Genomic DNA, 54,456 nt, shown 5'->3' with positions numbered 1-54,456 from the left:
TCCCCAACGTCGCCTCCCACGAAGCCGCAGCTGTACGAAGCGCTCGACGGCGTCCCGATCGCGGACGTGCGCAGGTTCCGCCGGCGGCTGAAGAAGGCCAATTCCCCAGGGGCCTTGAAGGCGATTGGCGCGGACGTGGACAAGGCGAAAGCTGCCGTCGCTAAGCGCGCTGCCCTCATCCCCGAGATCGCGTACCCGGACCAGCTTCCCGTCTCTGCACGGCGCGAGGACATCATGGAGCTGGTGCGCGACAACCAGGTCGTGGTCATCGCGGGCGAGACCGGTTCCGGCAAGACAACCCAGATTCCGAAGATGCTGCTGGAGTTGGGCCGGGGCCGCCGCGGCCTGATCGGGCACACCCAGCCGCGCAGGCTGGCCGCACGCACGGTGGCGGAGCGCATCGCCGACGAGTTGGGGCAGGACATCGGCGAATCCGTCGGCTACGCCATCCGCTTCGACGACCGTGTCTCCGACTCCACCGCAGTGAAGCTGATGACGGACGGCATCCTGCTCGCTGAGATGCAGCGCGACAGGTTCTTAAACGCCTACGACACGATCATCATCGATGAGGCGCACGAGCGTTCGCTGAACATCGATTTTCTGCTCGGGTACTTGAAGCGGCTGCTGCCGAAGCGCCCGGATCTGAAGGTGATTGTCACCTCCGCAACCATTGACCCGGAGGCGTTCGCGGAGCACTTCGCCGACGCCGAGGGCAACCCCGCCCCCATCATCGAGGTCTCCGGCCGCACCTACCCGGTGGAGATCCGCTACCGCCCGCTGGTGGAGCAGGTGCAGGGCAAAGACGGCTCGATCAAGGAGATCGACACCGACATGATCGACGGTGTGGTCGACGCCTGCAAGGAACTCATGCGCGAGGGCGACGGCGACATCTTGTGCTTCTTCGCCTCCGAGCGTGACATCCGCGACTGCATGGAAGCCATTGAAAAACAGCACTGGCGCGGCGTGGAAGTCGTGCCTCTGTTCGGCCGCCTGTCCAACGCGGAGCAGCACCGAGTCTTTGCCCCGCACTCCGGCCGGCGCATCGTGCTGTCCACCAACATCGCGGAAACGTCGCTGACCGTGCCGGGAATCCACTACGTGGTGGACACCGGTTTGGCGCGCATCTCGCGCTACTCCACCCGTACCAAGGTGCAGCGTCTGCCCATCGAGGAAATTTCACAGGCCTCCGCCAACCAGCGCTCCGGCCGCTCCGGCCGCATCGCAGACGGCGTGGCCATCCGTCTGTACTCCGAGGACAACTTCGAGGCGCGCCCCGAGTTCACCGACCCGGAAATCCTGCGCACCAACCTGGCCTCCGTTGTGCTGCAAATGATCTCCCTGCGCTTGGGCGACATCAACGACTTCCCCTTCATTCAGCCGCCGGATAGAAAGGCCGTGCGCGACGGGTTGCTGCTCCTGCACGAACTCGGCGCAATCTCGGACAAGGAGCGCGACGGTGCACCCGTGCTCACCGCGGTTGGACGCGACATCGCTCGCATCCCGGTGGATCCAAAGATGGCGCGCATGCTGGTGGAGGCCAACCGGCTCGGCGTGCTCGACGACGTCACCGTGATCGTGGCCAGCATGACCATCCAGGACGTGCGCGAGCGCCCCTTGGAGTACCAGGCCCAAGCCGACCAAGCTCACGCCCGGTTCAAGGACACCACCTCAGACTTCCTGTCCTCGCTGAAGTTGTGGGACTACATCGGCGACTCGCGCGACGAGCTGTCCGGCAACGCCTTTCGTAAACGCATGAAGCGCGAGTTCTTGCACTACATGCGTATCCGCGAATGGTTCGACCTCGTGCGGCAGCTGCGCGATGTGGAGCGCCAGCTGGGCTGGTCGCGCGCCGAAAACGTCGCTGGTGAGCGCGACGCCGACGCAATCCACAAGTCGCTTTTGACCGGACTGTTGTCCAACATCGGTGCCCGTGACGGCAATTCGAAGGAATTCCAGGGGGCGCGCGGAACGCGGTTTTTGGTGTTCCCGGGGTCGTCGCTCAGCAAAAAGCCCCCAGAGTTCCTCATGGCCGCCGAGCTGGTGGAGACCTCACGCCTGTGGGCGCGCGACGTAGCGAAAATCGAGCCCGCCTGGGTGGAAACGACAGCGGGCGAACTGATGAAGCACAGCTATTCCGAACCAGTATGGTCGCGGAAGCGTTCGGCCGCCATGGTGCACCAAAAGTCGATGCTCTACGGCGTGACCATCGTGCGCGACCGTCTTGTGCCGTACCACCGTGTGGACGCAGAAGGCGCGCGCAACATGTTTATCCGCCACGCCCTGCTCGAGGGCGATTGGAACCGCCACCACCACTTCATCGACCACAACGAAGCGCTGCTCGCCGAAGCTGCTGAGGTAGAGGAAAAGGTGCGCCGGCGCGGCCTGGTGGTAGACGAGGACACCCTGTTTGAGTTCTACGACTCGCGCCTGCCCAAGAGCGTGACCACCGCCCGCCATTTCGACTCCTGGTGGAAGAAGAAGCGGGCAGAGGACAAGCACTACCTGGACTTCGATCCCGCCGCACTCGTCGACGACGAGGGCGTGGATTCATCCGCCACCGCCTTCCCCGAGGTGTGGCGTCAAGGCTCTATCGACTACGCGCTGCGCTACAAGTTCGAACCGGGCGATCCTTTCGACGGCGTCACCGTAGACGTTCCCGTGCCCCTTTTGGCCAATCTGCGGCCGGAGGGTTTTGACTGGCTGGTGCCGGGTCTGCGCTCGGAGCTTGCCGCGGAATACATCCGCACGCTACCGAAGGCCCTGCGCAAGACCGTGGTGCCGGCGCCTGACTTCGCTGAGCGAGCCCTCGACGCAATCCAGGCGCAGCAGGACGCCGACGGTGCCGACGAGAACGAGCTGTGCGAAACCCCGTTTGCAGATGCGCTCGCGGATGCGCTGCGCAGCGTCGGTGGGCGCGGCATCAACGGCACCGATTTCAACCCGTCTGCGCTTCCAAAGCATCTGAGGGTGACGTTTGCTGCGATTGACCGCCGCGGGAAGATTGTCGACCACGACACGGATCTCGGCGCGCTAAAGCGCCGCCAGGCTGGCAAGATCAAGTCATCGGTGTCCAAAGCCGGACGCACCTCCGAGTCGGACGCCGTGGCGAAGTGGACCACCGATTCACTCGGTGCGGTGCCGGAGACAGTAAGCACGACTATCGACGGTAACGAGGTTGACGCCTACCCGGCACTCGAGGCCACCAAGGACGGCGTGAAGGTCACCGTGCACCCGACGAAGGCCGCCGCGGACGCCTCCATGGTTACGGCAACACTGACGTTGCTGTTGCGCGAGATCACGGTCAACGCCGGGCAGATGACGAAGGGGCTGCCGCTGCGCCAGAAGGTCGCGGTGGACCGTTACCCGCACGGCGGCGCCGCAGGGCTTGTGGAGGATGCCCGCGTCGCGGTGATCCGCGACCTGATGTTCTCCTCCGGCGGGCCGGTGCGCTCCCCCGAAGAGTTCGGCGCGCTCGTAGACGAAATCAAACCCCAGGTCGCTGGTGGGGTGCGCCGCGTGGTGGTGACGCTGGCGCCCGCGCTCGCGGAGTACGCGAACATCGCCGCGGAACTCCAGCAATGGGAGGGCCCGGCTATCGACGACATGCGGTCGCAGCTGCAGTTCTTCCTGCCGAAGCATGCGGTGACTGTCCACGGCATCGGGCACTTGCAGCATCTGCCCCGCTACATCGACGCAATGCGGATCCGGTTGGAGGACATGCGCCTGGATCCAGACCGCGACGCCGACAGGCAGTCGGTGGTTGACTCGGTGAAGGCCTATTTGGCCCAACGCATGAAGGCGTTGCCCGCTGGCCGCACGAAGACGAAGGCGTACAAGGACATTTTGTGGCTGATTGAGGAGCTGCGTGTGAGCTTGTTTGCGCAGCGGCTGGGAACGCCGAAGCCGGTGAGCCAGCGCCGCATTGAGAAGAAGATTGACGCGCTGCGTTAGCTGCGAAAGCGTGGGTTAGAAGTCTTCGCGGTCGCGGCGGCGCATGAGCCGGATTTCGGACTCGAAGTCGTCCGCGCTTTCGAAAGACTTGTACACGGACGCGAAACGCAAGTACGCCACCTCGTCGAGGGCGCGAAGCGGCTCAAGGACGGCCAAACCGATCTCGTGGGCGGGCACTTGCGAGCTTCCTTGCGCGCGCACGGTTTCTTCGACTTCTTGGGCAAGGCGTTTCAATGCGTCGTCGGTGACATCTCGGCCCTGGCATGCTCGACGCACGCCGACGATAAGCTTGTCGCGATCGAACGGTTCACTCACGCCGTTGCGTTTCACAACGGTCAGCACGGCCTTTTCTATCGTGGTGAAACGCCCCCCGCACTCAGTGCACTCTCTGCGCCGCCGAATGGCGGAGCCGGCTTCGACCAGCCGCGAGTCAGTCACACGAGATTGTTCGTTGTGGCAAAAGGGACAAAACACGGATCTCCACCCCTAGAGTATTCAAGGCTTGGCGTAGCCGTGAGTCTACGCCTTGTCTAGCGCGCAGTTGCCACTGCGGCGGCGTCGGCCGCCTGGCCATGGGTCATCGAGGACGGATCCTCGTCCTGCGCAGAAAAGACACCGCCGAACGCGGAACCGATAAGCAACGCTGCAGTCATGCACACGCCAAGCAGGACCGTATCGCGCGTCTCGTGCCGTGTTTCGAACGGATTCGCATCAGAGGGACCGTCCAAAACTTCACTACGGATCGAGCGCGCATCCGTTCGATGGGAAGTAGAAATCGCTCGAACACCGGCGCCGCCCGACCGACGCTTTGACACAGAATCAACGTCCCACACCTCTGCCGGGGGAACTACAGATGCGGCGCCGGAGCGCGATACGAATGTGTTGTGTACTGGATTGATTGCAACGGACATAGTGCGTCTCCCTTCTTTCTGCGGCACACTTTACGTACGGTGCCGACACGTTCGAATGCCATAACGTTCATATGTTCGAATACGCTTACGTGTTCGATTTATAGCATTGCGCCCGACCCGTGTCCACCCAATGTTTGCAACCATCGAACATAAGTGCCCTATCTGGTAGGTTCGTAGGCGCATCACACCGCCGAGTCCAAGGAGAACGTCATGGCACGAAAGAAGTCCGATCCAGGCAACCCGGATTACAACGCGCTGTCTGACCGTCAGCGCCGCATCCTCCAGGTGATCCAAGACGCTGTAGTCCTGCGCGGCTACCCGCCAAGCATCCGCGAGATCGGTGACGCGGCGGGTTTGCAGTCCACATCCTCTGTCGCGTACCAGCTCAAGGAATTGGAGAAGAAGGGGTTCCTTCGCCGCGATCCGAACAAGCCGCGTGCCGTGGATCTGCGTCAAATGCCAGAGACCGGGCGCAAGAAGCGCAAACCGCAGGAGGCGAAGCCGGAGGATTCCGGCAATGCCCGCTACGTGCCGGTGGTTGGTCAGATCGCGGCAGGTGCACCGATCCTCGCTGAGGAGAATGTGGACACCTACTACCCGCTGCCCGAGGAGTTGCTCGGCGACGGCGATGTGTTCATGCTCAAAGTCGTCGGCGAGTCCATGCGCGAGGCGGGAATCCTCGACGGCGACTGGGTGGTTGTCCGCTCCCAGCCGAATGCGGAGGAAGGCGAGTTCGTCGCAGCACTTCTGGACGGTGAGGCGACGGTCAAGGAGTTCCACCGCGATTCCACCGGCGTGTGGCTCTTGCCCCACAACGATGCCTTCGAGCCGATCAAGGGCGATGAGGCGGAGATCATGGGGCGAGTTATTTCGGTGTTCCGTACTCTGTAATCGGTGCGTTTGCACCGTTTACACACAAACCGGATACAGCACAGCCAGAATCGCAGGAGATCGATGTACGCCGAGGAGCGTAGACGCCAGATTGCGTCTTTGACCGCAGTTGAAGGCCGCGTCATTGTCACTGAGTTGGCGCAGCGCTTCAACGTCACCGCGGAGACGATCCGGCGTGACCTTTCGGCGTTGCACGACGAGGGCGTGGTGCACCGCGTCCACGGCGGCGCGGTTGCGAGTCAGTCCTACCGTTCTACTGAAATCCCGCTGGATGCCCGGCAACGCGCCTCCCTTGCGGCCAAAGCCGCGATTGCAGAGACTGCGCTGAAGTTCGTGCCCGATACGCAAAGCTGCACTATCTTCTTGGACTCGGGCACAACGATCAGCAGCTTGGGCAAGCGTCTGGCGGAGACCCGCGGGAGTCGGGAGTACTCGGTAGTGACCAATTCCATCCCGACCGCCTTGGAGCTGAGCGATTCCGGGTTGCACGACGTGCAGCTGCTCGGTGGCAGTGTCCGGCCGATCAGTCAGGCAGTCGTCGGCAGTACCGCGCTTCGCACCCTCGCGCTTTTGCGCGCCGACGTGGCGTTCGTGGGCACTAACGCGTTGTCCATCGGCCACGGCCTATCCACCGTGGACGCCCAAGAGGCTGCGGTGAAAGCTGCAATGGTGACCAACGCCCGCAGGGTTGTCGTGTTGTGCGATTCCACGAAACTGGGCAACGACTACGTGGTGAGCTTCGCGCCGCTGACGGATATTGATGTGGTGATCACGGACGCCGAAGCGCCCTCTGCCTTCGTGGATGAGCTACGTTCGCACGGTATTGAGGTCGTGCTCGCGCAGCCCTAGCAGCCTAGTAGTGTCTCGCCCCGCGCGTTCCGCTGGGGCGCTCTGTGACTTTCTGCGCGAATATGGTGGCATCTTCGCCAGTTTGCGACCTACACTCGTTGCAGACCTGAATGAAAAACAAAGGAAAGGACACCCGAATGGCTTCCAAGACTGTGAAGGTCGGTTCCACCGTCGGGCTGCACGCACGCCCGGCCACGGTGATCGCGGACGCTGCCGGCGAGTACGATGATGAGATTCTGCTGACCCTTGTCGGCGGCGATGATGACGACGAGACGGACGCCGCTTCCTCGCTGATGATTATGGCGATGGGTGCGGAGCACGGCGACGAGGTCACCGTCACTTCCGACAACGCCGACGCCGTCGAGAAGATTGCGGCCCTGATCGAGCAGAACCTCGACGAGGAGTAAGCACTCTTCGCTTTACGACGAGCTCACGCCCGGGCATACGTCGCCCGGGCGTTTTCATGTGCAGTGATGACCGCCCGCTAGAAGGTGGACGGCTTCGGCACCTCGAAGTCCTTGCGGTACTGCCCCTCCCCTAACGTGTCGTACGCCCAGCGCATCAGCGGGTAGATCACGATGATGCCAACCGAGCCCAGCGCGATGCCTTCTAACGTCACAGCGCCCACATCCAGGGTGAGGTTGCCGATGCCCACAATCAGCGCAACCGCGGCCGCCGTCAGGTTCGCGGGATCGGTGAAGTCCACCTTGTTGTCCTGCCAGATGCGCACGCCCAGCATGCCGATGAGCCCGTAGAGGACCAGGCACGCGCCGCCGAGCACACCAGCTGGGATGGTGAAGATCACGGCGCCGAACTTCGGGATGAACGCCAGCACGATCGCAAACGCGGCGGCGACCCAGTACGCGGCTGTGGAGTACACCTTCGTCGCCGCCATTACTCCGATGTTCTCCGCGTACGTGGTGGTGCCGGAGCCGCCGAAACCGCCGGCGAGCGTGGTGGCAATGCCGTCGCCGATCAGCGCGCGGCCCTGCATGTCGTCGAGGTTGCGCCCAGTCATCTCGGACACAGCCTTGACGTGGCCGACGTTCTCCGCGATTAGCACGACCAACACGGGCAGAGTCACCAGCACCGCGGAAACGTGGAACTCCGGGCTGTGGAACTGTGGCAGTCCGATCCACGGCGCGTCGCCGATGGTTTGCAGCGCGTCGTCGCCCAAGCCACCCGTCAAAGCGGCGAACAGCCATCCGGCAAGCACACCGGCGAGGATGGACAAGCGAGAGAGCAGTCCGCGGGTGGCCACGGTGACCACCACAACCGTCAACAGTGTCACCGCCGCCACCCAGGGTTGGGTTTGCACGTTTGAGACCGCAGTTGGCGCGAGGTTGAAGCCGATGAGCGCGACGATGGCGCCAGTCACCACAGGCGGCATCACCGCGTCGATGACGCGCTTGCCCGCCCATTCGACGACGATGCCGACGAGGATGAGCGCCACACCGGTCAGCAGCACTCCGCCCAGCTGCGCGCCGACGCCGTACTGCTGTGAGGCCGTCAGTGGTGCGATAAACGCGAAGGACGAGCCCAGGTAGCTGGGGACTTTGTTGCGGGTGATCAGCAAAAAGATAATGGTGCCCAGGCCGGAGAACAGCAGTGTGGTGTTCACCGGGAATCCTGTCAGGGTGGGCACCAGTAGTGTGGCGCCGAACATGGCTACCACGTGCTGCATGCCGATGCCGATGGTGCGCGGCCAGCTCAGCCGCTCGTCCGGGGCGACAACAGCCCCGGGGCGCACAGTGCGCCCGTCTCCGTGAATGGTCCAGCCGAAAGTGTGAGTCACGAAATGCCATTATCACCCCGCCAGCGGAGTTTTCCTGTGTCGGGGGTAGACGGCGGGCAAAGTACACAGCTCTCAGAGTGCCCTTGCTATTTTGAGCATCATGGAAATCATTGTGCGCCCCACCGCCGAAGAAGTAGGCGTGTCCGCAGCCGACATCATCGAACCGTTCGTGCGCGATGGCGCGACGCTCGGCCTGGCCACGGGTTCGACCCCGAACCCCACGTACATGGAGCTGGCCCGCCGCCACCGCGAGGAGAATCTGAGCTTCGCACAGTGCGACGCGTTCCTCCTGGACGAGTACGTCGGGCTGGAACGCTCCGACGAGCAGTCCTACTACGCAACCATCCGCCGCGAGTTCACCGACCACATCGACATCGACGATGCGAAGGTGCAGTCTCTCGACGGCCGCTCGGCCGACCCCGAGGCAGAAGCCCGCAGCTACGAGGAGCGCATCGCCGCCGCCGGCGGCGTGGACGTGCAGATCTTGGGCGTGGGCGCCAACGGCCACATCGCGTTCAACGAGCCGCCCAGCGCGCTAGATTCGCGCACGCGCGAAATCGAGCTGCACCCCACCACCGTGGCAGACAACGCCCGCTTCTTCGACAACGAGGACCAGGTGCCCCGCAAGGCCCTGACCCAGGGCGTGGGCACCATCATGGAGGCGCACACCATCGTGCTCATCGCCACCGGCCCGAACAAGGCTGACGCGGTCAAGGCCCTCGTTGAAGGCCCGGTGACCCCGGGCTGCCCGGCGTCGGTCCTGCAAAACCACCCCCGCACCACGGTCATCCTCGATGAGGATGCCGCGGCCAAGCTTGAGCGCTAGCTAGCTGACCACGAACTCCGCGTACTGCTCGGCCAGGACGCGGGGCAGGCGGACGTCGATACGCGTTCCTGCCTCTTCGTATTCCTCCGAGCGCACCGTGCCCTCGTCGTGGACGCGACTGACCACGTCGCCGCGGGTATACGGCACCACCATGGTCACGTGCGCGTCGATGGAGTTGAGGTGCTGCTCGATGCGCGCTTCCAACTCCTCGATGCCTTCGCCGGTCAGCGCGGAGACGAACACGGCCGTGCGCCCGGTCTTCTCAAACGCGTGGCGCAGCTCGGCCAGCACGAGCGGGTCGGCCTCGTCGATTTTGTTCACCACCACGATTTCAGGCGGCATTTCTTCGCCGGAATCGCGGGTGACCTCCGCAAGGACCTCGTTGACGGCCTCGATCTGCTTCAGCGGGAACGCGTCCGAGCCGTCCACAACGTGCAGCACAAGGTCTGCGCCCGCAACCTCTTCAAGCGTGGACTTGAACGCCTCGACCAGTTGGGTGGGCAGGTGGCGCACGAACCCGACGGTGTCGGTGAGCACCACGTTGCGCCCGTCCGCGAGTTTCGCCTTGCGTGTGGACGGATCCAGGGTGGCAAACAGCGCGTCTTCCACCAGCACACCTGCGCCAGTCATCGCGTTGATCAGCGAGGACTTACCCGCGTTGGTGTAGCCGGCAATCGCGATCTTCGGGATCGTGGAGCGCTGGCGCTGCGCGCGCTTGACCTCGCGTGCCGTAGTCATGTCGCGCAGCTGGTGGCGCAGCTTGGCCATCTCGGTGCGCAGGCGGCGACGGTCCGCCTCGATACGCGTCTCACCGGGACCACGCAGGCCCACACCGCCGTTGGAGCCGGCGCGGCCGCCGGCCTGGCGCGACAGGTTGCCGCCCCAACCACGGGTGCGGCTGTAGAGGTACTCCATCTGTGCAAGGCTCACCTGGGCTTTGCCCTCCTTGCTCTTCGCGTGCTGGGCGAAGATGTCCAGGATGAGCATGGTGCGGTCGATCACCTTAATCTTCAGCGCTTCCTCAAGCGCGATCATCTGCGACGGCGACAGCTCGCCGTCGAAAATCACCGTGTCCGCACCGGTGGCCTGCACGATCTCGCGCAGCTCCGCCACCTTGCCCGAGCCAATGTAAGTGCCCGGGTCCGGCTTGTCGCGCTTCTGGTACAGCATGTCCAGCACCTCGGCTCCGGCGGTTTTCGCCAGCGCCGCCAGCTCCCACATGCTCGCCTCAATCTCCTTTACGGTGCCTTCGGTCCAGGCGCCGACGAGAAGTACTTGTTCGATGCGGAGCTTGCGGTACTCCACCTCGTAGATGTCGACGTGGTCTTCGGAGCGCAGCTCCGTGGCTCCGGCAACGGAGCGGAACGAGTTGCGGTCCGCCAGGTCAAGGGCGCCGACGGTGGGTTCCGCGCCGGGCTGTGGCTCGTTGTGGCGAAACGCCTGTCGCAGCAGCTCTTCGTGGGCGCGTTGCTCGGGCGTCAGTTCGTCTTCAAGCAAAAAGCGATCTTTCCTGTGTGTTGAATCTGTCACTGTCATATCTACCCGATAGAACGCGGAAAGGCCCAGGATTCTTCCCGGTCGGGGCGATTGACTAGAATCTACGGCCATGAGCACAGCAGTGAGCACCGATCTTTCCGCACTCGGCTTGAGCTTCAACAAGTGGCAGGACGCGGTCGAAGCCGCGATTGCCACCGACCGCCTCGCCGTCGTCGGCGAGGTCCGCGGCGGCCAGCTGATCCAGTACACCGACCCGTCGGGCGCGCAGCTGAACATCCTGGCTGTGGAGCCGTTTGCCACCTTCGCAGGATTCGAGTCGGTCACCCGCACCTACGCGCACATCACGCCGCTTAACGACGTTGTCGCGCTGGCCGATGTGGTCGATCCCCGCGGCAACGCCATGGCATCGCTGACGGTGAACCTCGCGCAGGAGCCGTTGCTTGTGGACGATCCCGCGCTCGAGTGGCAAGAGCTCTCCGTCACGGCGCTGGGCCTGGCTGTTGACCGCTACGAATCCACCGAGGCCTACCTGGCGCAGCACCCGGGCGCCGTCGTCGGCACCGTGGCCTCCCCCGGCGCCGAGGCCGTGGCAAACGGCAGCGCCACCACCCCGGACGCGAGCGCTGAGTTTTCGGCGCGCGTGCTGGAGGCGGAGTACCGCACCTCCGCGCTGACAGGTCAGCGCTTCATCCACGTCTCCGTCGACGCGGCGTTCCCGTTCGACGTGTGCCTGCCCGACGGCGAGTTGCCCGCGCGCGATTCCGTAATCGCCGGCACCGCCGTCATGGCCGGTTCCATCCCGACGCCTTCCGGCGGCGGCTGCGGAGGCTGCGGCGGATCCTGCGGGTGCGGCGGCCACTAGCCGTTACAAGGGCCTGCCGATGAGTTCACCGAACAGGGATCTCTCACGCGCGTTAATCGGCGCACTCGTGCTCGCTGCCGTTGTGCTGCTGGTGTTCACGCTCAAACTGCCGGGGCTTTTGCTGTCGGCACTGCTGATCATCAGTGCGATCTTGCTCGTGCGACGCGTACAGATTGACCCGGAGGTGCTGGCCATCCGGTCGTCGCTGCAGTACGCGCGCGACGATATCGCTGAAGTGCTCGACGCCTACGAGCAACTGCAGCACGGAGCGAGCGCGTCCGACATCGCGGACCGCACCTTGCACTACCCTGCCCTGGCAAACCCGGATAGTTCAGTGCCGCAGGTCAACGAATTCCTCCTGCGGGCATCTTCCGCCCGGCGCTTTTTGGAGCGCATCGACGGCTACCTGGATTCCACCTCCACCGACAAAGCGCAGCTGGAGCGTCTCCTCACCGTCGCCGACGAGCGCGCCTTCGAGTTGCAGGAGGCGTGGGACGACGCACGCCGGGCCGCGAAAGAAATCGGCCCGGCGTAGGTCCGAACCTACAACTCGTCCGCCAGCTCCCCGCGGAACACGATCGTCGATGGGCCAGTCATCGTGGCCTCGCCGCCGTCAAGCACGACCTCGACGGCCCCACCCGGGACGTTCACGATCACGGAGCCGTTTTCGATGCCTGCGTCCGCAAGCGCCGCCTGCGCCGCGGCGACGGTGCCGGTGCCGCAGGAGCGGGTCTCGCCCACGCCGCGCTCCCACACGCGCATGTGCACGCCTCCCTGATCCAGCTCGGTGAGCACCTCCACGTTCACACCCTTGGGGAAGAACTCCGGGTCGAACTCGGGGGCCACGAACTGCATGTCCGCGAGATCCGATGAGCTCATCCCCGGGATCACACAGGCCAAGTGCGGGTTGCCCACGTCCACGCCGATGCCGGCGAACTGGGCCTCCCCCATGGACGCGGTGGACACGCCAGTGACTTCAACGCGGCCCATGCCCACAGACACAATCGCGTCGGCGCAGTCGGCGGAGATCACCCGGATGTGCTTGACCCCGGCGCGCGTGTCCACGTCGAACTCTGTTGCGTCTTCGAGCCCCTCGGCCACCAGCACGTGCGCGAATGCGCGAATGCCGTTGCCGCACATCTCCGCGATGGTGCCGTCGGCGTTGCGGTAGTCCATGAACCACCTGCCGTCTGCTCCCCCGCGGCGCACCACCCGCAGCAGCCCGTCGCCGCCGACGCCGGCGCGGCGGTCGCAGAGGAAGGCGACCTGCTCCGGGGTCACATCGAGGGTGTCCTCAACGTCGATGAGGACGACGAAGTCGTTTTCGGTGGCGTGCGCTTTAATAAATTTCACGCCAGCGAGTCTAACGCGGCGCCCATAACGTCCGCGCCGGCAGCGTCCAGCCACACGGTCCGCGGGTCGCGGTTGAACCAGGAGCGTTGGCGGCGCACGTACCGGCGCGTGCCGGTAATCGTCTGCTCCACCGCCTCGTCCTCGGTGAGCTCGCCATCCAGCATCGCCAGCACTTGGGCGTAGCCAATGGCGCGTCCGGCGGTGGAATCGCGCACGAGGCCGGCGTCCACCAGGCCACGTGTTTCGTCGATAAGCCCCTGCTCAAACATCATGCGCGTGCGCAGCTCGATGCGCGGGTTCAGCCACTCGGCGTTCGTGCGCAGCCCCAGGATGCGCGTGCCCCAACGGGGTGCTGCGTTCTTCGGCGGCTGCGACGCCTGGAACGGTTTGCCGGTCAGCTCGATCACCTCGAGCGCGCGCACGGTGCGGCGCGGGTCCTTGTCCTCAATGATGCGGGCGGCTTGCGGATCCACCTCGGCCAGCTCCGCGTGCAGCGCGTCCACGCCGATCTCGGCCAGGCGCTCCTCGTACTTCGCGCGCACGGTGGGGTCGGTGGGCGGGAACGACCAGGCGTCGATGAGCGATTGCGCGTACAACATCGAGCCGCCCACCAGCACGGGCACCCTGCCGCGCGCCATGATCTCTTCCACCGTCGCCACCGCGAGCGACTGGTACTCGGCCACCGAGGCTGTGCGGGTGACCTCCCAGATGTCCAGCAGGTGGTGCGGGATGCCCTCGCGCTCCTCCACGGGCAACTTCGCGGTGCCGATGTCCATGCCCTTGTACAGCTGCATGGAGTCCACGTTGACCACTTCGCCGCCGAACTCGTGCGCCAGCGCGATGCCGAGCGCGGACTTGCCGCTGGCGGTCGGCCCCACTACTGCAATCGGTTTCATACGCTCCACTCCGCTACGTAGCGTCCTACTCCTAATGTGTCGTCGTGGTCCAGCAATGTCGCCTTGTGCGGCCGCAGCGTCGCCAGTTCGTGCCACAACGCGGGTTCGAGCAATTGCTTATCAGCGACCTCCAGTTGCCCACCGTCCAGCCACCTGCACAGACGCTGGTGGTACTCCGGCGCGCCGTCGACCAGCGCGAGCGGGGCGCGCTGGGTCAGCCCGGCTGGGCCGTCGAGCACCACCACGGTCACCGCGTCCGGGTCGGGGGTGCTGATCTCGCCGCGGACCTCGCGCACCTCCGGGTCCCCCAGGGCGAAACGTGCGACCAGCTCGCCGAGGTGGTTGCCTGCACGCACGGTGATCTCCGGCCCGCCCCAGGCTTTGAGAGACCCGGTGTGGGCTGTATACCAGCGCTCATCCAGCGAGCAGACGATGTCGATCGCCCTGCCGTCGAGCCCGCCTGCGAGCGCACGGACGGCCTGTACGAGGCGTTGCGAAGCGGCGTCGCTAGGCGAAAGCGCGAGTGCTGGCGATCCCGGCACGATCCAGAGGTTTGATCTCACGCGCACAACCCTACCCAGCGCCCGGTTTGATCCCCGCGGGGCGTGAAGTGCCGGTAATATCGCACGCATTGCGCAAGGCAGCCGCGACGCGCGGCACAGTGCGGCCACATCTCCGGCCGCGGAAAGGATGTCCACTATGACCGATTCGAACTCCACTCCGACCCCGGGCACCAAGGCACCGTCGCCGGCAGCGATGGCGAAAATGGCAAAGAAGCCCGGGCCACGTCCCGGAGCAGCGGCGAAGACCGTCACCCCGGCTCCCCTGCCGGCACGTGAGCCGTCGGACCCGTCCAAGTTCGGCCGCGTGGACGATGAGGGCAACGTCTTCCTCACCCGCGGCAGCGAGGAACGCCAGATCGGTTCCTGGCAGGCGGGCACGCCCGCAGAGGGCCTGGCGCACTACGGCCAGCGCTACGACGACTTGGTCACCGAGGTGGAGCTCATCGAGACGCGTCTGCGCGCCCACCCGGAGGACGCGGATGCGCTGCGCAAGTCCGCGGAGGCGCTCAAGGCATCGCTTGCGGACGCCGCAGTGATCGGCGACATCGACGCTGTGGAGGCGCGCCTGGACAAGGCGATTGACGCTTCCGATACCGCGCGCGAAAAGGCGAAGGAGCAGAAGGCGCAGCGCCGCGAGCAGGCAATCGCCCGCAAGGAAGCGCTCGCCGCAGAGGCCGAGGACCTGGCGGAGAACTCCACGGAGTGGAAGGCCGCGGGCGACCGCATCCGCGCGATCCTAGAGGAGTGGCGCGGCATCCGCGGCATCGACCGCGCAACCGACGACGAGCTGTGGAAGCGCTACTCCCGCGCCCGCGACAGCTTCAACCGCCGCCGCGGCTCCCACTTCGCCGAGCTGGACCGCAACCGTGCGCAGGCCAGGAAGACCAAGGAGGAGCTGGTCGAGCGTGCCGAGGCGCTGAAGGACTCCACCGACTGGGGCCACACCGCCCGCGCCTACCGCGACCTGATGACGGAGTGGAAGGCCGCCGGCCGCGCCCCGCGCGAGGTGGACGACAAGCTGTGGGAGCGCTTCCGCGCCGCCCAGGACCACTTCTTCGAGGCCCGCAACGCCGTCAACGCCGAGCGCGACCGCGAGTTCGAGGCCAACGCCGAGGCGAAGGACGCGCTGATTTCCGAGTACGACTCGCTGATCGACCCCACGAAGGGGCTCGGCACCGCGAAGGCGAAGCTGCGCGAGCTGCAGGACAAGTGGGACGAGATCGGCTTTGTCCCGCGCGGACGTGTGCGCGAGTTCGAGGACAAGATCGGCCGCATCGAGCAGCGCGTGTCCGAGGCGGAGGATTCCCGCTGGCGCAAGACTGACCCGGCGCAGCAGGACAAGGTCAACCAGTTCCAGGTCAAGGCCGACGACTTCACCAAACAGGCCGAGGCCGCCGAGGCCAAGGGCGACGCCGCCAAGGCCGCGTCCCTTCGCGAGCAGGCGAAGCAGTGGCAGGAGTTCGCCGACGTCGCCGCCAAGGCCGTCAACGAGGGCTAGTAAGTTAGCGCGAGTGCTCCACCCCCACCTTTTTCTCCCCCGACCAGACCACGGCGATGATGCCGAGGCCGTGGTCGGGGGCTACGCCTTTTCCGCCACGCTGGCCATCCAGGACATCACGGGTCTTGCTACCTCCGGTGTGTCCGCCGCCCACATCGCCAAGCGCCTCGAGCCCTCCGCCGAGTCCGAGGCCATGCTGTTCGGCTTAGTTTCAACGCAGCACCTGCGTCCGGTCACCGACTTGGGCTACCCGGAGCTGTTCGCCGAAGACCTCGACTTCCTCGACGCCTGGCTGTTCGTCTCCCTCCCCCTGCTGGAGGACCGCGGCGTGATCGAAGCGAACTTCACGTTCGATTCCGAGCTCGCTCCCCTTCCGGGCGAGCCCATCCCCGACGCGCCGTGGGAAAGCGCGCTAAAGCTTCTCGACGACCTGTCGGCCCGCCTGTCCCGCCCCACCCGCCAGCTGTGGGTCACCCACGCCCTTGACGCCGATGAGCCGCCGAACGTGCGGGGCTACGGCTACACGCCGGCGTTCCGGGAGGACCAGGGCACGTTTTCCATCTCCGCGATTGAGGGGCTGCCTGACGCTGTGGCCACGGTGGATGCAGAGTTTGCGGTGATCGAGGGACCCGGTTTCTTCTCTCGGAGAAAGGCCGGCGCGGACGAGGTGCAGCAGTTCTCCCGTCTGCTCACGGCGGCGTCGCGCGACTACCCGCGCGGCGATCTGGTCATGGACACCATCGAGTGGGACCTCGAGCGCATCCGCGACGCCGGGGCGAGGTTGCAGGACCGCGGCGGCGCGCAGCTGACGGGCCTCGCTTACGTCGACGGCGTGATCGTCGGATTGTGCGAGGTAGTGCGCTTCCTCGCCGACGACGCGAAAGTCTGCGAGCTGGGCCTGGTCTACGTGCTGCCCGAGCACCGCGGCCGCGGCATCGGCTCGGCACTGCTGCGCTCGTCGCTCACGCGCGCCAAGGAGATCTGGGAGGACCTGGAGACGGTCTACTGCTCCTACCCCGCCGACTCCCCCGCGGCGAACGCCATCATGCGCGGGCTTGACGCTGAGGTGGTTTCCTCCACCACCGCGTGGCAGAAGAATTAGGCAGCTCGCCAAAGGCCGATATCGGCGTTTACAAGGTGACCCGCCGGAAAAGCCCAGGTCGCGGATCGGCGGTCACGCTAAACGCCGATATCGTCTTTTGCGGGCTGGGGACCCGCCCCAGTTTTGTATCCGTTAGTCCAACGTCTTGCGGTGTCGCTCTGCTGCGCGGGCACGGCGGTCGTCGATAAGCAAAGGGTTCTCCTGCTCCCTCGTCGCGGCGCGCTGCGCGAGCGCCACCTCATCCTTGCCTTGCGCCTCGGCACGCTGCTTAGCGACGGCTTCCTGTTCCTCGTTGCGCGACAGGATCAACGGGAACACCGTGAGCACCACGATCACCACCGCGAGCACGACCAGGTAGTAGCCGGGGCCACGGCTGATGCCGGAGGCGTTGGAGTTGCGCAGCCAGATGCCAAGCACGGAATAGACCAGCGAGACGGTGGTGACCATCCATGCGGGAACCGCGAGTGCGAAGCGCTGCGTGGCAACGGCAAGGGTGGTCAGCACACCGACGCCGATAAGTGAGATCCACGCGAAGACGTACTCCGTGATCGCGGTCTGGGCGTCCTTCGCCGCGTCGGTGGCGGCAAGCACCTGCCACAGCGACGCCCCGCCGACGAACGGCAGGAACAGCGCCACCACGTAGATGGCTACCGCGGCGGCGAGCACCCAGCGTTTTACGCCCATGTCCACGGTGGATGCGGCTTTCTTCTCCGCGCGGGCAAGGGATTCGGTGTTGGGCTGCGTCATGTCGCCCAACTGTAGCCCTAGCCGCCGCAGCAGGCGGAATCTGCTGGAGCGGCGGCGGGCCGGCCGATCGTCGGCAGGCCAAGGCCCACCCCGATCGGCGCGGTGGTGGGCACCTCTCCCCTAGCGGAGTTGTCGCCGGCCTTGGTGCGGCGGTGCTCGTGGATGCCGGAATCCGCGATCAGGTAGTGCGGCTTCGCGTCGGTGATGGTGACGGTGACGATATCGCCCGGGCGGACCTCGCCGTCGATGTTGCCCTCGAGCGCGAAGTGCACCAGGCGCCCGTCGCGGGCACGGCCGGACATGCGATGCGTGCGGTCGTTCTTGCGGCCGTCCTCCTGCACCAACAGCTCCTGGCGCGTATCCACGAGCTTCGCGTTTTCCTCCGCGCTGATCCGCTCCTGCAGTGCGTGGAGGCGCTCGAAACGCTCCTGGACCACAGCCTTGGGGATCTGATCTTCCATCTCCGCCGCCGGGGTGCCGGGGCGCGGCGAGTACTGGAAGGTAAACGCCGAGGTGAAGCGCGCCTTCTCAACCACGTCGAGGGTGGCCTGGAAATCCTCTTCGGTCTCGCCCGGGAAGCCGACAATGATGTCGGTGGTGATCGCCGCGTGCGGCAGCTTCTCGCGCACCTCGTCCAAAATGGCCAGGAACTTCTTGGAGCGGTAGGACCGGCGCATGTCCTTGAGCACCTTGTCCGAGCCGGACTGCAGCGGCATGTGCAGCTGCGGGCACACGTTCGGGGTCTCCGCCATCGCGTCGATGACATCGGAGGTGAACTCCGCCGGGTGCGGGGAGGTGAAACGCACGCGCTCCAAGCCCTCGATGTCGCCGCAGGCGCGCAGCAGCTTGGAAAACGCGGAGCGGTCGCGCTCCATGTCCTCGTCGACGAAGTTCACGCCGTACGAGTTCACGTTCTGCCCCAGCAGGGTCACCTCGGAGACGCCCTGGTCCACAAGTGCTTTGACCTCGGCGAGGATCTCGCCCGGGCGGCGGTCCACTTCCTTACCGCGCAGGCTGGGCACGATGCAGAACGTGCAGGTGTTGTTGCAGCCCACGGAGATGGACACCCAGCCGGCGTAGGCGGATTCGCGCTTGGCGGGCAGCACGGACGGGAAGACCTCGAGGGCTTCGACAATCTCCACCTGGGCCTCATCCTCTACACGGGCCCGGTCGAGCAACGCCGGCAGCGCAGAGATGTTGTGGGTGCCAAAGACAGCGTCGACCCACGGCGCCTTTGCAATGACGGTGTCGCGGTCCTTCTGCGCCAGGCACCCGCCGACGGCGATCTGCATGCCCGGGTGGTCGGCCTTGACGTTTTTCAGCTGGCCCAGCGAGCCGTAGAGGCGCTTGTCGGCGTTCTCGCGCACCGCGCAGGTGTTGAAGACCACCAGGTCGGGCTCCTCGCCCGCATCGGCCGCGACGTAGCCCGCGTCTTCGAGCATGCCGGAAAGACGCTCGGAGTCGTGCACGTTCATCTGGCAGCCGAACGTGCGCACCTCGTAGGTGCGGGGATTGCTGTTTTGGGTGGTGCTCGCCGTAGTCACGGCGAGACAGTCTAACCAGGTGAGCTGTCTGCGCCTAACCGCAGCCTTACCGTCACCGACCCGCGTTCTGTATGCGGTTTTCCAGGTGATCCACAAAATTCTTTTCCATTTGTGTCATCTGACTCACAGCTATGGCTTAAGGTGCGGTACATGACACAGGAAATTGCCGAACCCATGATTCGCATGGTGGGTGTGGAGAAGTACTTCGACGACTTCCACGCGCTGAAAAACATCAACCTCGAGATCCCCCGCGGACAAGTGGTTGTGGTGCTGGGGCCGTCGGGGTCCGGAAAGTCCACCCTGTGTCGGACGATTAACCGCCTCGAAACCATCGAGGAAGGCACGATCGACATCGACGGCCAGGAACTGCCCGCAGAGGGCAGGGAACTGGCGCGGCTGCGTTCGGACGTCGGCATGGTGTTCCAGCAGTTCAACCTGTTTCCCCATCTGACCATCCTGGACAACGTCACGCTCGGGCCGATGAAGGTGCGCAAGGCCAAAAAGACCGAAGCCACTTCCCGCGCCCGGGAGTTGCTGGACCGCGTGGGCATCGGCAACCAAGCCGAGAAGTACCCCGCCCAGCTCTCCGGCGGCCAGCAGCAGCGCGTGGCCATCGCTCGCGCTCTGGCCATGGAGCCGAAGGTCATGCTTTTCGACGAACCCACGTCTGCCCTCGACCCCGAAATGGTCGGCGAGGTGCTCGACGTGATGAGCGAGCTCGCGCGAAGCGGCATGACGATGGTTGTTGTCACCCACGAGATGGGGTTCGCCCGCAAGGTCGCGGACCGCATCTTGTTCATGGCCGACGGCGAAATCGTCGAGGACACGGACCCCGAGTCGTTCTTTACCAACCCGCAGTCCGACCGTGCCCGGGATTTCCTGGGCAAGATTCTGCCCCACTAAATCATTTTCTTGAGAAGGAGACCCACAATGAAGCGCTCTACCCGCATCGCATCGTCCGCCGCCGCTGTCTTGCTCGCGGCTACTACCCTCGCAGCCTGCGGCGGTGATGAGACCTCCACAGATAGCGGCCTGCTCGGCCAGATCGAGGCCGGCAACGTCACTCTCGGCACCAAGTACGACCAGCCGGGCCTCGGCCTGCGCGAGGCCGACGGTTCCATGACCGGCTTGGACGTGGATGTGATCACCTACGTGGTCAATCACATCGCCGACGACAACGGCTGGAAGCACCCGGAGATCACCTGGCGCGAGACCCCGTCCGCACAGCGCGAGACCGTCCTGCAAAACGGCGAGGTCGCGGCGATCGCGGCGACCTACTCCATCAACAAGTCCCGCTCCGAAGCCGTGGACTTCGGTGGCCCGTACCTGCTCACCCACCAGGCGCTGCTCGTGCGTTCCGACGACGCGCAGATCACTGGCCTGGAGTCTCTCGACGGACGCATCCTGTGCTCCGTGACCGGCTCCACCCCGGCGCAGAAGGTCAAGGACACCCTCCCGGGCGTGCAACTGCAGGAGTACGACACCTACTCCTCCTGCGTTGAGGCACTGCGCAACGGCAATGTCGACGCGTTGACCACCGACGCGACCATCCTTGGCGGCTACTCCGCCCAGTCCCCGGGCGACTTCAAGGTCGTCGAGCTGAAGAAGGATGGCGAGGAGTTCACCAACGAGCACTACGGCGTCGGTCTGAAGAAGGAGGACCCGGGCGCGCTCGAGGCCGTGAACAAGGCACTCGATGCCCTGTACGAGGACGGCTCCTTTGACAAGTTCGTCGACGAGAACCTCGACGGCGGCCAGGGCGTGGAGAAGGACAACGTCGGCGACCTCTCCTTCGTCGAGTAACGCCCGCTCCGCCTCTTCCTATTCAGTTTTCACCGTTGGGAGTTTCCCGCTATGGATGCAATGTGGGCCGATCTCGCGCCCAAGCTGTGGCCAGCGTTCTGGACCACCATCAAGCTGACGTTCTACTCAGCGATCGGGTCGATGATCCTGGGTACGATTCTCACCGCCATGCGGGTCTCCCCCGTCGGTATCTTGCGGAGCATTTCGTCGTTCTACATCAACACCGTGCGAAATACCCCGCTCACCCTCGTGGTGCTGTTCTGCTCCTTCGGGCTGTACCAGAACCTGGGCCTGGAACTCGCCAGCCGCGAGTCCCAAACCTTCCTAGCGGACCAGAACTTCCGGCTGGCCATCTTGGGGTTTGTCCTCTACACCTCGTGCTTCGTGGCCGAGTCTCTGCGAAGCGGCATCAACACCGTGCACTTCGGCCAGGCTGAAGCGGCGCGCTCGCTGGGCTTGAGCTTCGGGCAGATCTTCTCCCTGATCATCTTCCCCCAGGCGCTGCGCGCGGCGATCGTGCCGCTGGGCAACACGTTAATCGCGCTGACGAAGAACACGACAATCGCGTCCGTCATCGGCGTGGCCGAGGCGTCGCTTTTGATGAAGTCCACCATCGAGTTCCACGCCAACCAGCTCTTCGCGGTGTTCGGCATCTTCGCGCTCGGATTCATCATGCTGACCCTGCCCATGGGCCTGCTCGTCGGCTGGCTCTCTAACCGTTTGGCGGTGAAACGATAATGTCTTCTTCCGTTCGAGCCACGGTGCTTTACGACGCCCCAGGGCCTAACGCCGTCCGCCGAAACTACATCTATACCGCGCTGACCGTCGTCGTGGTCGTGCTCGCCGGCTGCTGGGTGCTGGACAACCTCGCGGCCAACGGCCAGCTGGAGGCGCGCCGCTGGAACCCGTTCTTGCAGGGCAACACCTGGACCACCTACATCCTGCCGGGCCTGTGGGGCACGATTAAGGCAGCTGTGGTCTCCATCCTGTTCGCCATCGTCTTTGGCGTGGTCTTCGGCCTTGGCAGGCTCGCGCCCAGCAAGCTCGTGCGGGGCATATGCGCTGTCGTCGTCGAATGCTTCCGCGCCATCCCGGTGCTGTTGCTGATGATTTTCCTGTACCAGGTGCTGGCCGTCTACCGGCTGGTCCCGCCGAAGGACCTCGCCTTCTGGGCCGTAGTGATCGCGCTGACGCTGTACAACGGCTCGGTCATCGCGGAGATCCTGCGCGCCGGCATCAAGGCGCTGCCCCGCGGACAGACCGAAGCAGCCCAGGCGTTGGGGCTGAGCCACTGGCAGACCATGGGCCGGATTTTGCTGCCGCAGTCGGTCGCGGCGATGCTGCCGGCGCTGATCTCCCAGATGGTCATCGCACTGAAGGACTCCGCGCTCGGCTACCAGATCGGTTACGTGGAAGTGGTCCGCTCCGGCACCCAGGTCGCATCCGCCAACCAGAACTACCTGCCGTCGTTGATCGTGGTGGCCATCATCATGATCCTGATCAACTACGGCCTGACCATGCTGGCAACGCGTGTGGAGCGCCAGCTGCGCGCCGGACGCGCCCGCCGCAACCCGTTTGCCAAGGTGCCCACCGCCGGCAAGAACGTCGGCCTGGACACCAAGGACACGGTGAACGTGGATTGGCAGGCGCCGGACTACACCCAGATTGATAACCCGGTGGAAAAGCGCTTCTAGCGCACCTGCCTCAGTGCCTGCGCAAGCCCGTCGATCTGTTCGTCGGTGTGGGTGGCCATCACCGTCACCCGCAGCATCGCCGCACCACGCGGGACGGTCGGCCAGCGAATGGCGGGCACGAAGTACCCGGCCTCCCGGAGTCTGGCGGACGCGTTCACCGCGCGCGTTTCATCGCCGATGGGCACCGGGATGATCGGGCTGGCCCACTCGTCCATTCCGAGCTGGCGTGTCAAGCGACGGATGTTCCGGTGCAGCGCAGGCACCGGACTCTCCTCGCCCTCGAGCTCGACGATGGCCGCTGACACCGCCGCGCACGTGGCCGGTGTGGACGAGGTGGAATAGACGAAGGTGCGGGCCTTCTGCCGCAGGAGTTTTGCCACGGGAGCGGAGGCAGCCACTGCCCCGCCCTCTGCTCCGAGCGCTTTGGATGAGGTGGCGACGAGGATGTCCGGATGGTCGTCGACAAGCGAAAAGTGCTCTGTAATGCCGCGGCCCGTGGCGCCGAGGGTGCCGGTGCCGTGCGCGTCGTCGGCCATGAGGGCGGCGCCGTGGGCGCGGCAAACGGCCAAAAGTTCGGGGACGGGCGCGAGGGTGCCGTCCATGGAAAACAGCCCGTCGGTGACCACAATCGCTTCTCCGGAATGCCCTCGCAACAGCTCGTCGACGTGCGCCGGGTCGCGGTGCCGGTACACGCGCACCGTGGCACCTTGGGCCTTGGCCAGGCGGCAGCCGTCGATGATGCTGGCGTGGTTGCGCTCGTCCGAGACGATGAGTGTGCCCGGGCCGGCGAGCGCCTGCAGCACGCCAGTATTCGCCATGAACCCGGCGGAGAAAAACACCGCGTCCTCGTAGTCGAGGAAGCGGGCGAAGTCGCGCTCAAGTTGGGCGTGCAGGTCCGTGGTGCCGGTGGTCAGGCGCGATCCGCCGGAGCCCACGCCGAAACGGTTGAGCGCGTTGGCGGCTGCTTTGTTCACGGCGGGGTGTTCGGCCAGCCCCAGGTAGTTCGAGGAGCTGAACAGGACGTACTCGTCGCCGTCGATGGTCGCTACCGGAGTCTGGCCAGTGCTAAAGATTGCGGGGGTGCGCTCGAGGCCTTGGCTGCGCCAGGTGGCGCGCTGTTGCTCGGCAGCGTTGTCGAGCCAGCTCATTTGGCCTCCTCGACCAGCACGGGGGTGTGTTCGAGGTAATCGATCAGGCCCGCGGGGTTGTCAGTGTCCACGACGAACAGGCGCCCGCCCATGTGGGAGCCGGCCGGCTTCATGTTGGGCACGCGAAGGTAGCCCAGCTTCCTGGAGGCCACGTAGCCGGTGGTGTAGTCCGGATCGTCGGAGATGCACACCTCGGCGAGCACAGACGGGTGGTGCGCCACCTTGGAAGCCAATACGAGCGCATCGGTGACACGGGTCTTGCCGGAGCGCGCTTCGGGACGCTCCCCCGTTGCGTCAGCGGCATCCATGGAGGTCACTCGCACGCCGCGGGCGTTATCTGGTTCGAGACGTGCACCGGTTTCCGCATGGAACAGGATCGCGCCGCGCATGTCGCGCACGCCGGTGAGCATCTCCCATGCGTCTGCGGCGTGCGGGGTCAGAGGGGCCAGGGCCTCGATGACAGTGTCGCGGGCCTGTGCCGGGTCTGCGCAGCACGCCTCCGTGATAGGCAACGCCGGGATATGTGCGACATCGCCGTCGATGGCGTTCACGGTCACGGTGATCGAGTCCGGCTGCCCCTTGCTGTGTGCGAGTGCGCGCGTGCTCATAGCGGCGCACACGTTGGGGACCTCGCGCTCCTCCACGATGCGCTCGGCGCCGGAGATGTGGGAGCCGAGCGCGCTGGAGCGCATCTTCACGCTGAACAATGCCATGCGGACAAGTCTAGGAGACCGTCTTGAACACCGTTCAGTGTTTCGGTCTATTCCTCGCACTCGGCGATGCGCGCGTCCAGCTCCTCGCGTGCGATCCGCAGCGCCATCCCCTGGTTGAAGCCGCGCCGGGCCAACGCACCCACGACGCGGCGCAGGTGCTTGTCGTACTCGGCGCGGTCTGCCGGGGCCGCTTTGACCTTCCGCGCGGACTTTTCCGCCACTGCGCGGGCGGTGTCCTCCTCGTCTTCGTCCGAGATCTGCTCCAAGGCCGCGGCGCGGTCCGCTCCCCCAACGCCTTTGTCTCGTAGCTCCATATCCAGAGCGCGGGCGGACTTGCCGCGGCGGGCGGCGCGCTGGCGCACCCACTCGTGGGCAAACTGGGCGTCGTTGATGAGGCCGGAGCCAGCGAGATCGTCAAGGACTTCGTCCACAAGCTGCGGCTCGAACTCGGCCTTGATCAGCCGCTCGCGCAGCTCCGCGCGGGAGCGCGCTCGCTGGTCCAGCAGGCCAAGGGCCCGTTTGCGCACGGGCGCCAGGGCCTCCTCATGCGTCCGGTCGAAAAGACCGGTGCCCGGCTCGTAGGCGTCAAGCGCCGCCTGGAGCCGGGCAACCTTGTCCGCGTCCGCCAACTACTTCTCCGCCGTTGCCGGTGCAGCCGCGTCATCCTCGTCATCGAAGTCGATGTTCGGCACCATATCCACCGGCTCGTCCGTCAGCTCATCGGACGCGTTGGCGGACTTACCCACTCCGAGTGCGCGGAAGATCTTGTCCTCAATCTCGTCGGCCAGGTCCGGGTTCTCCTTGAGGAAGGTGCGGGCCTTTTCCTTGCCCTGCCCCAGCTGGTCGCCCTCGTAGGTGAACCAGGAGCCGGACTTCTTCACAATGCCGTTCTCCACGCCCATGTCGATGATGGAGCTCTCGCGCGAGATGCCCTCGCCGTACATGATGTCGAACTCGGCGATCTTGAACGGCGGGGAAACCTTGTTCTTCACCACCTTCATCTTGGTGCGGTTACCAATGGAGTCCTGGCCGTCCTTCAACGTCTGAATTCGGCGCACGTCGCAGCGCACGGACGCGTAGAACTTCAGCGCCTTACCGCCGGTGGTGGTCTCCGGGGAACCGAACATCACGCCGATCTTCTCGCGCAGCTGGTTAATGAAGATGGCGGTAGTGCCGGAGTTGTACAGCGCACCGGTCATCTTGCGCAGTGCCTGGGACATCAGACGGGCCTGCAGGCCGACATGGCTGTCGCCCATCTCACCCTCGATCTCCGCCTTCGGGGTCAGTGCCGCCACCGAGTCAATCACGATGATGTCGATCGCTCCCGAACGCACCAGCATGTCCGCGATCTCGAGCGCCTGCTCGCCGGTGTCCGGCTGGGAGACCAGCAGGTTGTCGGTGTCCACTCCGAGTTTGCGCGCGTAATCCGGATCGAGCGCGTGCTCCGCGTCAATAAACGCCGCAATACCGCCAGCGCGCTGCGCCTCCGCGATCGCGTGCAGCGCCACAGTGGTCTTACCGGAAGACTCCGGGCCGTAGATCTCCACAATGCGCCCGCGTGGCCAACCGCCAATGCCGAGCGCGACATCGATGGCCGTGTTGCCGGAGGAAATGGACTGGATCGGCGGGCGGTTCTCGTCGCCCAGGCGCATCACCGCGCCCTTGCCGTAGTCCTTCTCAATCATTGCCAGCGCTGCATCGAGCGCATTCTTGCGGTCATTGCCGGCCGAAGCCGTGGACTTCTTCTTCGTTGCCATGTGGTGTTTCTACCTCCAAGTATTCGGCGGCGCTGGGCGCGTCGCGTGCACAGTTTCTTAGTTAGACGTATCGCCATACCGCTTCGGTTCCCTCGAACACAAAGAAATTTTTCCCAAGCGGAAACACGGCACACTGTAGAACGCGACGGCGACACGCCAGAGACTACACGCAAACGTGTTCGAACTTCAACGACACGCCGGGGGCAGCGGAGCCGTCGATAAGCAACGGCCCCTTACGTGCCCGGGCGGTCGATGCCGAGACGGCGCTCCTCCGGGACGTCGAACGCGTCGCACAGCCCCTGCCACGCATCGCGCGGATCCACACCGGCATCGATGAGCTGCGCAGACGTCTGCTCAAATCCGGGCAACACCTGGGTCTGGATGATCCACTGCGCGCGCTCCGAGCCGAATTCGTCCTGCACAAGCTGGTGAAACTCCGTCAAACGCATGCGCCCGACAGTACACGTCAGCTGCCGCGGTACACTCCCGCGCATGAAGAAAAACTCTACGGCGCAGGACATTGCGCTAATCGCTGTCTTCGCCGCCATCATCATCGTGCTGGGCTTCGTGTCCATCCCCGTCGGCGCGGCAGGCGTGCCCATCGTGCTGCAAAACGCCGCCGTCATCCTCGCCGGCCTCGTGCTGGGGTGGCGCCGCGGTTTCTCTGCCGCCGCGATTTTCCTGCTGGTGGGCCTGGCACTGCCGGTGCTCGCGGGCGGCCGCACGGTGATCTCCGCGATTGGCGGGACGACCGTCGGGTACCTCGCCGGTTACCTCGTTTCCGCCGCCGTCGCCGGTGCGGTCGCGTACACCGCACCGTTCCGCTCGAACAAAGCGGCGAGCGTCGGCATCCTCATTCTCGCCGGCTACCTGGGCCTGTTTTTCCAGTACCTCTGCGGCGTGTTCGGCCTGATGTGGCGCGCTGACATGAGCTTCGGCGCGGCATGGGCGGCGCAGGTGCCGTTCCTGCTGCCGGATGCCGGCAAGGTCGCGCTCATGATCGCCATCGCGTTCGCGGTGCACCAGGCGTTCCCGGATCTTCGCGGGGCCCGCAAGTAAGCGCCATGCCCCTCATCGAGTTCCGCGGCGCCGCCGTCACGTATGACGACGAGCAGATCCTCGCGCCGCTCACCGTGAGCCTGTCGGAGCAGCGCATCGGCATCATCGGCTCCAACGGCTCCGGCAAATCCACCACCGTGCGCCTGATCAACGGCCTCATCGAGCCGACATCAGGGCAAGTGCTTTACGACGGGCTCACGCCCGACAAACGCGGCAAAGAGATCCGCAAGCGCGTTGGATTTGTCTTCTCCGACGCTGAATCCCAAATTGTCATGCCGCGCGTTTCCGACGACGTGGCGTTTTCCCTGCGCCGCTTCAAGCTGCCGCGCGAGGAGGTCAAACGCCGCGTGGCAGAGGTGCTCGAGCGCTTCGAGCTTGCCGACCGTGCCGAGAACTCCCCGCACACCCTCTCCGGCGGCGAGAAGCAGATGCTGGCGCTCGCGTCCGTGCTGGTGATCGAGCCCGACACGATCATCGCCGACGAGCCCACCACCCTGCTGGACCTGCGCAACCGCCGCCGCATCGTGCGCGAGCTGATGTCGCTGGACCAGCAACTGATCGTGGTCACCCACGACCTGGAGATGCTGCGCGGCTTCGACCGCGTGCTGGTCATCGACGACGGCGCCTTGGCCTACGACGGCACACCTGATGACGCCATCGCCTTCTACACCGACCTGATGGACTCAAAGCCGTGATCCGCGAACTCCCCTTAGGCGTCTACATCCCGGGCGACACGTGGCTGCACCGCCTAGGCGCGGCGCTGAAGTTCGTGCTGCTGGTTGTTTTCATCATCGCCGTCACTGCCCTGCCGACCCAGCCGTGGCACTCCTTGATCGCGCTCGGGTTTGTGTTTGTGCTCTACGTGTGGGCGAGCATCCCCGCGCGCGTGGCGTGGAGACAGCTCGTGCCGCTGCTGCCCGTGCTGCTGTTTCTGAGCGTGTTCATGGTGTGGCAAAACGGTGTGCAATCCGCGCTGACGCTACTAATCGGCCTGCTTGCCACCATCGCCGCGGCGAACCTGCTCACCCTGACCACCCCAGTTGAAGAGCTGCTGTCAGCCCTGGACCGTGCTTTGGCCCCGTTCGGCCGCACCGGGGAGTTGATCTCCCTGACCATCGCGCTGACCATCCGTCTCATTCCGTTGACCCTCGCCACCGCCAACGAGGTCCTCGAGGCGCGCAAAGCTCGCGGCGTCGGTTTCTCGATTACCGCGTTCGGTATTCCGCTGGTCATCCGGTCTGTGCGCCGCGCCAAGATGATGGGCGAAGCGTTGATGGCCCGCGGGGCCGTGGATTAGCTGCACCGCCACCCTCCCCTCTTCCAAATCCAGCTACAAAGACCCAGCTATTCGGTCCCGAGGCGGATAGCTGGATCCTTCCAGCTGGAAACGCCGTGGAATAGTGATGGAGAAGCCGCTCTTACACTCTGCTGTAGAACGACGTTCCGCCCGGCCCCTCACCTGAGGGACCGGGCGGAAGGCGTTTATCAGGCGTACGCGGTGTCTGACTACGCGCTTACTCCCCGCGCAGCTCGCGCATGCGCTGCGCGACAGCGTCGTCGGAGACATCGCCGCTGACCGGGTTCGAAGCACCAGCGGCACCACCCTGGGCGGAGTTGCCCTGCTCAATAGCTTGCTTGTTGCCGGAGGTCAGCTCCCCTGCCATCTCAGCGCGCAGCTGCTCCAGGCGGCCGTGGCCCGCCATCTGGATACCTGCCTGCTCCACCTCAGCCATGCGGCCTTCGATGGAGTTCTGCGCCAGCTCGGCGGCACCCAGAGCGTTGGCGTAGCGGCGCTCGATCTTGTCGCGCACCTGGTCCAGGTTCGGGCCGGAGGCGGTAATGGAGTTCATGGACTGCATGGTCTCCGAGACCTTCTCCTGCATCTTCGCCTGCTCCAGCTGGGACAGCAGCTTGGAACGCTCCGCCACCTGTTGCTGCAGGTGCGCGGCGTTGCGCTCGACGGCCTGCTTCGCCTGCGCCGCCTGCTGCAGCGCCTGGTCGTGAAGCTGCTTCGTGTCCTCGACACCCGACTCGGCGGTAACCAACTGGGCCGCGAAAGCCTCGGCGGCATTTTCGTACTCCTGCGCCTTCTGGGCGTTGCCCTCGCCGCGTGCCTTGTCGGCGAGCTGGAGTGCCTGGCGTGCGTTCGCCTGCAGCTTCTCGACGTCCTCCAAGCGACGGTTGAGCTGCATCTCCAGCTGGCGCTGGTTGCCAATCACGGCAGCCGCCTGCTGGGACAGAGCCTGGTGCTGACGCTGCGCGTCGTTAATGGCCTGCTCGATCTGGACCTTCGGGTCTGCGTTTTCTTCGATCTTGTTGTCGAAGAGCGCCATCAGGTAGTTCCAGAACTTGGTAAAGGGATTCGCCATGGTTAAAGCACCGTGACCTTTCTGTCAGTAGATTGCGTTAAACGCCAACCACTGTAGTCGCGGATTCCCGGCTACGCTTCCGCTGCGGCCGGTGTGGTGCGCTCAAGCTCCTCGGTGAACGAGTGCAGCGACATGTTCGCCACAGCCTCCAGCAAAACCTCGGAGACCGTCGTGCCCAGTGCGTCGCACAGGGAGGCCAAAAGCTCGGAGGAAACTTCCTTGCGGCCACGCTCCAGCTCGGAGATGTAGCCGGAGGACACGCGAGCTTTCTTCGCCAGCGCACGCAGCGTCACGCCCTTGTCCGCGCGGAACGCGCGTAGCGACATGCCAAGTGCCTCACGGAACAGTGGCTCGCGGGACGAAGCGGGGGCGGCCTCGGCCGGCGCAAGCGGCAAGTCAACCGGGGTGTCGTAGAGCAAAGTAGTAGTGGTCATCAATCCCTCCAACGACTCGCGGTTTAGTTTTGTTCCCGCACGCCCGTCAGCGCACCGACCAGCGCGGCCTCCACCGCCAGGCGGCGGACCTCATTGCGCTGCCCCGACAACACACGCACCGGCACCGCAGCTCCCGGCATGATCGCGTACTGGCCAACCGAAGGCTCAAGCAGCTCCGCCGCCTGCGACGAGGCGGTCCACTTCGGCCCGGCCAGCCCGATCCATACGGTGCCGGCGGGCACGCCGTCTTGGGCGTCGGGGCCTGCAACACCGGTCAGCGCCACCGCCCAGTCGGCCCCGCACACGCGCCGCGCCCCGCGCGCCATCTCGCGTGCGACGGCCGCGGACACGACGCCTTCGCGCTCGATCAGGTCCGCCGGCACGTCCGCGAGCGCCGTCTTCAGCTCCGGTGAGTACGTGACCAGCCCGCCGACCAACACATCCGAGGCACCGGGCACATTAGCCAACGTCGACGAAGCGAGACCGGCAGTGAGCGATTCGCAAAAGGCGATGGTCTGGCGGCGGGCGCGGAGCTCGTCGATAAGCAATTGCGCAGTAGTCACTTGTTCACCTTCCCTGCATCAACCAAGTACTGCACGCCCGTGACCACAGTGACCGCGACCGCAAGCAACATCACCACGAAGGTCGGGGTGTCCATCCACGCAGGCAGCGGGCACAAGTACAGTCCCACGGCGAGGGTTTGCAGCGCGGTCTTGAGCTTGCCGCCCTTCGACGCCGGCACCACCTTGCCGCGGCGCAGCATCACCATGCGCCACAGGGTAATGCCCAGCTCACGCGCCACAATGACCACCGTCACCCACACCGGCAGCGTGCTGGCGACATTCAGAGTGACCAGCGCGGTGATCATCAGCGCCTTGTCCGCGATCGGGTCGGCGATTTTGCCGAAGTCCGTGACCAGCCCGCGGGCGCGCGCGATGTCGCCGTCGAGCTTGTCCGTGATCATGAGCGCGACGAACAACCCGAACGCCCACCACCAACGCTCAGACAGCACCAGCCAGGCAAAAACGGGAATGAACAGGATCCTCAGTGAGGTCAAAATGTTCGGGAGGTTCCAATTCGACTGCTTGTCGGGTTGCATCACAGCCTCCACCATACCCATGCTGCGCCGCGCTCCTAGACTGCCCTACATGAAGTATTTCGCAGCCACGTACACCTACGGCGAGCAAAAGCTTGTCGACGGCACTCGCCCCGCCCACCGCGAATTCATCTCCTCCCAGCTGTCGCTGGGCCGGATCGTCGGCTCCGGGCCGCTCGCTGGCGCCGAGCAGGCCCTGATCATCCTGCAGCTGCCGGATACCGCCACCGAGGCCGACGCGGCGGCCATCCTGGACGACGACCCCTACACCGTCGCCGGCGCCCTGGCCGCCCGCGAGATCCGGGAGTGGAACCCGGTGATGAATATCTTCAGCTAGGGGTTTAACCCTTGCGGCCGCCCCGGGCAACATCGAGGTGGTCCGTGTCGCGCGAACCTGTCGCGGTGTGGTCGCCCTTACCGGACGTGGCCGGGTCATCGATCCACTCGATGTGGTGGCCTTCGCGGTCCACCTTGCGACGGTTGCCGTGATCGTCGTAATCGATGTGGTACTTGCCCTCCTCCGGATCCCGGCGGCCGGCCTTCACGTCGGCACGGTCCTTGATCACCGAGGCAATCGCGGTGATCGCGAGCACGCCGACGATGACCAGCAGCGAGGCGACAGTGCCGACCTCCGGCACGTTCAGACCCTCGCCGCCGTTGATGAACGACAGGTTGTTCTCGTGCAGCGCGTGCAACAGCAGCTTCACGCCGATGAAGCCAAGCACCACTGCGAGGCCGTACGGCAGGTATACCAGGCGGTCGAGCAGGCCGTTGAGCAGGAAGTAGAGCTGGCGCAGGCCCAGCAGCGCGAACGCGTTGGCGGTGAACACGAGGAAGGATTCCTGGGTGATGCCATAGATCGCCGGGATGGAGTCGAAGGCGAACATCACGTCGATAAACCCGATCGACAGCAGGGCGACGAACAGCGGCGTGACAGCCTTCTTTCCGGCCTGAGTCCTCGAAACGAGACGGTCGGAGTGGTACGACTTGGTTACCGGGATGACCTTGCGCAGCGTCTTCACCACGAGCATGTCGTTCGGGTCCGGATCGTCCTGGTCGGTCACCTCCTCGTACACCAGCTTGATGGCGGTGTAGATGAGGAACGCGGCGAAGATGTAGAACACGTCCGACCACGCCTCGATGATCACCGCGCCGAGCAGGATGAACACGAGGCGGCAGATCAGCGCGATCACGATGCCGATGAGCAGCACCTTTTGCTGGTACGCGCGCGGGATCTTGAACGAGCCCATGATCAGCGCGAAGACGAACAGGTTGTCCACCGACAGCGACAGCTCAGTGATGTAGCCGGTGAAGAACTGCACGGCGTGCTCGGAGTCCCACAGCCACCAGACCAGCCCGCCGAACAGGCACGCCATGGACATGTAGAACAGGGCCCAACCGCCAGATTCCTTCATCGTCGGCTCGTGCGGAGTGCGCACGTGCGAGACGAAGTCGAAGATGAAAAATCCCAGGATCACCGCAGAAGTGATCAGCCAAATGTACAGGGGCACATGCATAAATAAGCCTCCGGTCAGCGTTGCAAAATAGACCGGAGGTCTCCCCCACCACTGTGGGCGGTCCGGACCGGGGCCATCGCCTGACGACGGCACCGTGCTGACGATCCTGGACACTTCCGGGGTACTCCCCTCCAAGCGCGTTACACACTACACCACGCGGCCTACACCACGCGGAGCGGTGTGCCGCCCCGCCGCCGCGCAGAGCCCTGTACCGCTCCGGGCCGCCCGCGCCTTCCGCGTAAATGCTTACCCCAGGATGCTTACTGCCCGAGGATGCTTACTTCTAAACGCTTACTTCTCGAGAGATACCGGGCCTTGGCGGGTGCACCACTCGATGGGTAAGCATCCTGGAGTAAGCATCTAGCCCCGGTAAGCATCCTGGGGTAAGCATCCCCGGCGGTTATGCATTCCCGGCTAGAACGCGCCCCCGGTCGGGTTGTACGTCGCGGTGACGGTGCGGGTGTCGGAGTCGCCGCCGGCATCGGAGCCATCCTTGCCGGAGCCAGAACCGTCGGCGTCGCTGGCGCCGTCGTCAAGCTGCACGTCCTTCGGGGCCTCGGCCGGGTCCGCGCCCTTGATCATCCAGATGATGGTCTCCAGCTCCTCGGGCTTGACCAGCACGTCGCGGGCCTTGGAGCCTTCGGACGGGCCGACCACGCCGCGGGATTCCATGAGGTCCATCAGGCGGCCGGCCTTGGCAAAGCCGATGCGCAGCTTGCGCTGAAGCATCGAGGTGGAGCCGAGCTGGGAGGTGACAACGAGTTCGACGGCCTCGAGGAGATCGTCCATGTCCTTGCCGATGTCGTCGTCGATGACCTTGGCCTCGGCCTGCTTGTCCTCGGTGACGCCCTCGACATAATCGGGCTCGTCCTGCTGCGCCTTCGCGGCGTCGACGACCGCCTGGATCTCCTCGTCGGAGACGAACGCGCCCTGCATGCGCTGCGGTTTGCCAGCGCCCTGCGGGATGAACAGGCCGTCGCCCATGCCGATGAGCTTCTCGGCGCCGCCCTGGTCCAGGATGACGCGGGAGTCGGTCAGCGAGGACGTCGCGAAGGCGAGTCGCGACGGCACGTTGGTCTTGATCAGGCCGGTGACCACGTCCACCGACGGACGCTGCGTCGCCAGCACCAGGTGGATGCCCGCCGCACGCGCCTTCTGTGTGATGCGCACGATGGATTCCTCAATCTCCTTCGGTGCCGTCATCATCAGGTCGGCCAGCTCGTCCACCACGCACACGATGAACGGGTACGGGCGCATCTCGCGCTCGGAGCCCGGCGGTGCGGTCAGTTCGCCGGAGCGGACCTTGCGGTTGAAGTCCTTGATGTGGCGCACGCGTGCGGACTTCATGTCCATGTAGCGCTGCTCCATCTCCTCCACCAGCCACTGCAGGGCTGCGGACGCCTTCTTCGGCTGGGTGATGATCGGCGTGATCAGGTGCGGGATGCCCTCGTAGGGGGTCAGCTCCACCATCTTCGGGTCCACCAGGATCAGGCGGACTTCCTCCGGCGTCGCTCGCGTCAGAAGCGAGATCAGCATGGAGTTCACAAACGCGGACTTACCGGAGCCGGTGGATCCGGCCACCAGCAGGTGCGGCATCTTCTGGATCGAGGAGGCGATGAAGTCGCCCTCGATGTCCTTGCCCAGTCCGATGAGCATCGGGTCGTCCTGCGCGGAAACCTTCGGCGAGTCCAGCACGTCGCGCAGCCGCACCATTTCGCGGTCTGCATTGGGCACCTCGATGCCCACGGCGGATTTGCCGGGGATCGGGGTGAGCAGGCGCACGTTGTCGGTGGCCACGGCGTAGGCGAGGTTGGACTGCAGGTTGGTGATCTTGGAGACCTTCACACCGGGGCCCAGCTCCACCTCGTAGCGGGTCACTGTCGGTCCGCGGGAGAAGCCAGTGACCTGGGCGTTGACCTTGAATTCCTCGAAGACGTCGGTGATCGCCTCGATCATGCGGTCGTTGGCCTCGGTGCGCGTCTTCGGCGCGTTGCCTGCGAGCAGCAGTTCCGTCGACGGCAGGTTGTAGTCGCCCTGCGAGATCCTGCGCACCTGTTTCGGCGCGGCCTTTTCTGCCTCGGATTTCGGGGTGGTTGCGGGGATCTTGGAGGCGTCGATGCCGCTGCGCGCCGCGATCGCCTTCGCCATCTGCTCGCGCGAGCTGGCTACGGCGTCGGGGGCAGTTGCTTCTCGACGTTCACCCTCCGGAGCTTCCCGCTGCAGCACCTTCGTCTCGTTGACTGTTTCGTTGTCGCGCTGTGCTGGCTTCGCCTTAACAGGTTGTGATGCGTTCGACTTGGCCGATGCGGGCTTGGGTGCCGGAGCGGCCGCCGGGCGCTGGACCACGGCGGTCTCCGCAGAATCGGCAGGCTCGGCCGCAGGCTGATCGAAGCTGTCGTGGTCTTCGACCTCGTCGGCGAAGTCGAAGAGATCCAGCTCGTCCTCGCCGTCGGCCGGGTAACTTTCCATCGGGGTCGGGCGGCGCAGCGACGGGCGCCGTGCCGGGCGGTCCGGGCGGTCCGGGCGTGCAGCGTCGGCTGTGCGGCCACGCCCACGTCGAGAGGCTGCACGCGTCGCTGCCCCACCAGTGCCTCGATCGCGGGTGGCGCGACGCTCGCGGCCTTCCGCGATGTCGTCCAAGTCGTCGTCGACGTGGCTGTACGGATCCAGGTCGTCGTCGGGCGTGTCCGTGTTGGACAGCATCCGAGTGACCAGGTCCTTGACGTAGTCGTACGCCTCGCGCACGGTGATTCCGGTGGTTTTCAGCGCACCGTAGACAATCACGAGTCCAAGCAGCGGGATTGCAACGAAGGAGGAGAATCCGGCTGCCAGCACCCCGCCGGTGAAGGCGCCAAGTGCGCCGCCGGCGAGCTTGCGCTCCTCCCACGCCGCCGGGTTGCCGGAGAAGACGTGGATCAGGCCGAGCATGCCAATAGCGATGATGGAAAGGCCTAGCGTGACACGTGCGCGCACTGCGTCGGAGGCACGCACGTTGAGCATCAGTGCGATAGCGATGCCGACGAGGATCACCGGCAGGATCAGCGCTCCCGCGCCGATGAGCCAGTGCGTGCCGGTGGAGATGACTTCCCCCACTGGGCCGGCCACGTCGAACCAGACCGAACCGCCGATGACTGCAGCGAGGCCAATGAGAAGCAAACCCCACGCGTCGGCGTGGGTCTCAAACGTGCTGTGGCCGCCGAAGCGGCTTTCCCGCCGCGGTTCGCGGTCCCGGCGATCACCGTTTGCGGAGCTTTCGGTGCGCTCCTCTGGCATGTCCAGATCGTCCTCCCATTCCTCGTCCCAATCGTCACGGCTGCGCCTGGGCCTGCGGGTGGCGGTGTCCTCATAGTCGGACTCGTGCTTGTCGCGGCGGAAGAACGAGCCGACGCCGCGGGCAGCTGCGCCCAGCGAATGGCCGACGACTCTATACGCGGATCCCACACGTTCGTCGGCGGTTTCTGCGGCCACGTTCGACGATGTCGGCGGGTGCGTCATGGACACCGGACCGCCATAGCGGGTGCCGCCTTCTGGGCGGCGCGTTGAAGACCGCGACGAGCGCGGCGCGGTGTTTTTGACAGACATGGGTGTAACTCTAACGCCTTAAGTCACATTTACACCTCACGCCACACCTGCGATGCGCAGTCAAGGGTCACATCTTGATATCGAAACCCTTGAATGCCTCCACGGCACCAGTCAGCTCCACCTTGGCGGCATCGCGACCGGACGCCCACAGCAGTAGCTCGCCAGGATCGCCCGACACCCGCAGCACGTTGTCTCCACGCTCGGCAACCCCGGCCTTGTCGCCGATGGTCGCAGGCGGCATCGTCGGCGGGGTCAAGATCACAGGCACTGGCGCATTGCGAAGCGTCAGCTTGCCAAAGCGCTTCGCCAGGGCAAACAGCTCCTCGTTGATGACTTGGGAGAACTCGCGAGGCTCAACCACTCCCCCACCCCGGCGCACGTCTTCGTGGTGAATGAAGTGCTCGGAGGTGTTCATTGCGGAGTTCAGCGGCTTGAGCCACACGGGCGGGCCGGCAGCCCACTCTCGCACGACGTCCTCATACGGGCGGGCTTTCTGCTTCTCCGTCTCCTTCTCGGTGATGCCGGACAGCGCATCCACGAAGATTCCCGGGGCCGCGGCCGGCTTGGACTCGCGGATGAGCAGGTGCACTGCGAGGCCTCGGGTATTCCAGCCTTCATTTAGCGTCGGCGCATCGGGGCCAACCTGAAGCAGCAACTGAGCGAGGCGTTCACGTTCCTTCTGCGCAAAAGACATGCGCCCAAGCCTAGCTGGAAAGGTTCACTCCAGTGCCGCTGGAGAGCTGCAGTTCCAGGTTGTTGTAGTCCCTGATCAAAGGTGCGAACTGTTCGACCTTTGGGTCGAAGGTGATTACCTCTCCGCCACGGCCCCATCCGAGCTTTGTCGCCTGCTTGCCGTCCTTGTAGCACTCATTTCGCCCGCCCTTGGCATTCATGTGGCACATGACAGAGTCGCCCTCGAAAGCACCCAGCACGCGCACACCCTGCACCTTGATGTTGTGGAAGTTCGGGTCGCCGAAGCGGATCACGTCGTAGAGCTTCCACGCGGATGCGTAACCGGGCTCGTACGGCACCTCGGTGCCGGGCGGCAGCGGGCGGCCGCCAGTCCAGTCGACATCGTCCTGTGTGTGAGCGGTGGGCGCAAGTGTCACCGCGGCGGCAAGCAAAGCCGCGGCGGTCTTCGTAGCGGTCTTCATGGGCAACATTGTGCACACCCGTCACACAGCTGCCTAGCCCTTGTTGCGTGGTTGTTATGAAACCGTACGGTTTCCGCCTAGATCTGTGAGGCCCCTCCGAGAAGGTTGGACAAGCCCAGCCGCGCCTGGAGCCCCAGGAAGAAGCGAATCACCGGAGCGAAGAGAGCGACCAACGGATCGGTGGTCACAACCTTGCCGTACGGCATGTACGTCAGCTCGGTCGCCTCCTTGCCATCGACGTAGCAGCCCCACATCCCGGCCTTCGCGTTTTCCAGGCACAGGATCGAATCCTGGTTGAACTGCCCGATCACGCGAACGCCTCGCACGTCCTGGTTGCGGAAGTTTGGCTCGCCCCACCTCACCACGTCGTAGCTGCGCCACTGGGTGGCGTAGCCGGGATCGAACGGGACCTGCGTTCCCGGCGGGAGCGGGTGCCCGCCGGTCCAGCTGGTCTCGTCTGCGGCGGCTGCTGGCGCAAGGAGCGCGGCGGAAAGGGCGATGGCTGTGGTGGTCTGCGCTAGGTGTTTCATACCCGTTGTATCGCAGCGCCCCGTAAACGCGTTAGCCCCCTCGGCTGCCGCGGGGCGGGCCGAAGGGGCGTCGATAAGTAAATGCTTATCGGGACTCGCGGGTGGACGCGATCTCGTCCTCGGTGGCGACGTGGTTGTCCGAAGACATCGGCACCACGGTCGGCAGAATCACCGGCTGGCGCTTGTAGTTCTGCTCGATGGCGCGGGAGACCTTGCGGCGGATCTGCTGCACCATGCGGAACGGATCGTTCTCGCCCTCGGCTGCCAGATCGCCCATGACGGCCTCAACGCCTTCGACGACCTTTTTGTTGAAGTCGCGGTCGTCGTCGCTGTAGCCCGTGGTGGACACCTGCGGCGCCTCCAGCAGGCGGCCGGTGCTGTCGTCGATCACGCAGGTGATCGACACAACGCCGCCGGACGCCAGCGAGGTGCGGTCTGCCAGCACGTCTGGGTCGACGTCGCCCATGGTGGTGCCGTCGACGTAGAGCTGGCCCACCTGGTACTGGCCAGCGACCTTGATGTTGCCCTTGTGCATGTCCACCACCACGCCGTTTTGAGCAAGCGCGGTGTTGTTCGGCTTCACGCCGGTGGAGATTGCCAGCTCCTTGTTGGCGCGCATGTGGCGCCACTCGCCGTGCACCGGCATCGCGTTGCGCGGGCGCGCCGCGTTGTACAGCGCGAGCAGCTCGCCGGCGTAGCCGTGGCCCGACGCGTGGACGTGCGCCTCGGCGTTGGTGATCACGTTCGCGCCGATCTGCGCGAGGTTGTTGATCACCGCGAACACCGCTTCCTCGTTGCCCGGGATGAGCGAGGAGGACAGGATGATCGTGTCACCGTCGTGGATGGTGATCTGGCGGTGTTCGCGGCGGGACATGCGCGACAGCGCAGCCATCGGCTCACCCTGGGTGCCGGTGGTGATCAGCACCGTCTTGTGCGGCGCCATCTTCGCGGCTTCCTCGATCGGGATGATCGTGCCCTTCGGGGCTTTGAGCAGGTTCATCTTCTCCGCAATCTCCATGTTGCGCAGCATGGAGCGGCCGTTGAAGGCCACCTTGCGGTTGTTGGCCACCGCGGCGTTAATCGCCATCTGCACGCGCGCCACGTTGGAGGCGAACGAGGCGATGACCACGCGCTGGCGGGCATTGGACACCAGGCGGGTCAGCGTCTCCTCGATGCCGGCTTCCGAAGCGGAGATGCCCGGGATGGTGGCGTTGGTGGAATCGCACATGAAGAGGTCGATGCCCTCGTCGCCGAGGCGGGCAAGCGCCGGGATGTCCGTCGGCTTGCCGTCGTACGGCGTCTGGTCCACCTTCACGTCGCCGGTCATCACAACGTGGCCGGCGCCGGTCTTGATGGAGACACCCAGGCACTCCGGGATGGAGTGGTTGACGTGCCAGAAGCGCAGACGGAACGGGCCGACGGTGACCTCGGAATCCTTGTTCACGTCGTTGAGCTTCGGACGCTGGCGGTGCTCCTGCGTCTTCGCCTTGATCAGCGCGTTGGTGAACTTGGACGAGTAGATCGGGATATCGCTGCGCAGCTTCAGCAGCCACGGGATCGCGCCGATGTGGTCCTCGTGGCCGTGGGTGACCACGAGTGCGTCGATCTTGTCCAGCTTGTTTTCAATCGGGCCGAAGTCCGGCAGAACCAGGTCAACGCCCGGCTCGTCGGAGTTCGGGAACAGCACGCCGCAGTCCACGATGAGGAGGCGGCCGTTGTACTCGAAGACCGTCATGTTACGGCCGATTTCAGAAATGCCGCCGAGCGCGTAGATGCGCAGCGTGTCCTTCGCTGGCTTCGGCGGCGCAGGCAGGCGCTTGGTCAGATCAGCACCCTGCATGGACTTCATGGGGTTGCGGCGACCGCCGCCCCCACCGTTGCCGCCATTGCCGCCGCGGCCACGGCGACGACGGTTGCGGTTGCTGCCGCCACGGCCGTTGCCGCCATTGCCACCGTTGCCGCCATCGCGGCCACCACGGTTGTTGCCGCCATTGCGGCCGCCGTTGTCGTCGCGGTTGCTCTTGCCGCCGTTGTTGCTGTTATTGCCGTTATTGCCACTGTCGCGCTCAGCGGGCGCGTCGTTGCCGCCGCCGTTCGCAGGAGCGTCGCTCGGCGCCTGGAAAACCGGCTGCTGTTCGTTCGCCTCCGGCGGCCCGGCCTTGCGCGTCACCTTGCGTGCGCGGTTGCGGGGTTCATTCATATTTATAGGACTCCAGCCTGTGTCATTTCTTCGCGGAGCCGCTCGACCTGCTCATCCGTCGCCGCAGCGACCGGCAGGCGCGGGTCTCCTACTTCGATGCCCTGCAGTCGCAGAGCTGCCTTTGCAAATGTCACGCCGCCCAGCGCGCCCTGTTGGCGCGCGAGCACGTTGAGTGTGTTGGCGTTGATTTCCCGTGCACGGGCGAGATCGCCGTTCTCGTATGCAGTCACTAGTTCACGCAGCGCCTTCGGTGCGGCATGCCCAACCACAGAGATCATTCCGGTCGCGCCGACGGCGAGCCACGGCAGGTTCAACGGATCATCGCCCGAGTACCAGGCCAGCCCGGTCTCCTGGATCAAGGTGGACGCTTCGAGCATGTCGCCCTTCGCGTCTTTCATTGCCTTGATCGTGTCCACTTCCGCAAGCCTGCGGATGGTGTCGGAATCGATCGGGATGCCGGAGCGGCCGGGAATGTCGTACAGGCAGATCGGAAGGTCAGTGGCCTCCGCAACTGCGCGGAAGTGCGCCTCCACCCCCGCCTGGGACGGCTTGGAGTAGTACGGCGTGACAACCAACAGGCCGTCAGCGCCGGCCTTAGCGGCCGCTTTCGCCATTGCCACCGCGTGGCGCGTGTCGTTGGACCCCGCGCCAGCGATGATGCGGGCTTTGTCCCCTACCTCTTCGCGCACTGCTTTTAAGAACGCGACCTTTTCTTCGTCGGTGGTTGTTGGGGATTCGCCCGTTGTGCCTGCGAGCACTAGTGCGTCGATTCCTTGTTCTACCAAGTGGGCAGCGAGATCGCGGCCTGCCACAACGTCGAGTTCGCCATCGGAATCAAACGGCGTGACCATTGCTACGCAGACGGAGCCGAAGATGTCGGCTCCCAGATCAGCTTTGAGAGATGTGCCCATGGCCCAGTAGGATACCTGCCTTACGCAAGCAATTGCTTATCGACGTTCCCCTTCCGCCAAATCGCCGAAAAGCAGCGGTGCCTCACGGTGCATGACCTCGAGCACGGCGAGCGCGAGCTGACGGATCTCTTCGTGCTGGAACCTGCCGTTGTGCGCGGCAATGAATTCGCGCCACGCCCGGTAGGTGCCAGTAGCGACAAGCTCGGTCGCGGCCGCTGCGGGCACGAGCGCATTGGCAGCCTCGCGCGAGCGCTTGCGCCGCACCAGCGCGTTCGGCTCGTCCGCCATCGCCTCCTCCAACGCGTGCAACAGCTCGCCGCGGACGAACTCCGCTTCCTCCACGGCGGCCTCGAACAACCGCGTGAGTTCCCCGTCTGCGGCGATCGCGGCCGGGATCACAGCGCCCTGCGCCGCGCGTTCGCTGACCGCTAGGCCGTGCCCCCGGATCGCGGCGGCCGCGTCGCGCGAGACACCCCGGATATGCAATGTGGCGCTGGCGTGCTCCAGCATGTCCGCGCGTGAATCAGCCAAGTCGTCGGCGTGTCGGCGGAGGAGGGAGGCCGGAGGTTCGTCGCTAAGCAAGGCGTAGGCAACCGCACCCTCGCCTTGAGTGACCCCCTCTGCGACCGAGGCGCGCAGTGCGGTGGCTGCGATGAGTTCAACCTGCATTTACAGCCCGAGGTAGGCGTCGAGGCCAATGGTCAGGCCAGGGCGGTTCGCCACCTCGCGCACGCCGGTGAGCACGCCGGGGACGAAGGATTCGCGGCCGTAGGAGTCCTGGCGGATGGTCAGCGACTGCTCAGTGGTGCCGAAGATGACCTCCTCGTGCGCGACCATGCCCTGCATGCGCACCGCGTGCACCGGCACGCCGTCAACGTTGGCGCCGCGGGAGCCCTCGAGCGCCTGCTCGGTGGCATCCGGCATGTCGGTCAGGCCGGCTTCCTTGCGCGCATCCGCAATCCCCTGCGCGGTCTTGACCGCCGTGCCGGAAGGCGCGTCCAGCTTGTTCGGGTGGTGGAACTCGACCACCTCAGCGGACTCGAAAAACGGCGCGGCCTGGCGGGCGAACGCCATGGTGAGCACGGCGGAGATGGCGAAGTTCGGGGCGATGAGCACGCCGACGCCCTCGTTCGCCGCGCACCAGTCGCGGACCTTCTGGTAGCGCTCGTCGTCGAAGCCGGTGGTGCCCACCACGCAGTGGATGCCGTTATTAATGCAGAACTCCAGGTTGTCCATCACCGCGTTCGGGGTGGTGAAGTCGACGATGACGTCCACGCCTTCGTCCACTAGCACCTGCAGCGAGTCTCCGGCGCTGACCTTTGCGGCGAGCTGCAGGTCATCTGCCTTTTCCACGCCGGCAACAACGGCGGATCCGACCTTGCCGGTCGCTCCGAGCACTCCAACTTTGATCATGGGTGTCCTTTCTATTTGTCTCCGCTGGCCATGGTAGCCCCGCTAGGGTGGGGCTATGACACTCCACAGCCGCAAGTTCAGCCCCACCCGCAGCCGAGCCGTATACGCAGCACTCGCAGTGGCCGCCTTGACCGTTGCGGGCTGCGGCGCAGAGACGGGTGACACCGGTTCGTCTTCTGAGCCGGAAGCCGCGTCAACCACGACCTCTGCCGCGAGTTCCACTGCACCGGCGTCCACTTCTGCGGCCGCAGAAGACACGACCGAGGCGGACACCAAGGATGTCTCCGCCGCGGCGGCCCCGGCAGGCGGACAGTCCGCTACCCCGTTCGCTCTGGAAGACACCCACCTGCAGAACCCGGGCAACCGGGAGCTGCAAATCGAAGACGTGCGGGCCGGTTCCCACGAAGGTGTCGACCGTGTCGTGGTGGAGCTATCCGGCACCGGCACGCCGAATGTGTTGGCCGGCTACACCACGGACCCGCACCAGCAGGCCTCCGGGCTTCCGCTTGTGCCCGCCGGCAACGCGTACTTCGAGCTGATCATCCAAGGTGTGCCGTGGTCGATGGGCCTGAGCGACGCGGATTTGGCCAAGGCCGACCCCGCCGGAGTGGCGGCCGGCGGCATTCAGGAGATCGCCGACGGCGGAATCTTCGAGGCGGACGCCCAGTACATCGTGGGCCTGAACGCTCAGCGCCCGTACAACCTGTACCTGCTGGAGAACCCGACCCGCGTGGTCGTGGACTTTCAGAAGTAGGAGGCAACAATGAGTCTGATTTCCTGGCTCGGACTCGGTTTCGTGGCGCTTCTTGCCATCGGCGGCATCGTGGCACTGGGCAACACCTCAAAGGAGATCTACGAAAGCGACATGGAGGAGGACTCCAAGCGCCGGTGGGGATTCCTCATGGGGTTTTCTCCCCTGGCTGGGCTGTACGCCTACAAGAAGCGCGATGAGCTGTTCGGCCACGGCGAGCGGCCAGTGGATGAGCACAGCGACAACCCGGAGCGCAAGCCCGGCTCCCGCTAGTTTCTTGTGGCGCTCAGTGTGAACGACGGTGCGCGGAACTGCTGACTATGCAGACTCACCAGCTCTAAGGTTGCGTTGTTGAGCGCCACATGGTCCATGACCATGTCCGGCACAGCCACATTTGGTACCGGGCGCGCGTCCGGAATGCCGAGCTGCTGGAGGACAGCGCCCAGATCGCCATTCAGATCCACCGTGACGGGCACCGTCGGCACCCCGGCCACCACAGGCGTTGCAGTAATTCCCGTTACCTCGATACGCACAGGGCCCCGGGAGAGTCGTGTTTCAACTGGACCTGTTGTCAGGTTCCCAAGTCCTGGAAGCCCCGGCAGGTCCAAAGAGAGGTTCCGCGCAACGAGCTCATCTCCTGTCAGGATGAGTGTGCGCTTGCGCGACCCCCCGGTATTTGCCAGTCCAACAGTGGCGTGCACGTTGCCCTTCAGCTCCACATGCTCCCCGCGAATCACCGCGGGATTGCCGGGAGGGATAGTCGGACTTTCCTGGGCGATGACCTTTGGTTCGTCGTAAAGCATAGGTGCGCCGACACCTACACCTACAACGACGGCGAGGACTGGGGCTGCGTGTCGGTGTCGTTTCGGTTCGCGCTCCCAACCGAGCGCGAGCGCGCCGCCGACGATGCCGAGGAGCGACCCGATGAAGAAGCCGCCGAGGTTCGACGTCGGCACCGCGATGATGGCGACGATGATGCCCAGCACCCCTAAATACGTCGCAGTGTACGGCTGCATCCAGGTGCCGATGCCGAACATGATGAGCAGCGCACCGATGAGCAGAGTGGACACGCCGGATATGGTGGAGATCATCACCAGAAGGTCCGAAATCTGCACCGTAAAGTACGCCGGCGCGACCATGATGATGCCGGAGATGAGCATGAGCAGGCCGCCAGCGAAGGGACGGGTGCTGCGCCACTCACGGAATTTTTCGCGCCAACCACGGTCATCGGCGTGCTTAGCAGGCATCTGATGAGCCCCTTTTGACGGAAACGTTGACGCCGGACACCTTCAGCGTTTGTGCTCCCACCGACGTCGCCCGGATGTGGTCTGCGCTCAACGCCACGGTTCCGGCAGACAGACCCCAGGCGCCCGGTGCCGCAGCATCGTTGTACTGACTAGCGTCCACGCCAACAGCCGCATTGCCCAGGTCGAGGGAGCCTGAGACATCCGTGGCGCCTACGACCAAATCGCGGGCCTCAACGCTGTCATTCCCGTTCGCCGAAAGACGGAAAGTGCTTTCCCCGATCAGCGGCACATCTGGCAACGTTGCAGACAAACAGAGGTTGGACGCGTAGGCGTGCTGGAACTTAAAACGCGCGACGGGCAACTGCTGGTTGGCCATCTGTTCGCCGTCCACGAACACCGAAAGGCCTTCTCCCCTAAGGTGACTCATGCTCACGGAGAAAAACGTGCCCGACAGGGCAAGGTTGGCGGCAATGCCTCCCTGCGCGACTGCGACACCGGTCGCAGCAAATGCGGAAAGACCAGCCACAAGGGCCACGGCAGTCTTTTTCACATTAATGCGCCCCATGGATTCACCTTTCCTGCACGGGAACTCGCGGGGCCGTCAAAGCGGAACTCCACTGATAATCCGCCAAACCCTACCACGGCGAATGCAGCCTAAGCTCGTCTCCATGCTCCCAAGACGGCTCAAGGAAGAAGCACTGCCAACACCTTTCGTAGAGGAACTGCTCAAGCTCACCACCAACCACACCACCGGTTCGCTTGCCTCCGGAGACTGCACCGTGGTCCGCTCCCCCGTCGTTGAGGACGCCCTCGGCGCTGTCGGCAACGGCACGGAGGCGGATGTGGACGAAGCGTTCCGGATCGCCCACTCGGCGCAAAAGGACTGGTCCGCGAAACCAGTAGCGGACCGCGTGAAGGTCATGGAGAAATTCCACAAGATTGTTATTCAACGCCAAGACCTGCTGGCGGATCTGGTGCAGCTGGAGACAGGTAAGGACCGCACCGCGGCGTTCGATGAAGTGCTGGACGTGCTCAACAACACCCGCTACTACGCCAACAACGCAGCCGGTTTTCTGTCCACCAAGCGCCGTGCTGGCGCATTTCCATTGATCACCTCCACTAAGGAGCAGCGCTACCCCAAGGGCGTGGTGGGCCAGATCAGCCCGTGGAACTACCCGCTCGCGCTCGGCGTCTCCGACGCCATCCCCGCATTGTTGGCCGGTAACGCCGTGGTGGCGAAGCCGGATTCTTCCACCCCGTTTTCTGCCATCATCGCCAAGAAGTTACTCACAAACGCTGGTCTCCCGCACGACGTGTTCCAGATCGTCACCGGTTCAGGCAAGGTCGTCGGCCGGGCGATCGCCCAGCAGTGCGACTACCTCATGTTCACCGGCTCCACCGCCACCGGCAAGCTTCTGGGCAAGGTTGTCGGCGAGCGCCTCGTGGGCTACTCCGCCGAGCTCGGCGGCAAGAACCCGATGATCATCGCGCCGGATGCGGACATCGAGGCCCACATCGACACCATCGCCACAGCCTGCTTCTCCAACTCCGGCCAACTGTGCGTCTCCATCGAGCGCATTTACGTGCCCGACGAGGTCTTCGACCGCTTCATCGCCGCGTTCCGCGACGCCACCAAACGCATCAAACTGGGGTCGGGCTTGAACTGGAACTACCAGATGGGCTCGCTGATCAACCAGAACCAGTTGGACACCGTGCAACGGTTCGTCGACGACGCCGTGGCAAAGGGCGCGACCGTCGTCGCCGGCGGCACACCCCGCCCGGACCTTGGGCCGTTCTTCTTCGAGCCGACGGTGCTCATCGACGTGCCCGAAAGCGCCGACCTCCTCACCCAGGAGGTCTTCGGCCCCGTCGTCTACGTCCAGCGCGTGGCGGACACCGACGAGGCGATCCGCCTAGCCAACAACACCAGCTACGGCCTCAACGCCTCCGTGTTCGGCGCTCCCGACACAGCCTGGGAAATCGCTGAGCAGGTGCAGGCCGGCGGCGTGACCATCAACGACGGCTACGCGGCCACCTGGGCATCCGTGTCCACCCCGCTCGGCGGCGTGAAGGAGTCGGGTGTCGCCCGCCGCCACGGCCCCGAGGGACTGACCAAGTACACCGAGGTCAAGAACATTTCCCAGCAGCGGATCATGCCCATGCGCGGCCCGAAGCAGATGCCGCGCAAGTACTACGGCGAGCTCATGACCACTGCGCTGGATCTTGGCAAGAAGTTGCGGTTCTTGCCGTGACGTGAAACGTCGATAAGCAAGAAAGCGGGCGCCCTCACCACGAGAGCGCCCGCTTTTCGACGATGACCTGCCGGTTTACTCGCCGTCCTCGACCGGGACCAACGAGATCTTGCCGCGGTTGTCGATGTCGCGGATCTCCACCTCGACCTTGTCGCCGACGTTGATGACGTCCTCGACGTTCTCCACACGGGTGTTGCCGCCCAGGTTGGAGATATGGATCAGGCCGTCGGTGCCCGGCATGATGGACACGAACGCACCGAACGCCACGGTCTTGACCACGGTGCCCAGGTAACGCTCGCCCACCTTAGGCATCTGCGGGTTGGCAATCGCGTTGATCTTCTCAATCGCGGCGTCCGCAGCCTCGCCGGAAGCGGCGGAGACGAACACGGTGCCGTCGTCCTCGATGGAGATCTCGGCGCCGGTGTCCTCGGTGATCTGGTTGATGGTCTTGCCCTTCGGGCCGATGACCTCGCCGATCTTGGACACAGGGACCTTCACGGTGGTGATCTTCGGCGCGAGGGCGTTCATCTCGTCCGGGCCCTCGATGACCTCGGCCATGGTGTCCAGGATGGCGTCGCGCGCGTCGCGTGCCTGGTTCAGCGCGTCAGCCAGCACCTTCGACGGGATGCCGTCGAGCTTGGTGTCCAGCTGCAGCGCGGTGATGAACTCGCGGGTGCCGGCGACCTTGAAGTCCATGTCGCCGAACGCGTCCTCCGCGCCCAGGATGTCGGTCAGTGCGACGTATTCGGTCTCGCCGTTGACCTCGCCGGAGACCAGGCCCATTGCGATGCCGGCCACCGGGGCGGCCAGCGGCACGCCTGCGTTGTACAGCGACAGCGTGGAGGCGCACACCGAGCCCATGGAGGTCGAGCCGTTGGAGCCCAGAGCCTCGGAAACCTGACGGATGGTGTACGGGAAGTCCTCGCGCGACGGGATCACCGGCAGCAGCGCGCGCTCGGCGAGCGCGCCGTGGCCGATCTCCCGGCGCTTCGGAGAACCGACGCGGCCAGTCTCGCCGGTGGAGTACGGCGGGAAGTTGTAGTGGTGGATGTAGCGCTTGGAATCCTCCGGGTGCAGAGAATCCAGGTGCTGCTCCATCTTCAGCATGTCCAGGGTGGTTACGCCCAGGATCTGGGTCTCGCCGCGCTCGAACAGGGCGGAGCCGTGGGCGCGCGGGATGAGCTCGACCTCGACCTCGAGGTCGCGGATGTCCGTCACGCCGCGGCCGTCGATGCGGAAGCCCTCGGCGAGGATCTTCTCGCGCACAATCTGCTTCATCAGTGCGTTGTACGCCGCGCGGATCTCCTTCGACGCCGCCGCGTACTCCTCGCGGTCATCGTCGTCGATGTCGAAGTCGTCGAGAAGGCTCTCCTCGATGTCTTCCATGTACCCGTTGGTGGCCTCGTCGCGCTCGGCCTTGCCCTTGATGGTCAGCAACTTGGCCAGCTTCTTGGACGCCTTCTTCTCCACGGCATTGAACACCTTGTCGGAGTAGGCAGGGAAGAGCGGGAACTCCTTGGTCTCCTTAGCCATCTCGTCGGCCAGACCGCGCTGGGCGCGGCACAGGGTCTCAATGAACGGCTTGGCGGCCTCGATGCCCTCGGCGACGGTCGACTCAGTCGGTGCCGGGTAGCCAGCCTCAATCTGCTTGACCACGTTCACGCCGGCGCCTGCCTCCACCATCATGATGGCGACGTCTTCCTCGGTCTTGCGGCCGCGCTTGCGCTCGACCATGCGGCCAGCCACGACCATCTCGAACAGGCAGCGCTCGTGCTGCTCGTGGTTCGGGAAGGCCACCCACTGGCCCTCCGGGTGCTTGTCGTCCGCCAGCAGCGCCATGCGCACGCCGCCGACCGGGCCGGAGACCGGCAGGCCGGACAGCTGGGTCGCAGCGGACGCACCGTTGATGGCCACGACGTCGTAGTACTCCTCCGGGTGCTGCGAGAGCACGGTGATGACCACCTGCACCTCATTGCGCAGGCCCTTGACAAAGGTCGGGCGCAGCGGGCGGTCGATCAGGCGGCACGCCAAGATCGCCTGGGTGGAGGGACGACCCTCGCGGCGGAAGAAGGAGCCCGGGATCTTGCCGGCTGCGTACATGCGCTCTTCCACGTCCACGGTCAGCGGGAAGAAGTCGAAGCCCTCGCGCGGCTGGTTGGATGCGGTCGTGGTGGCCAGCATCATCGTCTCGTCGTCGAGGTAGGTGGTCACGGAGCCGTCCGCCTGGCGGGCCAGCTGGCCCGTCTCAAAACGGATGGTGCGCGACCCGAAGTCGCCGTTGTCCAGCGTCGCTACTGCTTCGGTGATGCCAAATTCCTCGTCCACGTGGACGTCGAAAGCATTCTTTGGCTTGAAGTTGCTCAAAAGGATCCCTCTCCTTGAAGGTTCATGGCGATCATCGGTGCCGCCTTGTCGTGTTTCTCATGCAACGGCCAATGATGATAACAAAAAACGCCCCACCGTGCTGGTGAGGCGTTCTTTTTGGGCTGTAGCTTTGCGACGGCTTAACGACGCTTAGCGGCGCAGACCCAGGCGACCGATCAGGTCACGGTAGCGCTCGACGTTGTTCTCGCGCAGGTACTTCAGCAGACCGCGGCGGCGGCCGACGAGCAGCAGCAGGCCACGACGGGAGTGGTGGTCGTGCTGGTGATCCTTGAGGTGCTCGGTCAGGTTGTTGATGCGCTCGGTCAGCAGCGCAACCTGAGCCTCCGGGGAACCGGTGTCGGTCTCGTGCAGGCCGTAAGCCTTGAGGATCTCAGCCTTCTTCTCAGTGGACAGTGCCATGAGGTACTCCTTGGTTGTTTCAGTTCGCGTTCTACGGAAAAGTCTTCGCTGCGCCGCAACTGCCGCGAACCACAGTCAAATGGCGCAAGACCTTGGGAGAGGTTACACGACCGGGGTCTCGCGGGCCAAACCGGTCAACCGCCGCATGAACTCCTCCAAGAAGCCGGCAGTGTCCACCCCCACAGCCACAGCAGAGTGCTTGTCTTGGTCGTTGAGACGGGTCTCGTCGCCGATGGTACGCCCGCGAGTTTCACCCTCCACGTCCACCTTCATGTTGATGCCCAGGGTGTCCACCAGCCCCGGGTTGATCGCCACAGCCACCGCCAGCGGGTCGTGTAGACCGCAGCCGCCCAGGTGCGGCGAGGTGGTCTTGTACGCGTCGATGTAGTAGTTCGTGATGTCCGCGAGGAAGTTGCCGCCGGTGGTGCCCAGCTCGGACCACTTCGCGGTCTCGGCTGTGGTCAGCAGCGTCTTCAGCGTGACATCCAGGCCGATCATGGTGACGTTGCGCAGCCTGCGGAACATCAGGTCCGTCGCCTCAGGGTCCTGGTGGACGTTCGCCTCAGACCAGGGAGTGACGTTGCCCGGCACGGTGAGCGCGCCGCCCATCATCACAATCTGCGCACTCTCGCGGAACACGTTGGACGCCTCAATTGCTGCGGCAATGGTGGTGGACGGGCCGGTGGGCACAATCACCAAGTCGCTGCCGTACTGCGCCACTGATTCGACCAAGAAGTCCACGGCGGAGGTGTCCTCCACCTGGCGGGCGGCATCCGGGATCTCCACCTCGCCGATGCCGTTTTTGCCGTGGATGAACGCGGAGATCTCTTGGACCTCGAAGGAGTCCTTGGCGCGCGCGTGTCCGGGCCCGGCAAACACCGGCACGTCCGTGCGGCCGAACAGTTCCAGAATTGCCAGCGTGTTGCGCACGGACTCCTCCACCACGACGTTGCCGTAGGTGCAGGTCACTCCGATGAGGTCAACCTCCGGGGAGGCGAGGGCGTACGCGAGGGCGAGGGCATCGTCGATGCCGGTGTCCAGATCCAGGATCAGCTTGGTGGTCATGCCCCGAGAATATCGCGGGTGCGGGATACGTCGCGTGCCATGTGCTCCAAAAGCTCATCCACCGAGTTGAACTTGAGCATGTCGCGGACCTTTTCCACGAATTCCACGCGCGCCATCCGGCCGTACAGGTCCGCATCCCGGTCCAGCACGAAGGACTCCACGCTGCGCCGCGCGTCGCCGAACGTCGGGTTGGTGCCCACGGAAATCGCCGCCGGGTAGCGCACACCGGGCTGCATGTCGCCGTCGATGGCTCCCTCGTCGATGATTGTCAGCCACCCCGCGTAGACGCCGTCTGCGGGCACCGCCGAGGTGTCGGAGGCGTACTGGTTCGCCGTGGGGTAGCCCAGCTCCTTGCCGCCGCGTCCCGCACCGCGCTCAATCGGAGCAATAACGGAAAACGGCCGACCCATAAAATCGGTGGCCAAAGCGACGTCGCCGCCGGAGAGGTGGTCGCGGATGGCGGTGGAGCAAATGCGTACCTCTCCCTCGCCCAGCAGCTTGACGATGGTCACGTCCACGCCCGCCTGCTCCCCCAGCTGCGCCATGTCGGTCGCGGTGCCGGCGGCGTCGCGGCCGAAGGTGAAGTTCTCCCCCACCAGCACGTGCTTCGCGCCCAGGGTGGAAACCAGCACGTCGTCCATGTACTGCGCAGGCGTCAGGCCCGCGAGCTCTTCGCGGAAGTCGATGACCAGCAGCGCGTCCACGCCGAGTTCGGCGATGTGGCGGGCGCGCTCGTTGAGAGGCATCAGCGCCCGCGGCGCGTGTTCCGGGGCGAAAATGGTCACGGGGTGCGGGTCGAAGGTCATCACCACGCACGGCACACCGAGCTCGCGAGCGGTGTCCACCGCTTTGGAAATGAGCAGCTGGTGGCCCCGGTGCACCCCATCGAACACACCGATAGTGACCACCGTGCCGGTTTCCGCGAAGGAATCCGGCACGCTCGAAAGCCCGCGCAGAATATCCACGGGGACTTAGGGTACGGCATAATCCCGAGGCATGAACGATCCCCTCTCCACTTCCGGAATCGTCGTCGTGGACAAGCCCGCCGGCATGACCAGCCACGACGTTGTCGCCCGCCTGCGCCGCATCTTCGGCACCCGCAAGGTCGGCCACGCGGGCACGCTCGACCCCATGGCAACCGGGGTGCTGGTGGCGGGCATCGAACGCGGCACGAAGCTGCTGGCCCATCTTGTGGCTGAGGACAAGGTGTACGAAACCACCATCCGACTGGGCGCGTCGACGACGACGGATGATGCCGAGGGCGCGATCGTCGACAAGCATGATGCCTCTGGTGTGACCGATGAGGCGATTCGCGCCGAGGTGGCGAAGCTGACCGGCACGATCATGCAGGTGCCGTCGAAGGTGTCCGCGATCAAGATCGGCGGGCGGCGCGCGCACGAGCTGGTGCGCGCCGGCGAGGAGGTGGACATCCCCGCGCGTGAGGTGACCATCCACGCGTTTGACCTGGGCGAGATCCGCCGCGACGGCGAATACGTGGACGTCGACGCGCGCGTGCACTGCTCTTCCGGCACCTACATCCGCTCGCTCGGGCGCGACCTCGGCGCTGCCCTCGGGGTCGGGGGGCATTTAATTGCCTTACGACGCTCCCGCGTCGGCTCCTTCGCCCTCACCGACGCACGCACCCTCGAGCAGCTCGAGGACGCCGCCGAGCTGTCCCTGAGCCTGGACGAGGCGCTGGTCCGCGCGTGGCCGGTGCTCGACGTGACGGCCGAAGAGTACGACGCGCTGGCCATGGGCAAGTGGCTGGAGCCGCGCGGGCTTGGGGGCGTGCACGCGGCGGTGGGCCCGGACGGGCGCGCGGTGGCACTGGTGAAGGAAAAGGGTAAGCGCTTGGCAACGGTGTTCGTGGCGCGCCCGTCGACGTTGTAGGGGTGCGGCCTGGGCGGTTACGCGCCTGGCTCGGTCTCCGCTCCCGCGTTCAGGCCCCATCCCGCGGATCCGCGCCTACGTCCGCGCCCCGGTCCCCTCGCTCGACCCCATCCCGCGCCTACGTCCGCGCCTCGATCCCCCTTCGCTCGGCCCCCAATCCCGCGGATCCAGCTAGTAAGACCCAGCTATCGGCCAAAATATGGCGATTAGCTGGATCCTTGTAGCTGGAAACAGGAGCCGGGGGCGGCTGGGCGGGCAGCGCTCGGGGCCAGCTGGGGGCAGCGCTCGGGGCCGGCTGGGCGGGCAGAGGTCGGGCGGGCCAGTGCTGAGAGACGCCCGGCCACAACCCCGCCCAACTACCTCACGTAGGTGGCCGTGACCACGTAGCCGCAGCGCTCGACCCAGCGTCCCTCGAACAGCGGCACCGGGGCGGGGCGGGCCAACAGCTGGGAGGTGAAGGATCCGTCGGTGCGCAGCTCGATTTCGGCTTCGTCGAAGTCGAGCCAGCGCCGTGTCATCGGGTACCAGCACTTATAGGTGGCTTCCTTGGCGCAGAACAGCAGGCGATCGGCCCACCTGTAGCCGTCCGACTGCAGGCGCTGCACCATCGCCATCTCGGTTTCGCTGGCGATGGAATGCAGCACCCCGTCCGGGAGCGGCTCGGCCGGCTCGGCGTCTAGGCCCATGGAGCGCACGTGCCGGGTGGAGGCTGCCACGGCGGCGCGCAGCCCGTCGGTATGTGTGAGCGAACCGGTGAAACCCTCCGGCCACAGCGGCATGCCCCACTCCCCGCGCAAGATGGCCCCGGCCGATTCCACGCCGAGTTCGCGCAGTGCTTGGTGGGCGCACCAGCGGGCATCGCCGAATTCGCCCTTGCGCACGTCCACGGCGGCGCTGACCTCCTTGCGCTCGTCGGGGTGCAGGTCCTCGTAGCGGGTCAGGTCGACGGCGTCGGTTTCGTCATCCGTCAGGTAGAACACGCAGCGTGCCTCGGGAGGGAACAGCGCAACGTCTTGCATCACTGCTCAACCTCCATGACCGGGTACGGGAACGGCTGCGCGGACGGGTGGCGCTCCCATTCACGCGGATAGCCGAGAGACGCTTCGATGTGCTCGATTCCGGCGACAGTTGTCACCCCCGGCATGTGCAGGTGACCGTACACGACCGCCTTCGCGTTGTAGCGCTGGGGCCAGGTTCGCGTGTGCCGGGTGCCGCACCACAGGGCGATGTCGGACCACTGCATGCGCTGGACCGGTTCCTGGACCAGCGGCCAGTGGTTAATCAGGATCGTGGGGCCGTTGATGCGGGAGAGCCGCTTGGTGGTGTACGCCAGCCGGTCCCAGCACCAGGCGCGGATGTCCACGAAGGGGGCGATTGCGACCTCGTCGGTCATCACCACGTTGTTCTCGTGCGCGGCGGCGAGCGCTTCTTCCACGGTGAGGTTGCGGGCGCGGAACGAGTAGTCGTAGAGGGTGAACAACGGGCAGATGGTCACCCCGCCGAAGACCGGGTAGCGGTCCTCCGGGGTGATTACGCCGATCGAGCGCATCGCCTGCACCAGCATCGTGTATTTCTCGCGTCCGCGGTGCCTGTCGGCGGAGCGGCAGAACAGCTCGTGGTTGCCGGGAACCCACACCACGGTGTGGAAGCGGTTGGCCAGATCCTCCATCACTTGGATGATCAGCTCCGGGCGCTCGGCTACATCACCAGCGACGATGAGCCAGTCTGAGGGGTCGGCCGGCTGGATTGCGTCAATTTTCGGGCCGTTGCGCTTCACCGCCGCGTGCAGGTCGCTGACGGCC

General features: G+C 65.1%; 56 protein-coding genes (2 of these 56 only partly in view). 21 read left to right on the top strand and 35 right to left on the bottom strand.

Annotated elements, in window-relative coordinates:
- Nucleotides 1–3,951, top strand: partial view of an ATP-dependent RNA helicase HrpA gene (gene hrpA, locus HMPREF3151_RS05450; protein ID WP_070474268.1) — the 3' portion only. Its footprint begins 24 nt before the window's first position; only the last 3,951 of its 3,975 coding nucleotides appear in the window; its start codon lies beyond the left edge, outside the window; it ends in the stop codon at nt 3,949–3,951.
- Between the two features lie 15 nt (nt 3,952–3,966).
- Here hrpA and nrdR read toward each other — a convergent pair whose 3' ends face one another.
- Together nrdR and HMPREF3151_RS12215 are read right to left on the bottom strand one after the other, a co-directional pair.
- Nucleotides 3,967–4,425: a transcriptional regulator NrdR gene (nrdR, locus tag HMPREF3151_RS05445; protein WP_070474265.1), complete on the bottom strand. Its 459-nt coding sequence runs from the start codon at nt 4,423–4,425 to the stop codon at nt 3,967–3,969.
- A gap of 56 nt (nt 4,426–4,481) precedes the next feature.
- Nucleotides 4,482–4,604, bottom strand: a complete 123-nt coding sequence (locus tag HMPREF3151_RS12215) for a hypothetical protein (protein ID WP_256365526.1) — start codon at nt 4,602–4,604, stop codon at nt 4,482–4,484.
- Between the two features lie 468 nt (nt 4,605–5,072).
- On the opposite strand from HMPREF3151_RS12215, the gene lexA reads away from it, so the two are divergent.
- From lexA to HMPREF3151_RS05425, 3 genes are all read left to right on the top strand, one after another.
- Nucleotides 5,073–5,753 (top strand): transcriptional repressor LexA, encoded by a 681-nt coding sequence (gene lexA / locus HMPREF3151_RS05435; RefSeq protein ID WP_070474259.1) that lies wholly within the window; start codon nt 5,073–5,075, stop codon nt 5,751–5,753.
- Between the two features lie 63 nt (nt 5,754–5,816).
- The gene (locus HMPREF3151_RS05430) at nt 5,817–6,602 is read left to right on the top strand and encodes a DeoR/GlpR family DNA-binding transcription regulator (protein WP_070474256.1); all 786 of its coding nucleotides are present in this window, start codon (nt 5,817–5,819) and stop codon (nt 6,600–6,602) included.
- 137 nt (nt 6,603–6,739) lie between these two features.
- Nucleotides 6,740–7,009: an HPr family phosphocarrier protein gene (locus HMPREF3151_RS05425; protein ID WP_070474252.1), complete on the top strand. Its 270-nt coding sequence runs from the start codon at nt 6,740–6,742 to the stop codon at nt 7,007–7,009.
- Between the two features lie 77 nt (nt 7,010–7,086).
- Here the strand turns inward: HMPREF3151_RS05425 and HMPREF3151_RS05420 are convergent, their stop codons facing one another.
- Complete coding sequence (locus tag HMPREF3151_RS05420; RefSeq protein WP_070474245.1) at nt 7,087–8,397, bottom strand: uracil-xanthine permease family protein; 1,311 nt, start codon at nt 8,395–8,397, stop codon at nt 7,087–7,089.
- A 100-nt stretch (nt 8,398–8,497) separates the two neighbouring features.
- Between HMPREF3151_RS05420 and nagB the strand changes: the two genes are divergently transcribed.
- Nucleotides 8,498–9,223: a glucosamine-6-phosphate deaminase gene (gene nagB / locus HMPREF3151_RS05415; RefSeq protein ID WP_070474517.1), complete on the top strand. Its 726-nt coding sequence runs from the start codon at nt 8,498–8,500 to the stop codon at nt 9,221–9,223.
- Here the strand turns inward: nagB and hflX are convergent, their stop codons facing one another.
- Nucleotides 9,224–10,759 (bottom strand): GTPase HflX, encoded by a 1,536-nt coding sequence (hflX, locus tag HMPREF3151_RS05410; protein WP_083290200.1) that lies wholly within the window; start codon nt 10,757–10,759, stop codon nt 9,224–9,226.
- 70 nt (nt 10,760–10,829) lie between these two features.
- Here hflX and HMPREF3151_RS05405 point away from each other — a divergent pair, with 70 nt between their 5' ends.
- Both HMPREF3151_RS05405 and HMPREF3151_RS05400 read left to right on the top strand, forming a co-directional pair.
- A complete protein-coding gene (locus HMPREF3151_RS05405) occupies nt 10,830–11,582 on the top strand; it encodes a hypothetical protein (RefSeq protein ID WP_141741338.1) in 753 nt (250 codons plus the stop codon).
- 19 nt (nt 11,583–11,601) lie between these two features.
- On the top strand, nt 11,602–12,117 hold the full coding sequence (locus tag HMPREF3151_RS05400) for a hypothetical protein (RefSeq protein WP_070474242.1): 516 nt from the start codon (nt 11,602–11,604) through the stop codon (nt 12,115–12,117).
- An 8-nt stretch (nt 12,118–12,125) separates the two neighbouring features.
- On the opposite strand, the gene dapF is transcribed toward HMPREF3151_RS05400, so the two are convergent.
- The 3 genes from dapF to HMPREF3151_RS05385 are packed head-to-tail and all read right to left on the bottom strand — an operon-like array spanning nt 12,126 to nt 14,394.
- Nucleotides 12,126–12,935 carry a diaminopimelate epimerase gene (dapF, locus tag HMPREF3151_RS05395; RefSeq protein WP_070474239.1) on the bottom strand — a complete coding sequence of 270 codons (810 nt, stop codon included), beginning with the start codon at nt 12,933–12,935 and terminating at the stop codon, nt 12,126–12,128.
- Nucleotides 12,932–13,831: a tRNA (adenosine(37)-N6)-dimethylallyltransferase MiaA gene (miaA, locus tag HMPREF3151_RS05390; protein ID WP_070474237.1), complete on the bottom strand. Its 900-nt coding sequence runs from the start codon at nt 13,829–13,831 to the stop codon at nt 12,932–12,934. Before miaA ends, dapF begins: the two co-directional genes overlap by 4 nt.
- Entirely contained in the window at nt 13,828–14,394 is a 567-nt protein-coding gene (locus tag HMPREF3151_RS05385; RefSeq protein ID WP_070474512.1) for a hypothetical protein, read from the bottom strand. Before HMPREF3151_RS05385 ends, miaA begins: the two co-directional genes overlap by 4 nt.
- Before the next feature lie 136 nt (nt 14,395–14,530).
- Between HMPREF3151_RS05385 and HMPREF3151_RS05380 the strand changes: the two genes are divergently transcribed.
- Nucleotides 14,531–15,892: a DUF349 domain-containing protein gene (locus HMPREF3151_RS05380; protein ID WP_070474234.1), complete on the top strand. Its 1,362-nt coding sequence runs from the start codon at nt 14,531–14,533 to the stop codon at nt 15,890–15,892.
- 13 nt (nt 15,893–15,905) lie between these two features.
- A complete protein-coding gene (locus tag HMPREF3151_RS05375) occupies nt 15,906–16,994 on the top strand; it encodes a GNAT family N-acetyltransferase (protein ID WP_070474231.1) in 1,089 nt (362 codons plus the stop codon).
- 132 nt (nt 16,995–17,126) lie between these two features.
- Here the strand turns inward: HMPREF3151_RS05375 and HMPREF3151_RS05370 are convergent, their stop codons facing one another.
- Together HMPREF3151_RS05370 and miaB are read right to left on the bottom strand one after the other, a co-directional pair.
- Entirely contained in the window at nt 17,127–17,741 is a 615-nt protein-coding gene (locus HMPREF3151_RS05370; protein ID WP_070474509.1) for an Rv2732c family membrane protein, read from the bottom strand.
- Between the two features lie 17 nt (nt 17,742–17,758).
- On the bottom strand, nt 17,759–19,285 hold the full coding sequence (gene miaB, locus HMPREF3151_RS05365; protein ID WP_070474226.1) for a tRNA (N6-isopentenyl adenosine(37)-C2)-methylthiotransferase MiaB: 1,527 nt from the start codon (nt 19,283–19,285) through the stop codon (nt 17,759–17,761).
- Between the two features lie 174 nt (nt 19,286–19,459).
- On the opposite strand from miaB, the gene gluA reads away from it, so the two are divergent.
- The 4 genes from gluA to HMPREF3151_RS05345 are packed head-to-tail and all read left to right on the top strand — an operon-like array spanning nt 19,460 to nt 22,782.
- The gene (gluA, locus tag HMPREF3151_RS05360) at nt 19,460–20,188 is read left to right on the top strand and encodes a glutamate ABC transporter ATP-binding protein GluA (protein ID WP_070844282.1); all 729 of its coding nucleotides are present in this window, start codon (nt 19,460–19,462) and stop codon (nt 20,186–20,188) included.
- 27 nt (nt 20,189–20,215) lie between these two features.
- A complete protein-coding gene (locus HMPREF3151_RS05355; protein WP_070474221.1) occupies nt 20,216–21,088 on the top strand; it encodes a glutamate ABC transporter substrate-binding protein in 873 nt (290 codons plus the stop codon).
- A 51-nt stretch (nt 21,089–21,139) separates the two neighbouring features.
- The gene (gluC, locus tag HMPREF3151_RS05350; protein ID WP_070474218.1) at nt 21,140–21,826 is read left to right on the top strand and encodes a glutamate ABC transporter permease GluC; all 687 of its coding nucleotides are present in this window, start codon (nt 21,140–21,142) and stop codon (nt 21,824–21,826) included.
- A complete protein-coding gene (locus HMPREF3151_RS05345) occupies nt 21,826–22,782 on the top strand; it encodes an amino acid ABC transporter permease (RefSeq protein WP_070474215.1) in 957 nt (318 codons plus the stop codon). Before gluC ends, HMPREF3151_RS05345 begins: the two co-directional genes overlap by 1 nt.
- Here the strand turns inward: HMPREF3151_RS05345 and HMPREF3151_RS05340 are convergent.
- From HMPREF3151_RS05340 to HMPREF3151_RS05320, 5 genes are all read right to left on the bottom strand, one after another.
- Nucleotides 22,779–23,930, bottom strand: a complete 1,152-nt coding sequence (locus HMPREF3151_RS05340) for an aminotransferase class I/II-fold pyridoxal phosphate-dependent enzyme (RefSeq protein ID WP_070474212.1) — start codon at nt 23,928–23,930, stop codon at nt 22,779–22,781. The two genes, HMPREF3151_RS05345 and HMPREF3151_RS05340, sit on opposite strands and share 4 nt — an antisense overlap.
- Nucleotides 23,927–24,643 carry a 6-carboxyhexanoate--CoA ligase gene (locus HMPREF3151_RS05335; protein ID WP_070474209.1) on the bottom strand — a complete coding sequence of 239 codons (717 nt, stop codon included), beginning with the start codon at nt 24,641–24,643 and terminating at the stop codon, nt 23,927–23,929. The genes HMPREF3151_RS05340 and HMPREF3151_RS05335 overlap by 4 nt, the downstream gene beginning before the upstream one ends.
- A 47-nt stretch (nt 24,644–24,690) precedes the next feature.
- The gene (gene recX, locus HMPREF3151_RS05330; protein WP_070474207.1) at nt 24,691–25,272 is read right to left on the bottom strand and encodes a recombination regulator RecX; all 582 of its coding nucleotides are present in this window, start codon (nt 25,270–25,272) and stop codon (nt 24,691–24,693) included.
- Nucleotides 25,273–26,400, bottom strand: a complete 1,128-nt coding sequence (gene recA / locus HMPREF3151_RS05325; protein WP_070474204.1) for a recombinase RecA — start codon at nt 26,398–26,400, stop codon at nt 25,273–25,275. It lies immediately after the preceding gene.
- 233 nt (nt 26,401–26,633) lie between these two features.
- A complete protein-coding gene (locus HMPREF3151_RS05320; RefSeq protein WP_070474202.1) occupies nt 26,634–26,849 on the bottom strand; it encodes a DUF3046 domain-containing protein in 216 nt (71 codons plus the stop codon).
- Nucleotides 26,850–26,892: 43 nt separating this feature from the next.
- On the opposite strand from HMPREF3151_RS05320, the gene HMPREF3151_RS05315 reads away from it, so the two are divergent.
- From HMPREF3151_RS05315 to HMPREF3151_RS05305, 3 genes are read left to right on the top strand one after another with little or no spacing between them, the layout of a single operon-like run.
- Nucleotides 26,893–27,459: a biotin transporter BioY gene (locus tag HMPREF3151_RS05315; protein ID WP_070474200.1), complete on the top strand. Its 567-nt coding sequence runs from the start codon at nt 26,893–26,895 to the stop codon at nt 27,457–27,459.
- Nucleotides 27,460–27,464: 5 nt separating this feature from the next.
- The gene (locus HMPREF3151_RS05310; protein ID WP_070474198.1) at nt 27,465–28,154 is read left to right on the top strand and encodes an energy-coupling factor ABC transporter ATP-binding protein; all 690 of its coding nucleotides are present in this window, start codon (nt 27,465–27,467) and stop codon (nt 28,152–28,154) included.
- Nucleotides 28,154–28,756 carry an energy-coupling factor transporter transmembrane component T family protein gene (locus HMPREF3151_RS05305; RefSeq protein WP_168160604.1) on the top strand — a complete coding sequence of 201 codons (603 nt, stop codon included), beginning with the start codon at nt 28,154–28,156 and terminating at the stop codon, nt 28,754–28,756. Before HMPREF3151_RS05310 ends, HMPREF3151_RS05305 begins: the two co-directional genes overlap by 1 nt.
- A 217-nt stretch (nt 28,757–28,973) precedes the next feature.
- Here the strand turns inward: HMPREF3151_RS05305 and HMPREF3151_RS05300 are convergent, their stop codons facing one another.
- The 4 genes from HMPREF3151_RS05300 to pgsA form a co-directional block, all read right to left on the bottom strand.
- Entirely contained in the window at nt 28,974–29,828 is an 855-nt protein-coding gene (locus HMPREF3151_RS05300; protein ID WP_070474194.1) for a PspA/IM30 family protein, read from the bottom strand.
- Between the two features lie 71 nt (nt 29,829–29,899).
- Entirely contained in the window at nt 29,900–30,262 is a 363-nt protein-coding gene (locus HMPREF3151_RS05295; RefSeq protein ID WP_070474192.1) for a helix-turn-helix domain-containing protein, read from the bottom strand.
- A gap of 23 nt (nt 30,263–30,285) precedes the next feature.
- Nucleotides 30,286–30,825 carry a CinA family protein gene (locus HMPREF3151_RS05290; RefSeq protein ID WP_070474190.1) on the bottom strand — a complete coding sequence of 180 codons (540 nt, stop codon included), beginning with the start codon at nt 30,823–30,825 and terminating at the stop codon, nt 30,286–30,288.
- Nucleotides 30,822–31,361: a CDP-diacylglycerol--glycerol-3-phosphate 3-phosphatidyltransferase gene (gene pgsA / locus HMPREF3151_RS05285; protein ID WP_083290211.1), complete on the bottom strand. Its 540-nt coding sequence runs from the start codon at nt 31,359–31,361 to the stop codon at nt 30,822–30,824. The genes HMPREF3151_RS05290 and pgsA overlap by 4 nt, the downstream gene beginning before the upstream one ends.
- A gap of 49 nt (nt 31,362–31,410) precedes the next feature.
- Here pgsA and HMPREF3151_RS05280 point away from each other — a divergent pair, with 49 nt between their 5' ends.
- Nucleotides 31,411–31,695, top strand: a complete 285-nt coding sequence (locus HMPREF3151_RS05280; protein WP_070474187.1) for a YciI family protein — start codon at nt 31,411–31,413, stop codon at nt 31,693–31,695.
- Nucleotides 31,696–31,699: 4 nt separating this feature from the next.
- Here HMPREF3151_RS05280 and HMPREF3151_RS05275 read toward each other — a convergent pair whose 3' ends face one another.
- The 9 genes from HMPREF3151_RS05275 to dapB all read right to left on the bottom strand — a co-directional run bounded on the left by HMPREF3151_RS05275 (nt 31,700) and on the right by dapB (nt 42,665).
- Nucleotides 31,700–32,875: a TerC family protein gene (locus HMPREF3151_RS05275; RefSeq protein ID WP_070474185.1), complete on the bottom strand. Its 1,176-nt coding sequence runs from the start codon at nt 32,873–32,875 to the stop codon at nt 31,700–31,702.
- A gap of 414 nt (nt 32,876–33,289) precedes the next feature.
- Nucleotides 33,290–36,457 carry a DNA translocase FtsK gene (locus HMPREF3151_RS05270; RefSeq protein WP_070474183.1) on the bottom strand — a complete coding sequence of 1,056 codons (3,168 nt, stop codon included), beginning with the start codon at nt 36,455–36,457 and terminating at the stop codon, nt 33,290–33,292.
- A gap of 67 nt (nt 36,458–36,524) precedes the next feature.
- Nucleotides 36,525–37,151, bottom strand: a complete 627-nt coding sequence (locus HMPREF3151_RS05265; protein ID WP_070474181.1) for a TIGR03085 family metal-binding protein — start codon at nt 37,149–37,151, stop codon at nt 36,525–36,527.
- A 10-nt stretch (nt 37,152–37,161) separates the two neighbouring features.
- The gene (locus HMPREF3151_RS05260) at nt 37,162–37,611 is read right to left on the bottom strand and encodes a hypothetical protein (RefSeq protein ID WP_141741337.1); all 450 of its coding nucleotides are present in this window, start codon (nt 37,609–37,611) and stop codon (nt 37,162–37,164) included.
- Between the two features lie 77 nt (nt 37,612–37,688).
- Nucleotides 37,689–38,141: a hypothetical protein gene (locus HMPREF3151_RS05255; protein ID WP_070474177.1), complete on the bottom strand. Its 453-nt coding sequence runs from the start codon at nt 38,139–38,141 to the stop codon at nt 37,689–37,691.
- Between the two features lie 85 nt (nt 38,142–38,226).
- Entirely contained in the window at nt 38,227–40,341 is a 2,115-nt protein-coding gene (locus HMPREF3151_RS05250; protein ID WP_070474175.1) for a ribonuclease J, read from the bottom strand.
- Between the two features lie 2 nt (nt 40,342–40,343).
- Nucleotides 40,344–41,252: a 4-hydroxy-tetrahydrodipicolinate synthase gene (dapA, locus tag HMPREF3151_RS05245; protein WP_070474173.1), complete on the bottom strand. Its 909-nt coding sequence runs from the start codon at nt 41,250–41,252 to the stop codon at nt 40,344–40,346.
- Between the two features lie 36 nt (nt 41,253–41,288).
- Nucleotides 41,289–41,921: an FAD-dependent thymidylate synthase gene (locus HMPREF3151_RS05240; protein ID WP_070474172.1), complete on the bottom strand. Its 633-nt coding sequence runs from the start codon at nt 41,919–41,921 to the stop codon at nt 41,289–41,291.
- Nucleotides 41,922–42,665 carry a 4-hydroxy-tetrahydrodipicolinate reductase gene (gene dapB, locus HMPREF3151_RS05235; protein ID WP_070474170.1) on the bottom strand — a complete coding sequence of 248 codons (744 nt, stop codon included), beginning with the start codon at nt 42,663–42,665 and terminating at the stop codon, nt 41,922–41,924.
- Nucleotides 42,666–42,720: 55 nt separating this feature from the next.
- Here dapB and HMPREF3151_RS05230 point away from each other — a divergent pair, with 55 nt between their 5' ends.
- Together HMPREF3151_RS05230 and HMPREF3151_RS05225 are read left to right on the top strand one after the other, a co-directional pair.
- On the top strand, nt 42,721–43,419 hold the full coding sequence (locus HMPREF3151_RS05230) for an AMIN-like domain-containing (lipo)protein (protein WP_141741336.1): 699 nt from the start codon (nt 42,721–42,723) through the stop codon (nt 43,417–43,419).
- A 9-nt stretch (nt 43,420–43,428) separates the two neighbouring features.
- Entirely contained in the window at nt 43,429–43,689 is a 261-nt protein-coding gene (locus tag HMPREF3151_RS05225; protein WP_070474165.1) for a hypothetical protein, read from the top strand.
- Here the strand turns inward: HMPREF3151_RS05225 and HMPREF3151_RS12170 are convergent.
- On the bottom strand, nt 43,686–44,663 hold the full coding sequence (locus tag HMPREF3151_RS12170) for a DUF6114 domain-containing protein (RefSeq protein WP_246815210.1): 978 nt from the start codon (nt 44,661–44,663) through the stop codon (nt 43,686–43,688). The genes HMPREF3151_RS05225 and HMPREF3151_RS12170 overlap by 4 nt on opposite strands.
- Nucleotides 44,653–45,228, bottom strand: coding sequence for a DUF6230 family protein (locus HMPREF3151_RS05215; protein ID WP_070474164.1), 576 nt, complete (start codon nt 45,226–45,228; stop codon nt 44,653–44,655). Before HMPREF3151_RS05215 ends, HMPREF3151_RS12170 begins: the two co-directional genes overlap by 11 nt.
- A gap of 103 nt (nt 45,229–45,331) precedes the next feature.
- Here HMPREF3151_RS05215 and HMPREF3151_RS05210 point away from each other — a divergent pair, with 103 nt between their 5' ends.
- Nucleotides 45,332–46,915, top strand: coding sequence for a succinic semialdehyde dehydrogenase (locus tag HMPREF3151_RS05210; protein ID WP_070474162.1), 1,584 nt, complete (start codon nt 45,332–45,334; stop codon nt 46,913–46,915).
- Between the two features lie 75 nt (nt 46,916–46,990).
- On the opposite strand, the gene HMPREF3151_RS05205 is transcribed toward HMPREF3151_RS05210, so the two are convergent.
- The 4 genes from HMPREF3151_RS05205 to HMPREF3151_RS05190 form a co-directional block, all read right to left on the bottom strand.
- The gene (locus HMPREF3151_RS05205) at nt 46,991–49,279 is read right to left on the bottom strand and encodes a polyribonucleotide nucleotidyltransferase (protein WP_070474160.1); all 2,289 of its coding nucleotides are present in this window, start codon (nt 49,277–49,279) and stop codon (nt 46,991–46,993) included.
- Between the two features lie 150 nt (nt 49,280–49,429).
- Complete coding sequence (rpsO, locus tag HMPREF3151_RS05200; protein ID WP_070474158.1) at nt 49,430–49,699, bottom strand: 30S ribosomal protein S15; 270 nt, start codon at nt 49,697–49,699, stop codon at nt 49,430–49,432.
- 102 nt (nt 49,700–49,801) lie between these two features.
- Nucleotides 49,802–50,764, bottom strand: coding sequence for a nucleoside hydrolase (locus tag HMPREF3151_RS05195; RefSeq protein ID WP_070474154.1), 963 nt, complete (start codon nt 50,762–50,764; stop codon nt 49,802–49,804).
- On the bottom strand, nt 50,761–51,729 hold the full coding sequence (locus HMPREF3151_RS05190) for a bifunctional riboflavin kinase/FAD synthetase (RefSeq protein ID WP_070474152.1): 969 nt from the start codon (nt 51,727–51,729) through the stop codon (nt 50,761–50,763). The genes HMPREF3151_RS05195 and HMPREF3151_RS05190 overlap by 4 nt, the downstream gene beginning before the upstream one ends.
- Nucleotides 51,730–51,760: 31 nt before the next feature.
- Between HMPREF3151_RS05190 and truB the strand changes: the two genes are divergently transcribed.
- On the top strand, nt 51,761–52,654 hold the full coding sequence (gene truB / locus HMPREF3151_RS05185; RefSeq protein ID WP_070474150.1) for a tRNA pseudouridine(55) synthase TruB: 894 nt from the start codon (nt 51,761–51,763) through the stop codon (nt 52,652–52,654).
- A 356-nt stretch (nt 52,655–53,010) separates the two neighbouring features.
- Here truB and HMPREF3151_RS05180 read toward each other — a convergent pair whose 3' ends face one another.
- The gene (locus tag HMPREF3151_RS05180; RefSeq protein ID WP_070474149.1) at nt 53,011–53,673 is read right to left on the bottom strand and encodes a 4'-phosphopantetheinyl transferase family protein; all 663 of its coding nucleotides are present in this window, start codon (nt 53,671–53,673) and stop codon (nt 53,011–53,013) included.
- A protein-coding gene (locus HMPREF3151_RS05175) for a metallophosphoesterase family protein (protein WP_070474147.1) crosses the window boundary here: on the bottom strand, nt 53,673–54,456 show its 3' portion. It continues 17 nt past the right edge of the window; the window shows 784 of its 801 coding nt (coding positions 18–801); its start codon lies beyond the right edge, outside the window; it ends in the stop codon at nt 53,673–53,675. The genes HMPREF3151_RS05180 and HMPREF3151_RS05175 overlap by 1 nt, the downstream gene beginning before the upstream one ends.

It is taken from the genome of Corynebacterium sp. HMSC05H05 (genome assembly GCF_001807265.1).
Taxonomy (GTDB): domain Bacteria; phylum Actinomycetota; class Actinomycetes; order Mycobacteriales; family Mycobacteriaceae; genus Corynebacterium.
This window is presented reverse-complemented; position numbering and strand designations above follow the sequence as displayed.

Excerpts from the sequence above, each read along its gene's own strand:
- HMPREF3151_RS05195 (WP_070474154.1), bottom strand. The coding sequence starts at position 50,764 with ATGACCACCAAGCTGATCCTGGATCTGGACACCGGCATCGACGATGCC.
- HMPREF3151_RS05355 (WP_070474221.1), top strand. The coding sequence starts at position 20,216 with ATGAAGCGCTCTACCCGCATCGCATCGTCCGCCGCCGCTGTCTTGCTC.
- HMPREF3151_RS05230 (WP_141741336.1), top strand. The coding sequence starts at position 42,721 with ATGACACTCCACAGCCGCAAGTTCAGCCCCACCCGCAGCCGAGCCGTA.
- recA (WP_070474204.1), bottom strand. The coding sequence starts at position 26,400 with ATGGCAACGAAGAAGAAGTCCACGGCTTCGGCCGGCAATGACCGCAAG.
- HMPREF3151_RS05405 (WP_141741338.1), top strand. The coding sequence starts at position 10,830 with ATGAGCACAGCAGTGAGCACCGATCTTTCCGCACTCGGCTTGAGCTTC.
- HMPREF3151_RS05265 (WP_070474181.1), bottom strand. The coding sequence starts at position 37,151 with ATGTCTTTTGCGCAGAAGGAACGTGAACGCCTCGCTCAGTTGCTGCTT.
- HMPREF3151_RS05270 (WP_070474183.1), bottom strand. The coding sequence starts at position 36,457 with ATGTCTGTCAAAAACACCGCGCCGCGCTCGTCGCGGTCTTCAACGCGC.
- HMPREF3151_RS05400 (WP_070474242.1), top strand. The coding sequence starts at position 11,602 with ATGAGTTCACCGAACAGGGATCTCTCACGCGCGTTAATCGGCGCACTC.
- HMPREF3151_RS05240 (WP_070474172.1), bottom strand. The coding sequence starts at position 41,921 with ATGCAGGTTGAACTCATCGCAGCCACCGCACTGCGCGCCTCGGTCGCA.
- HMPREF3151_RS05280 (WP_070474187.1), top strand. The coding sequence starts at position 31,411 with ATGAAGTATTTCGCAGCCACGTACACCTACGGCGAGCAAAAGCTTGTC.
- HMPREF3151_RS05250 (WP_070474175.1), bottom strand. The coding sequence starts at position 40,341 with ATGAATGAACCCCGCAACCGCGCACGCAAGGTGACGCGCAAGGCCGGG.
- HMPREF3151_RS05340 (WP_070474212.1), bottom strand. The coding sequence starts at position 23,930 with ATGAGCTGGCTCGACAACGCTGCCGAGCAACAGCGCGCCACCTGGCGC.
- HMPREF3151_RS05255 (WP_070474177.1), bottom strand. The coding sequence starts at position 38,141 with ATGAAACACCTAGCGCAGACCACCACAGCCATCGCCCTTTCCGCCGCG.
- HMPREF3151_RS05310 (WP_070474198.1), top strand. The coding sequence starts at position 27,465 with ATGCCCCTCATCGAGTTCCGCGGCGCCGCCGTCACGTATGACGACGAG.
- dapB (WP_070474170.1), bottom strand. The coding sequence starts at position 42,665 with ATGATCAAAGTTGGAGTGCTCGGAGCGACCGGCAAGGTCGGATCCGCC.
- truB (WP_070474150.1), top strand. The coding sequence starts at position 51,761 with ATGAACGATCCCCTCTCCACTTCCGGAATCGTCGTCGTGGACAAGCCC.
- HMPREF3151_RS12170 (WP_246815210.1), bottom strand. The coding sequence starts at position 44,663 with ATGCCTGCTAAGCACGCCGATGACCGTGGTTGGCGCGAAAAATTCCGT.
- HMPREF3151_RS05370 (WP_070474509.1), bottom strand. The coding sequence starts at position 17,741 with ATGACGCAGCCCAACACCGAATCCCTTGCCCGCGCGGAGAAGAAAGCC.
- nagB (WP_070474517.1), top strand. The coding sequence starts at position 8,498 with ATGGAAATCATTGTGCGCCCCACCGCCGAAGAAGTAGGCGTGTCCGCA.
- HMPREF3151_RS05425 (WP_070474252.1), top strand. The coding sequence starts at position 6,740 with ATGGCTTCCAAGACTGTGAAGGTCGGTTCCACCGTCGGGCTGCACGCA.
- HMPREF3151_RS05380 (WP_070474234.1), top strand. The coding sequence starts at position 14,531 with ATGACCGATTCGAACTCCACTCCGACCCCGGGCACCAAGGCACCGTCG.
- dapA (WP_070474173.1), bottom strand. The coding sequence starts at position 41,252 with ATGGGCACATCTCTCAAAGCTGATCTGGGAGCCGACATCTTCGGCTCC.
- gluA (WP_070844282.1), top strand. The coding sequence starts at position 19,460 with ATGATTCGCATGGTGGGTGTGGAGAAGTACTTCGACGACTTCCACGCG.
- lexA (WP_070474259.1), top strand. The coding sequence starts at position 5,073 with ATGGCACGAAAGAAGTCCGATCCAGGCAACCCGGATTACAACGCGCTG.
- HMPREF3151_RS05260 (WP_141741337.1), bottom strand. The coding sequence starts at position 37,611 with ATGAAGACCGCTACGAAGACCGCCGCGGCTTTGCTTGCCGCCGCGGTG.
- HMPREF3151_RS05335 (WP_070474209.1), bottom strand. The coding sequence starts at position 24,643 with ATGGCATTGTTCAGCGTGAAGATGCGCTCCAGCGCGCTCGGCTCCCAC.
- HMPREF3151_RS05215 (WP_070474164.1), bottom strand. The coding sequence starts at position 45,228 with ATGGGGCGCATTAATGTGAAAAAGACTGCCGTGGCCCTTGTGGCTGGT.
- HMPREF3151_RS05180 (WP_070474149.1), bottom strand. The coding sequence starts at position 53,673 with ATGCAAGACGTTGCGCTGTTCCCTCCCGAGGCACGCTGCGTGTTCTAC.
- miaA (WP_070474237.1), bottom strand. The coding sequence starts at position 13,831 with ATGAAACCGATTGCAGTAGTGGGGCCGACCGCCAGCGGCAAGTCCGCG.
- HMPREF3151_RS05315 (WP_070474200.1), top strand. The coding sequence starts at position 26,893 with ATGAAGAAAAACTCTACGGCGCAGGACATTGCGCTAATCGCTGTCTTC.
- HMPREF3151_RS05320 (WP_070474202.1), bottom strand. The coding sequence starts at position 26,849 with ATGCGTTTGACGGAGTTTCACCAGCTTGTGCAGGACGAATTCGGCTCG.
- HMPREF3151_RS05295 (WP_070474192.1), bottom strand. The coding sequence starts at position 30,262 with ATGACCACTACTACTTTGCTCTACGACACCCCGGTTGACTTGCCGCTT.
- HMPREF3151_RS05225 (WP_070474165.1), top strand. The coding sequence starts at position 43,429 with ATGAGTCTGATTTCCTGGCTCGGACTCGGTTTCGTGGCGCTTCTTGCC.
- HMPREF3151_RS05430 (WP_070474256.1), top strand. The coding sequence starts at position 5,817 with ATGTACGCCGAGGAGCGTAGACGCCAGATTGCGTCTTTGACCGCAGTT.
- rpsO (WP_070474158.1), bottom strand. The coding sequence starts at position 49,699 with ATGGCACTGTCCACTGAGAAGAAGGCTGAGATCCTCAAGGCTTACGGC.
- HMPREF3151_RS05210 (WP_070474162.1), top strand. The coding sequence starts at position 45,332 with ATGCTCCCAAGACGGCTCAAGGAAGAAGCACTGCCAACACCTTTCGTA.
- HMPREF3151_RS05275 (WP_070474185.1), bottom strand. The coding sequence starts at position 32,875 with ATGCATGTGCCCCTGTACATTTGGCTGATCACTTCTGCGGTGATCCTG.
- HMPREF3151_RS05300 (WP_070474194.1), bottom strand. The coding sequence starts at position 29,828 with ATGGCGAATCCCTTTACCAAGTTCTGGAACTACCTGATGGCGCTCTTC.
- gluC (WP_070474218.1), top strand. The coding sequence starts at position 21,140 with ATGGATGCAATGTGGGCCGATCTCGCGCCCAAGCTGTGGCCAGCGTTC.
- pgsA (WP_083290211.1), bottom strand. The coding sequence starts at position 31,361 with ATGCAACCCGACAAGCAGTCGAATTGGAACCTCCCGAACATTTTGACC.
- HMPREF3151_RS12215 (WP_256365526.1), bottom strand. The coding sequence starts at position 4,604 with ATGACTGCAGCGTTGCTTATCGGTTCCGCGTTCGGCGGTGTCTTTTCT.
- hflX (WP_083290200.1), bottom strand. The coding sequence starts at position 10,759 with ATGACAGTGACAGATTCAACACACAGGAAAGATCGCTTTTTGCTTGAA.
- HMPREF3151_RS05345 (WP_070474215.1), top strand. The coding sequence starts at position 21,826 with ATGTCTTCTTCCGTTCGAGCCACGGTGCTTTACGACGCCCCAGGGCCT.